General features: G+C 67.2%; 57 protein-coding genes and 1 pseudogene (1 of these 58 cut by a window edge). 33 read left to right on the top strand and 25 right to left on the bottom strand.

Features of this window, described 5'->3' with window-relative positions; all coding sequences use genetic code 11:
- Positions 1-304, bottom strand: partial view of a TetR/AcrR family transcriptional regulator gene (locus tag WAS25_RS07840; protein WP_422310964.1) — the 5' portion only. The gene continues 380 nt to the left of window position 1, outside the view; only the first 304 of its 684 coding nucleotides appear in the window; it begins with the start codon at positions 302-304; the stop codon falls past the left edge of the window.
- Between the two features lie 137 nt (positions 305-441).
- Positions 442-726, bottom strand: coding sequence for a hypothetical protein (locus WAS25_RS07835; protein ID WP_422310963.1), 285 nt, complete (start codon positions 724-726; stop codon positions 442-444).
- Positions 727-822: 96 nt separating this feature from the next.
- Here WAS25_RS07835 and coaBC point away from each other — a divergent pair, with 96 nt between their 5' ends.
- The gene (gene coaBC, locus WAS25_RS07830) at positions 823-2,025 is read left to right on the top strand and encodes a bifunctional phosphopantothenoylcysteine decarboxylase/phosphopantothenate--cysteine ligase CoaBC (RefSeq protein ID WP_422310962.1); all 1,203 of its coding nucleotides are present in this window, start codon (positions 823-825) and stop codon (positions 2,023-2,025) included.
- A 1-nt stretch (position 2,026) separates the two neighbouring features.
- Here coaBC and WAS25_RS07825 read toward each other — a convergent pair whose 3' ends face one another.
- The gene (locus WAS25_RS07825) at positions 2,027-2,470 is read right to left on the bottom strand and encodes a hypothetical protein (RefSeq protein WP_422310961.1); all 444 of its coding nucleotides are present in this window, start codon (positions 2,468-2,470) and stop codon (positions 2,027-2,029) included.
- Positions 2,471-2,504: 34 nt separating this feature from the next.
- Between WAS25_RS07825 and WAS25_RS07820 the strand changes: the two genes are divergently transcribed.
- From WAS25_RS07820 to lspA, 7 genes are all read left to right on the top strand, one after another.
- Entirely contained in the window at positions 2,505-3,998 is a 1,494-nt protein-coding gene (locus tag WAS25_RS07820; RefSeq protein ID WP_422310960.1) for an acetyl-CoA carboxylase biotin carboxylase subunit, read from the top strand.
- Between the two features lie 14 nt (positions 3,999-4,012).
- Entirely contained in the window at positions 4,013-4,540 is a 528-nt protein-coding gene (locus tag WAS25_RS07815) for a biotin/lipoyl-containing protein (RefSeq protein ID WP_422310959.1), read from the top strand.
- Positions 4,541-4,776: 236 nt separating this feature from the next.
- Positions 4,777-5,925 (top strand): OmpA family protein, encoded by a 1,149-nt coding sequence (locus WAS25_RS07810; RefSeq protein WP_422310958.1) that lies wholly within the window; start codon positions 4,777-4,779, stop codon positions 5,923-5,925.
- A 315-nt stretch (positions 5,926-6,240) separates the two neighbouring features.
- The gene (locus tag WAS25_RS07805) at positions 6,241-7,392 is read left to right on the top strand and encodes an OmpA family protein (protein WP_422310957.1); all 1,152 of its coding nucleotides are present in this window, start codon (positions 6,241-6,243) and stop codon (positions 7,390-7,392) included.
- 57 nt (positions 7,393-7,449) lie between these two features.
- A complete protein-coding gene (mscL, locus tag WAS25_RS07800) occupies positions 7,450-7,839 on the top strand; it encodes a large conductance mechanosensitive channel protein MscL (protein WP_422310956.1) in 390 nt (129 codons plus the stop codon).
- A 129-nt stretch (positions 7,840-7,968) separates the two neighbouring features.
- On the top strand, positions 7,969-10,773 hold the full coding sequence (gene ileS, locus WAS25_RS07795; RefSeq protein WP_422310955.1) for an isoleucine--tRNA ligase: 2,805 nt from the start codon (positions 7,969-7,971) through the stop codon (positions 10,771-10,773).
- On the top strand, positions 10,773-11,264 hold the full coding sequence (gene lspA / locus WAS25_RS07790; protein WP_422310954.1) for a signal peptidase II: 492 nt from the start codon (positions 10,773-10,775) through the stop codon (positions 11,262-11,264). The genes ileS and lspA overlap by 1 nt, the downstream gene beginning before the upstream one ends.
- Before the next feature lie 85 nt (positions 11,265-11,349).
- Here lspA and WAS25_RS07785 read toward each other — a convergent pair whose 3' ends face one another.
- On the bottom strand, positions 11,350-12,324 hold the full coding sequence (locus tag WAS25_RS07785; RefSeq protein ID WP_422310953.1) for a DUF1028 domain-containing protein: 975 nt from the start codon (positions 12,322-12,324) through the stop codon (positions 11,350-11,352).
- Positions 12,325-12,407: 83 nt separating this feature from the next.
- On the opposite strand from WAS25_RS07785, the gene WAS25_RS07780 reads away from it, so the two are divergent.
- Positions 12,408-13,289, top strand: a complete 882-nt coding sequence (locus tag WAS25_RS07780; RefSeq protein WP_422310952.1) for a DUF1684 domain-containing protein — start codon at positions 12,408-12,410, stop codon at positions 13,287-13,289.
- A 158-nt stretch (positions 13,290-13,447) separates the two neighbouring features.
- On the opposite strand, the gene WAS25_RS07775 is transcribed toward WAS25_RS07780, so the two are convergent.
- From WAS25_RS07775 to WAS25_RS07750, 6 genes are all read right to left on the bottom strand, one after another.
- Positions 13,448-14,590, bottom strand: coding sequence for a hybrid sensor histidine kinase/response regulator (locus WAS25_RS07775; protein ID WP_422310951.1), 1,143 nt, complete (start codon positions 14,588-14,590; stop codon positions 13,448-13,450).
- 158 nt (positions 14,591-14,748) lie between these two features.
- Entirely contained in the window at positions 14,749-15,147 is a 399-nt protein-coding gene (locus WAS25_RS07770; protein ID WP_422310950.1) for a YchJ family protein, read from the bottom strand.
- Between the two features lie 2 nt (positions 15,148-15,149).
- Positions 15,150-16,814 (bottom strand): urocanate hydratase, encoded by a 1,665-nt coding sequence (hutU, locus tag WAS25_RS07765; RefSeq protein WP_422310949.1) that lies wholly within the window; start codon positions 16,812-16,814, stop codon positions 15,150-15,152.
- A gap of 60 nt (positions 16,815-16,874) precedes the next feature.
- Positions 16,875-17,525: an NAD(P)H-dependent oxidoreductase gene (locus tag WAS25_RS07760; RefSeq protein ID WP_422310948.1), complete on the bottom strand. Its 651-nt coding sequence runs from the start codon at positions 17,523-17,525 to the stop codon at positions 16,875-16,877.
- A gap of 29 nt (positions 17,526-17,554) precedes the next feature.
- Positions 17,555-17,875 (bottom strand): thioredoxin, encoded by a 321-nt coding sequence (gene trxA / locus WAS25_RS07755; RefSeq protein ID WP_422310947.1) that lies wholly within the window; start codon positions 17,873-17,875, stop codon positions 17,555-17,557.
- Between the two features lie 86 nt (positions 17,876-17,961).
- A complete protein-coding gene (locus WAS25_RS07750; RefSeq protein WP_422310946.1) occupies positions 17,962-18,513 on the bottom strand; it encodes a flavodoxin family protein in 552 nt (183 codons plus the stop codon).
- 104 nt (positions 18,514-18,617) lie between these two features.
- Here WAS25_RS07750 and WAS25_RS07745 point away from each other — a divergent pair, with 104 nt between their 5' ends.
- The gene (locus WAS25_RS07745) at positions 18,618-19,016 is read left to right on the top strand and encodes a winged helix-turn-helix transcriptional regulator (protein ID WP_422310945.1); all 399 of its coding nucleotides are present in this window, start codon (positions 18,618-18,620) and stop codon (positions 19,014-19,016) included.
- On the opposite strand, the gene WAS25_RS07740 is transcribed toward WAS25_RS07745, so the two are convergent.
- The 4 genes from WAS25_RS07740 to WAS25_RS07725 are packed head-to-tail and all read right to left on the bottom strand — an operon-like array spanning position 19,006 to position 23,133.
- Positions 19,006-19,563, bottom strand: a complete 558-nt coding sequence (locus WAS25_RS07740) for a nucleotidyltransferase family protein (RefSeq protein WP_422310944.1) — start codon at positions 19,561-19,563, stop codon at positions 19,006-19,008. The genes WAS25_RS07745 and WAS25_RS07740 overlap by 11 nt on opposite strands.
- Entirely contained in the window at positions 19,560-20,528 is a 969-nt protein-coding gene (locus WAS25_RS07735) for an XdhC family protein (RefSeq protein ID WP_422310943.1), read from the bottom strand. The genes WAS25_RS07740 and WAS25_RS07735 overlap by 4 nt, the downstream gene beginning before the upstream one ends.
- Positions 20,525-22,675 carry a molybdopterin cofactor-binding domain-containing protein gene (locus WAS25_RS07730; RefSeq protein ID WP_422310942.1) on the bottom strand — a complete coding sequence of 717 codons (2,151 nt, stop codon included), beginning with the start codon at positions 22,673-22,675 and terminating at the stop codon, positions 20,525-20,527. Before WAS25_RS07730 ends, WAS25_RS07735 begins: the two co-directional genes overlap by 4 nt.
- Positions 22,672-23,133: a (2Fe-2S)-binding protein gene (locus tag WAS25_RS07725; protein ID WP_422310941.1), complete on the bottom strand. Its 462-nt coding sequence runs from the start codon at positions 23,131-23,133 to the stop codon at positions 22,672-22,674. Before WAS25_RS07725 ends, WAS25_RS07730 begins: the two co-directional genes overlap by 4 nt.
- A 101-nt stretch (positions 23,134-23,234) precedes the next feature.
- Here WAS25_RS07725 and WAS25_RS07720 point away from each other — a divergent pair, with 101 nt between their 5' ends.
- The 9 genes from WAS25_RS07720 (at position 23,235) to WAS25_RS07680 (ending at position 30,697) form a co-directional block, all read left to right on the top strand.
- Entirely contained in the window at positions 23,235-24,095 is an 861-nt protein-coding gene (locus WAS25_RS07720; protein WP_422310940.1) for a DUF4440 domain-containing protein, read from the top strand.
- A 48-nt stretch (positions 24,096-24,143) separates the two neighbouring features.
- On the top strand, positions 24,144-24,674 hold the full coding sequence (locus WAS25_RS07715) for a FliO/MopB family protein (protein ID WP_422310939.1): 531 nt from the start codon (positions 24,144-24,146) through the stop codon (positions 24,672-24,674).
- A complete protein-coding gene (gene fliP, locus WAS25_RS07710; protein WP_422310938.1) occupies positions 24,671-25,426 on the top strand; it encodes a flagellar type III secretion system pore protein FliP in 756 nt (251 codons plus the stop codon). Before WAS25_RS07715 ends, fliP begins: the two co-directional genes overlap by 4 nt.
- Positions 25,423-25,701, top strand: a complete 279-nt coding sequence (gene fliQ, locus WAS25_RS07705) for a flagellar biosynthesis protein FliQ (protein WP_422310937.1) — start codon at positions 25,423-25,425, stop codon at positions 25,699-25,701. The genes fliP and fliQ overlap by 4 nt, the downstream gene beginning before the upstream one ends.
- Positions 25,702-25,708: 7 nt before the next feature.
- Positions 25,709-26,494, top strand: coding sequence for a flagellar biosynthetic protein FliR (locus WAS25_RS07700; protein ID WP_422310936.1), 786 nt, complete (start codon positions 25,709-25,711; stop codon positions 26,492-26,494).
- 1 nt (position 26,495) lies between these two features.
- Complete coding sequence (gene flhB, locus WAS25_RS07695) at positions 26,496-27,551, top strand: flagellar biosynthesis protein FlhB (RefSeq protein ID WP_422310935.1); 1,056 nt, start codon at positions 26,496-26,498, stop codon at positions 27,549-27,551.
- Positions 27,552-27,618: 67 nt separating this feature from the next.
- Entirely contained in the window at positions 27,619-28,266 is a 648-nt protein-coding gene (locus WAS25_RS07690; protein WP_422310934.1) for a response regulator, read from the top strand.
- A complete protein-coding gene (locus tag WAS25_RS07685) occupies positions 28,263-30,068 on the top strand; it encodes a tetratricopeptide repeat protein (RefSeq protein WP_422310933.1) in 1,806 nt (601 codons plus the stop codon). Before WAS25_RS07690 ends, WAS25_RS07685 begins: the two co-directional genes overlap by 4 nt.
- A gap of 50 nt (positions 30,069-30,118) precedes the next feature.
- The gene (locus tag WAS25_RS07680) at positions 30,119-30,697 is read left to right on the top strand and encodes a peptidylprolyl isomerase (protein WP_422310932.1); all 579 of its coding nucleotides are present in this window, start codon (positions 30,119-30,121) and stop codon (positions 30,695-30,697) included.
- Here the strand turns inward: WAS25_RS07680 and WAS25_RS07675 are convergent.
- A complete protein-coding gene (locus tag WAS25_RS07675) occupies positions 30,672-31,322 on the bottom strand; it encodes a lipopolysaccharide kinase InaA family protein (RefSeq protein WP_422310931.1) in 651 nt (216 codons plus the stop codon). The two genes, WAS25_RS07680 and WAS25_RS07675, sit on opposite strands and share 26 nt — an antisense overlap.
- Positions 31,323-31,679: 357 nt before the next feature.
- Between WAS25_RS07675 and WAS25_RS07670 the strand changes: the two genes are divergently transcribed.
- Complete coding sequence (locus WAS25_RS07670; protein ID WP_422310930.1) at positions 31,680-32,795, top strand: DUF2344 domain-containing protein; 1,116 nt, start codon at positions 31,680-31,682, stop codon at positions 32,793-32,795.
- Here WAS25_RS07670 and ftsW read toward each other — a convergent pair.
- The 7 genes from ftsW to bshC all read right to left on the bottom strand — a co-directional run bounded on the left by ftsW (position 32,787) and on the right by bshC (position 41,013).
- Positions 32,787-33,902, bottom strand: a complete 1,116-nt coding sequence (ftsW, locus tag WAS25_RS07665) for a putative lipid II flippase FtsW (protein ID WP_422310929.1) — start codon at positions 33,900-33,902, stop codon at positions 32,787-32,789. The genes WAS25_RS07670 and ftsW overlap by 9 nt on opposite strands.
- Before the next feature lies 1 nt (position 33,903).
- Positions 33,904-35,223, bottom strand: a complete 1,320-nt coding sequence (gene glmM, locus WAS25_RS07660; protein WP_422310928.1) for a phosphoglucosamine mutase — start codon at positions 35,221-35,223, stop codon at positions 33,904-33,906.
- Positions 35,224-35,232: 9 nt separating this feature from the next.
- Complete coding sequence (gene folP / locus WAS25_RS07655; RefSeq protein WP_422310927.1) at positions 35,233-36,030, bottom strand: dihydropteroate synthase; 798 nt, start codon at positions 36,028-36,030, stop codon at positions 35,233-35,235.
- A gap of 123 nt (positions 36,031-36,153) precedes the next feature.
- Complete coding sequence (gene ftsH / locus WAS25_RS07650) at positions 36,154-38,085, bottom strand: ATP-dependent zinc metalloprotease FtsH (RefSeq protein ID WP_422310926.1); 1,932 nt, start codon at positions 38,083-38,085, stop codon at positions 36,154-36,156.
- A gap of 44 nt (positions 38,086-38,129) precedes the next feature.
- On the bottom strand, positions 38,130-39,113 hold the full coding sequence (gene tilS, locus WAS25_RS07645) for a tRNA lysidine(34) synthetase TilS (protein WP_422310925.1): 984 nt from the start codon (positions 39,111-39,113) through the stop codon (positions 38,130-38,132).
- Positions 39,110-39,844 carry a bacillithiol biosynthesis deacetylase BshB1 gene (gene bshB1, locus WAS25_RS07640; RefSeq protein ID WP_422310924.1) on the bottom strand — a complete coding sequence of 245 codons (735 nt, stop codon included), beginning with the start codon at positions 39,842-39,844 and terminating at the stop codon, positions 39,110-39,112. Before bshB1 ends, tilS begins: the two co-directional genes overlap by 4 nt.
- Positions 39,841-41,013 carry a bacillithiol biosynthesis protein BshC gene (gene bshC, locus WAS25_RS07635; protein ID WP_422310923.1) on the bottom strand — a complete coding sequence of 391 codons (1,173 nt, stop codon included), beginning with the start codon at positions 41,011-41,013 and terminating at the stop codon, positions 39,841-39,843. The genes bshB1 and bshC overlap by 4 nt, the downstream gene beginning before the upstream one ends.
- An 83-nt stretch (positions 41,014-41,096) precedes the next feature.
- On the opposite strand from bshC, the gene WAS25_RS07630 reads away from it, so the two are divergent.
- Together WAS25_RS07630 and WAS25_RS07625 are read left to right on the top strand one after the other, a co-directional pair.
- Positions 41,097-41,570, top strand: coding sequence for a hypothetical protein (locus tag WAS25_RS07630; RefSeq protein ID WP_422310922.1), 474 nt, complete (start codon positions 41,097-41,099; stop codon positions 41,568-41,570).
- Between the two features lie 18 nt (positions 41,571-41,588).
- Positions 41,589-42,896: an MgtC/SapB family protein gene (locus WAS25_RS07625; protein ID WP_422310921.1), complete on the top strand. Its 1,308-nt coding sequence runs from the start codon at positions 41,589-41,591 to the stop codon at positions 42,894-42,896.
- A 2-nt stretch (positions 42,897-42,898) separates the two neighbouring features.
- Here WAS25_RS07625 and WAS25_RS07620 read toward each other — a convergent pair whose 3' ends face one another.
- Positions 42,899-43,084, bottom strand: a complete 186-nt coding sequence (locus WAS25_RS07620; RefSeq protein ID WP_422310920.1) for a hypothetical protein — start codon at positions 43,082-43,084, stop codon at positions 42,899-42,901.
- A gap of 141 nt (positions 43,085-43,225) precedes the next feature.
- Here WAS25_RS07620 and WAS25_RS07615 point away from each other — a divergent pair, with 141 nt between their 5' ends.
- Genes WAS25_RS07615 through WAS25_RS07580 form a run of 8 tightly spaced genes read left to right on the top strand, consistent with a single transcriptional unit; the run spans position 43,226 to position 50,191 of the window.
- Positions 43,226-44,557 carry an aldehyde dehydrogenase family protein gene (locus tag WAS25_RS07615; protein ID WP_422310919.1) on the top strand — a complete coding sequence of 444 codons (1,332 nt, stop codon included), beginning with the start codon at positions 43,226-43,228 and terminating at the stop codon, positions 44,555-44,557.
- A gap of 20 nt (positions 44,558-44,577) precedes the next feature.
- The gene (locus tag WAS25_RS07610; protein WP_422310918.1) at positions 44,578-44,916 is read left to right on the top strand and encodes a hypothetical protein; all 339 of its coding nucleotides are present in this window, start codon (positions 44,578-44,580) and stop codon (positions 44,914-44,916) included.
- A 19-nt stretch (positions 44,917-44,935) separates the two neighbouring features.
- On the top strand, positions 44,936-45,940 hold the full coding sequence (pta, locus tag WAS25_RS07605; protein ID WP_422310917.1) for a phosphate acetyltransferase: 1,005 nt from the start codon (positions 44,936-44,938) through the stop codon (positions 45,938-45,940).
- A complete protein-coding gene (locus tag WAS25_RS07600) occupies positions 45,937-46,518 on the top strand; it encodes a phosphoribosylglycinamide formyltransferase (protein ID WP_422310916.1) in 582 nt (193 codons plus the stop codon). Before pta ends, WAS25_RS07600 begins: the two co-directional genes overlap by 4 nt.
- A 10-nt stretch (positions 46,519-46,528) precedes the next feature.
- Complete coding sequence (locus WAS25_RS07595) at positions 46,529-47,923, top strand: NAD(P)H-hydrate dehydratase (RefSeq protein WP_422310915.1); 1,395 nt, start codon at positions 46,529-46,531, stop codon at positions 47,921-47,923.
- Positions 47,916-48,350, top strand: a complete 435-nt coding sequence (gene tsaE / locus WAS25_RS07590; RefSeq protein ID WP_422310914.1) for a tRNA (adenosine(37)-N6)-threonylcarbamoyltransferase complex ATPase subunit type 1 TsaE — start codon at positions 47,916-47,918, stop codon at positions 48,348-48,350. The genes WAS25_RS07595 and tsaE overlap by 8 nt, the downstream gene beginning before the upstream one ends.
- Positions 48,351-48,357: 7 nt before the next feature.
- On the top strand, positions 48,358-49,629 hold the full coding sequence (locus WAS25_RS07585) for a DNA recombination protein RmuC (protein ID WP_422310913.1): 1,272 nt from the start codon (positions 48,358-48,360) through the stop codon (positions 49,627-49,629).
- Positions 49,630-49,684: 55 nt separating this feature from the next.
- A complete protein-coding gene (locus WAS25_RS07580) occupies positions 49,685-50,191 on the top strand; it encodes an HNH endonuclease (protein ID WP_422310912.1) in 507 nt (168 codons plus the stop codon).
- Here the strand turns inward: WAS25_RS07580 and WAS25_RS07575 are convergent, their stop codons facing one another.
- Entirely contained in the window at positions 50,192-51,472 is a 1,281-nt protein-coding gene (locus WAS25_RS07575) for a chorismate-binding protein (protein ID WP_422310911.1), read from the bottom strand.
- Between the two features lie 157 nt (positions 51,473-51,629).
- On the opposite strand from WAS25_RS07575, the gene WAS25_RS07570 reads away from it, so the two are divergent.
- From WAS25_RS07570 to WAS25_RS07560, 3 genes are all read left to right on the top strand, one after another.
- A complete protein-coding gene (locus tag WAS25_RS07570; protein ID WP_422310910.1) occupies positions 51,630-53,102 on the top strand; it encodes a leucyl aminopeptidase in 1,473 nt (490 codons plus the stop codon).
- A gap of 147 nt (positions 53,103-53,249) precedes the next feature.
- Positions 53,250-53,546, top strand: a complete 297-nt coding sequence (locus WAS25_RS07565; RefSeq protein ID WP_341849994.1) for an HU family DNA-binding protein — start codon at positions 53,250-53,252, stop codon at positions 53,544-53,546.
- 26 nt (positions 53,547-53,572) lie between these two features.
- Complete coding sequence (locus WAS25_RS07560) at positions 53,573-54,310, top strand: CsgG/HfaB family protein (RefSeq protein WP_422310909.1); 738 nt, start codon at positions 53,573-53,575, stop codon at positions 54,308-54,310.
- Positions 54,311-54,319: 9 nt separating this feature from the next.
- On the opposite strand, the pseudogene WAS25_RS07555 reads toward WAS25_RS07560, so the two are convergent.
- Positions 54,320-54,631: pseudogene (locus WAS25_RS07555) on the bottom strand (hypothetical protein); the annotation flags it as partial.

Genomic DNA, 54,631 nt, shown 5'->3' with positions numbered 1-54,631 from the left:
TCAGGAGTACGGCCCAGAGCCGCTCAGAGGTCGGCCGCATATCCCTGGTGTTCGAGAGTTCCTCCACTTCGCGGAGCACGCCGGGGAAGCGGCGCCCGAGCAGTGCGCCGAAGAGCGCCTCCTTGCTGTCGAAGTGGTAGTAGATCAGGGCCGGATCGCAGCCCGCATGGCGGGCGATGGCCCTGAGGCTGGCCGCCCGCAGTCCGTCCTGGGCAAAGACGGCCTGGGCCGCGTCCAGGATCTGGTCGGGATCGATCCGGGTGGGCTTGGGTCCACGGGAGCGTGGGGAAGGTCGGAGGGGCATGGAGTCCAATTCAACAAGTGTTGAATCATCGGTTCTGGAGGGCCCGCCGGCAAGGGATAATTTCACTGCACGTGGAATTACCCCCCAGACAAGGAAAAGCCCCCGGTTGCCGGGGGCTCATCCTGGAAAGGTCCGACCTATTCGCCGGAGATCGGAACCACGGTGGTGTCCTCGATGGTAAGGATCTCGGCCTCCTCAAAGGCGATGCGGTTCTCTTCGACTTCGGCCACAGCCACCTGGCCCCAGAAGGAGGCGAGCTTCGGCGCATCCTGAGCCTGGCCGTGCTTGTTCACGGGCACGACGACCTCGACCTTGGGAAAGGCGCCGCGCTGGAGCTGCTCGCAGCGCTTGCCGGCGATGACGACGAAACGATACTTGTTGGCGATCTCATCCGGTACACGAACAATGGTGCGCTGGGTCATGGGCCACTCCGAACCTGGAAGCATAACATCGGAGCGCTGTTCCGGCAACGGTGGGCCCTGAATCATAGGGTAGGATGGGCTCCCGGAGTCGACCTCATGCAGATCATCCTCGGCATCACTGGCGGCGTGGCCGCCTACAAGTCCGCTGAGCTGGCCCGGTTGCTGGCCAACCAGGGCCACCGGGTGCGCTGCATCCTGACCGAAGCCGGCGCCCGGTTCATCACGCCCCTGACGCTCACGAGCCTGACGGGCGAGCCCTGCTATGGCGCCAACCCTGATCAGGGCGAATGGCGGGCCAATCCCAGCATCGAGCACATCGAGCTGGCCCGCTGGGCGGACCTGGTGGCCGTGGTGCCAGCCACCGCGAACATCCTGGGCAAGGCCGCCAACGGCCTGGCCAGCGACCTGCTCAGCACGGTCCTGCTGGCCACCAGGGCCCCAGTGCTGTGGGCGCCGGCCATGAACACCGGCATGTGGGAACATCCCGCCGTGCAGGCCAACCTACAGCGGCTCCGGGGGTTCGGCCACGCTGTGGTGGAGCCCGGCGAGGGCGTCCTGGCCTGTGGCGAGGAGGGTTCGGGGAAGCTGGCGGAAGTCGCCGCCATCGCCGAGGCCATCCAGGTTCACGGCACCCCCAAGCTGGGCAGCCTATTGGGTCGCAAGGTACTCATCACCGCCGGACCCACCCGGGAGGACCTGGACCCGGTCCGCACCCTGACCAACCGGAGCACGGGAAGCATGGGCATCGAGCTGGCGAGGGCGTTTCGGGATGTGGGGGCCAAGGTGCACCTGGTGCTCGGCGGGGATCTGCCGGAACCCTGGGGGGTGGAAACCGTCCGTGTCCGCAGTGCCCAGCAGATGCTGGAAGCCTGCGAGGCCCGCTGGATGGACTCGGATGGGCTCGTAGCCGTCGCTGCCGTCGCCGACCAGCGCCCCGAATCCGCCGCCACCCAGAAGGTGAAGAAGACCGATGGCATCGAGACCCTGGCGTTGGTGCGAACTCCAGACATTCTGGCCGCCCTTGGTGCCGACCGGAGGCCGGGCCAGTGGGTCATCGGCTTTGCAGCGGAGAGCGAGAATCACCTTGAGCACGCAGGCGAAAAGCTGAAGAAGAAGGGCCTGAACGCCATCCTGGTCAACGATGTTCAGACCGGGCGCGGTTTCGGGGCCCAGGCCAACACCCTCACGCCCCTCACGGCGCAGGGACCGCAGCCGTCCCTGGGTCCCCTGCCGAAAGACCTGCTGGCCCGGGCCGTCGTGCAGTGGTGGGCCGGCCACCTGCAGTCCGAGCGGAGCTGAATCAGAGGGCCGGGTCCATCCAGGGCAGCACCTCACTGGGGCGGCCGGGCACATTGCCCACGCGGACAGCCACGACCACGATCCAGCCCTGGGGCCGCTGCAGCGACTTCAGGTCCATGAGGAGGGCCGAGCCGGGGCCGGGCAGGTCCGGCCGCCGCCGCTCAAGCACCACCTCTCCGCGGCTGAAGACCTCTTCAGGCGTGGGCTTGGCGAGGCCGAGGGGCAGGTAGAGCACCCGCACGACCTCCACGCCCACGAGAGGACCGCCCTTCACATCGGCCGAGGGGAGCACCAGCCTGACCTGGCGGAGTCCCTCCAGGCGCGCCTCCATGGCCTGGGCCGCGGCGCGGGGCCTCGGGATGGGGTCGCCCTTCCGGCCGCATCCGAATATCAGGACGCCGAGGGTGATGGCGAGGAGCGGGTTTGCTAGTCTGAAGGCAATCATCGCCATCCATCATGCCTGAATCCGAGGTCCACCCATGCCCGTGACCAAGATCCTGATTGCCAATAGAGGTGAAATCGCGATTCGCGTGATCCGTACCTGCCGCGAGATGGGCATTCCCACTGTGGCGGTGTACTCGGAGGCCGACCGCGGCGCCCTGCACGTGCGCATGGCCGACGAGGCCTATTTCATAGGCCCTGCCGCGGCGCGGGAGAGCTACCTGGTGGTGGAGAAGATCCTGGACGTCTGCAGACTCAGCGGTGCTGACGCGGTCCATCCCGGCTATGGCTTCCTTTCCGAGAACGCCGGCGCGGCCCGGGCCTTCGCGGCCGCGGGCATCACCTTTATCGGGCCCCGGCCCGAGTCCATCGAGAGCATGGGTTCCAAGACCGCGGCCCGGGTGGTGGCCCTGGAGGCAGGCTGTCCCGTGGTGCCGGGCATCCAGGAGACCATGGCCGACGAGGCCCTGCTGGCCGCCTCCCAGAAGATCGGTTTCCCCGTCATGCTCAAGGCCGCCATGGGTGGTGGCGGCAAGGGCATGCGGCTCGTGCACAAGTCCGAGGAATTCACCGCCTCCCTGGCCCGGGCTCGCGGCGAAGCGCTCTCATCCTTCGGCGACGACAGCGTCTACGTGGAGAAGGCCATCGTCCAGCCGCGCCACATCGAGATCCAGATTTTCGGAGACACCCACGGCAATCACGTCTACCTGCACGAACGGGAATGCTCGGTGCAGCGGCGCCACCAGAAGGTGATCGAGGAGGCGCCGAGTCCGCACGTGACTCCCGAGATGCGCAAGGCCATGGGCGAGGCGGCCCTGAAGGTGGCCAAGGCCGTGGACTACGTCGGCGCGGGCACCGTCGAGTTCCTGGCGGACTCTGATCGCAACTTCTATTTCCTGGAGTTGAACACCCGCCTGCAGGTGGAGCACCCCGTCACCGAGTGGATCACGGGCCTGGACCTGGTGAAGTGGCAGATCCTGGTAGCCCGCGGCGAGAAGCTGCCCATGACCCAGGAGGAGATTCCCCTCAATGGCTGGGCCATGGAGTGCCGCGTCTATGCAGAGGATCCGGACAAGAACTTCATGCCGAGTCCCGGGCGGATCACCTACCTACGTACGCCCAGCGGGCGCAACGTGCGGGACGACAGCGGCGTCTACGAAGGGGCCGAGGTTCCGATGTTCTACGATCCCATGATCAGCAAGCTGAGCACCTGGGGGCCCACGCGGCTGGAGGCCATCGAGCGCATGCGCGCGGCGCTGGGCGAGTACCGCATCGGCGGCATCCGCCACAACATCGCATTCCACGAAGCATTGATGGAACACGAACCCTTCCGCGAAGGCGCTCTGCACACCGGCATGCTCGACAAACCCTTCTGGAAGCGGAAGGAGCAGGGGCCCGATCTCAAATTCGCGGTGGCCGCGGCCCTGCTGCACGAGCTCGAAACGGAACAACGTCGAGCTGCGCAACCCGCCGCCGGTGGTGAAGGCAGGCCGGAGGCATGGAAGCACTGGGGCCGGTTCAACCGGCTGTAGCTGAGGAGACACAGATGAAACGTTCACTCATCCTCGGCAAAGAATCCAAAGAGGTGGAACTGCTCCACCAGGACGGCATGACGACGCTGGTCTGGGAAGGGCAGGGCCACCCCATCGACATCCTCGAACTGGAGCCCGGCTGCTATTCGATCCTCATGGAGGGCCGTTCCGTGGAGGTCCGCCTGGACCAGGCCAAGTCCCCGGATCCCGAAGCCCATGCCTACCGCGCCATGCTGTACGACGGAGCCTATGAATTCTCTCTGGTGGACCCCCGCCGCGCCCTCCTGTCCGGCACCGGTGGGGCAGGGGCAGGCGGAGGACTGCTGGTCTCACCCATGCCCGGCAAGATCGTGAAACTGCTCGTGAAAGTCGGGGATCAGGTCCAGGAAGGCCAGACCCTCCTCGTCATGGAAGCGATGAAAATGCAGAACGAACTGAAGACCAGCACCACCGGGACCGTGGCAACCGTGCATGTTCAGGAGGGCGCCACCGTGGAAACCGGAGCGACCCTTATGACCGTAGTGGCGACCGAACCTCTGTAGTTGAGGCCTTGCGTATAGCCGCAGGCGATACCAAGAGAATGCAGAACGAACTGAAGACCAGCACCACTGGGACCGTGACAACCGTGGATGTCCAGGCGGGTGTCCACCCGGGAGCATTCCAATCAATCTTTAAAGGCCATGGCGTTAAGATAATTCTTCGGTTCTCGCTCAGACTGCCGATGAGATCGGGTGCTCATACACGCGGGACTGCCGTTCCGCCCAAGACGGAGGCAACCATGAGAAGGCTACTCTTTCTGGTTCTGGCTGGATCCACGCTGGTGGTCCAGGCCCAGCAAGGACAGTCCTGGGTCGCAGGACACCTCGGCGGGACCAGGTTCGGGAGGGGGTCGGACCTGAAGGACCAGCTGCATCTGGGCGCTGGAGTCGGGCGCTGGTACACCGACTTGATCGGCCTCGACCTACGGTTATTGCGCACAGACATCCAACCTAAAAATGTCCCAGGGGCCACCAAGAGCCCGGAACTTCATCTCCTGGCCTCAGGCCTCCTCAATCTTCGACGTGGTGCCAACAACTGGTACCCCTACCTGTCCGGTGGCGTGGGAGCCACCAACATCGGTTCCCCCTTCTCCGGAAAGAGCGACAGCACCACCAAGTTCAATTATCACGCTGGTGCCGGGATCATGGGAAAGCTGACTGACAATCTGCTGCTGGATCTGAGTGGCAAGATGGTTCGCATTGGCCCCCACATGGATGCCCGGACCGAGCTCCTGGCGACCCTGGGGCTGGGGTACACCTGGGGTGGCAGAAAGGCCGCCCCGGCGCCCCTTCCTGCACCTGAACCGGCAGCCGCGCCGAAGGTGGAGCCCAAGCCAGAGCCAGTGGCACCGCCACCGCCGCCGCCTCCTCCACCACCGGCTCCAGAACCGCCCAAGGTTGAGGCCAAGCCCGTTCCGCCCCCTCCTCCGCCCCCCCCTCCCGCGAAGATCGTATTGGACGAGGCCGTGCTGCACTTCGCCAATGGCAAGGCCGAACTGGGTCCCGAAGCCAAGGCTGCAGTCCAGAAGGTGGCGAGTGGTCTCAAGGCCTACCAGGGCGACTACTCCCTGGTGGTGAGTGGACACACCTCCTCGGTGGGCGGCAAGGCCATGAACAAGTCACTGTCGAAGCTGCGGGCCGATGCGGTGGCCAATGTCCTGATCGAATCCGGCGTGGTCGCATCGCGGGTGTCCACCGTGGGCATGGGCCCCGACAAGCCCATCGCCGACAACAAGACCAAGGATGGCCAGGCCAAGAACCGGCGCGTTGAGATCGACGTCAAGGTCAATGACGGCAAGACGGAGGTCCGAAAAACCGACACGGGCGTGGTGGAGGCGACCTTGCCTGCGCCCACTCCCCGGAAACCCATCAAAAAGGCCGGAAAGTAGGGAAAGCGGTTGCTTGGAAAGGGGGCCAGGAATTTCCTGGCCCCCTTGTTGTTTTGCCACCTGGAGCACCATTCCCTCGGGCGGCCCTTGTAAGGTTTCAGCGACATTGATTTGCCCTCCCAGAGAATCAGGTTGTGTAACGGGCATGAACCGGCAAATGGTTGTTATGACGATTGGAAAAATGCCAAGGGGATCCTGGCAGGCCATGAGATATCGCAGGGATTTCTGAAGGGTAAGCCGCGTGTTTTCATTTGAATCATTCTGCCGGAAACGCTAGGGTGTGATGGAGGTCACACTTGGCCCCTGGAGGATTGGATGAAGAGAGCCCTGTTGTTCTTGCTTGCCGGAACCACCCTGTCACTTTCTGCCCAGCAGGGGACTGCCTGGGTCGCCGGCCACATCGGTCAGACCCTGTTCGAGAAGGACAAGAACTTCCCGATCTCCTTCGAACTGAAGGACCAGTTCCACCTCGGCATTGGTGCCGGCCACTGGTACACCGATCGCTGGGGCATCGACCTGCGGGCCCTGCGCCACGACCTAAAGGCGGATAAGATTCCGGGCGCCCCCTCCGGAGAAGAGACCCACCTGCTGCTCTCGGGCCTGTACAACTTCCGCCCCGGCGCCGCGAACTGGTATCCCTACCTCGCCGCTGGCCTGGGTGGAACCAAAGTGGACAAGAACTATTCCCCCAGTGGCCAGGAGACCACCCGGCTGAACTACCACGCCGGCCTGGGTCTCATGGGCAAGCCCGCTGAGAACTTCCTACTGGATCTGAGTGCCAAGGCGGTAAGCGTGGAGCTGCCCAAGTCCCGCATGGAATACCTGGTCACACTAGGCCTGGGATACACCTGGGGCGGCGGCCGGAAGGCCGTGCCCGCACCAGCCCCTGCGCCGGTCGTGCCCATGCCTGAGCCGAAGCCCGAGCCCGTGGCTCCTCCTCCCCCGCCGCCGCCCCCTCCGGCTCCCGAGCCGCCGAAGGAGATCGCCAAGCCGGTGCCTCCGCCCCCGCCGCCCCCTCCGCCAGCCAAGATCGTGTTGGACGAGGCCGTGCTCCACTTCGCCAACAACAAGGCCGAGCTCGGCGCTGACGCCACGGCCGCCATCCAGAAGGTTGCTGAAGGTCTGAAGGCCTATCCTGGCGCCTATACGCTCGAGGTCAGTGGTCATACCTCATCGCTGGGCGGCAAGGCCCTCAACAAGGCCTTGGCCAAGCGCCGCGCCGATGCCGTGGCCAAGGTCCTGGTGGACTCGGGCATCCCAGCCTCGAAGATCACCACGACCGGGGTTGGCCCCGACAAGCCCATCGCCGACAACGCCACCAAGGAAGGTCAGGCGAAGAACCGCCGCGTCGAGATTGACGTGAAGGTGAGCGATGGCAAGACCGAGGTGCGCAAGACCGAGACTGGCGTCGTGGATGCCGCCCCCGCGCCAGCGGCCAAGAAACCCGCCAAGAAGGCAACAAAGTAGATCCGAGTCATGAACGGCGGGGCCCCAGGCCCCGCCGCCCATTTGGGGAGGAATGCCATGTCCATGAAAGACGAATTCAAGGCTTTCATCATGAAGGGCAACGTCATCGACCTGGCTGTGGCCGTGGTGGTGGGCGGTGCGTTTGGCAAGATCATCGCGGCGTTCGTGGACGGCATCGTGATGCCGCTAGTCACCTACGTGCTGCCCGCGAACATCAAGTGGGAGGAGTGGGTGCTGGGCAAGTTCCGGGTGGGTGCCGTGCTGGGCGCAACCGTCAACTTCCTCATCATCGCCCTGGTGATCTTCATCGTCCTGATCAAGTTCCTGGGCCGTTTCATCAAGAAGGAAGAGACCCCTGCCGCTCCTGCCACGAAGGAATGCCCAGCCTGTCTGGAGCCGGTGCCCTTGAAGGCCACCCGCTGCAAGCACTGCACCAGCCAACTCTGAGTTGCTTTTTCCCCCTGGAAGGGCCCGGTGATCCGGGCCCTTTCCCTTGTGAGTGCAAGGGTTTCCGTGGTGAACTGGAAGATCAACCCCGGGGCGCTTGGGTGCGCCCCCCGACGCACGAGGGCGCCGATGAGCGAGCAAGCTCCGGTTAAGAAGTATTCCGTTTTCCTTCCCAAGACCGACTTCCCCATGAAGGCGGACCTGCCGCAGCGCGAGCCCAAGCGGCTGGAGCGCTGGAAGGCCGAAAGCCTGTACCGCCGCATCGAGGCCCGGCGCAAGGCCGACAACGCGGCCGGGAAGGGCAAGGGCCGTGAGGTGCTGCATGACGGCCCCCCCTACGCCAACGGCGCCATCCACATGGGCCACGCGCTGAACAAGATCCTCAAGGACGTGGTGGTGAAGTCCCGCTGGATGGAGGGCTACGAGTCGCCCTACGTGCCGGGCTGGGACTGCCACGGCCTGCCCATCGAGCACGCCGTCGAGAAGGACCTGGGTCCCAAGCGCCGCGAGCTGAGCCGCGCCGACTTCCTGCAGCGGTGCCGGGCCTACGCCCAGAAGTGGATCGACACCCAGCGGACAGCGTTCCAGCGCCTGGGCGTGCTGGGCGCCTGGGAGCAGCCCTACGTGACCATGGATCCCGCCTATGAGGCCGAGACCGTGCGCCACCTGGCCAAGCTGTTCGAGAGCGGCAGCGTCACCCGCAAGCTGAAGGTGGTTCACTGGAGCTACGGCGCCCGCACGGCCCTCGCTGAAGCCGAGGTCGAGTACGCCGACAAGACCAGCCCGGCCATCACGGTGGCCTTTCCGGTCACGGATGTCGAGGCTCGGCGCCTGGAACTGCCCACGCCGATGTTCGTGCCCATCTGGACCACCACGCCCTGGACCCTGCCCAGCAACCTGGCGGTGGCCATGCACCCGGACCTGGAATATGCGGTCGTTCGCGCGGGCGACCGTCATTTCATCGTGGCCGTGACGCTGCGCGAGGATTTCGGAAAGAAACTGGGCGTCGAGCTGCACACAGTGGAGATCCGCAAGGGCAAGGAGTTCCAGACCCTCGTGGCGCGGCATCCGTGGGTCGATCGGGTGAGCCCCATTCTGCTGGCGGACTATGTCGTGGCCGACACGGGCACGGGCCTGGTCCACACCGCGCCCGATCACGGCGTGGATGACTTCAACCTGGCCCACCACCTGGGCCTGCTCCAGCTGGTTGGGCCTGACGGCAAGTTCCTGTCCGCGGTGGACGACCAGGAACTGGAAGGGAAAAACATCTTCGAGTGCAACCCGCTGGTGGTGGACAAGCTCCGCCGCATCGGCGCGCTGCTCCACGAGGAGACGCTGACCCACAGCTATCCCCACTGCTGGCGCACCAAGACGCCCATCCTCTTCCGCGCCACGGAGCAATGGTTCATCACCATGGATTCGGAGCTGGCCGGGAAGGGCTGCACGCTGCGCGAGCTGGGCCTCGAAGGCGTCGAACAGACCCAGTGGATTCCCGCCCAGGGTCAGAACCGCATCCATGCCATGATCGCGGGCCGCCCAGACTGGTGCATCAGCCGCCAGCGGGCCTGGGGCACGCCCATCACCGTGCTGCGCTGCGAAGCCTGCGGCGAGCCGCTGGTGGCAGCCTCCATCTTCGAAAAGGCCGCCAGTGCCATCGAGAAGGGCGGAATCGAGGCGTGGTCCGAACTGCCTGTGGAAAGCCTTGTTCCTACCGGCGCGAAATGCCGCTGCGGCTCCACCGTCTTCCTGAAGGAGACGGACATCCTCGACGTGTGGATTGACTCCGGCGTCAGTGCTTCAGTCGTCTGCGAATCCCACCCGGAACTGAGCCGCTCGGACTACAGCCAATTCATCTACCTGGAAGGCTCGGATCAGCATCGGGGCTGGTTCCACAGCTCCCTGCTCTTCAACCTCGCCGCCACGGGCACCAAGCCCTACAAGCAGGTCGTCACCCACGGCTTCGTGCTGGATGGCAAGGGCCAGAAGATGTCCAAGAGCCTGGGCAACGTCATCACGCCCGAGGAGATCCTCAAGACCCTGGGCGCCGACATTCTGCGCTGGTGGGCCGCCAGCTGCGACTACAGCGAGGACATCCGCATCTCCAAGGAGATCCTCGACCGCAGTGCCGACGCCTACCGCAAGATCCGCAACACCCTGCGTTTCCTGCTGGGGGCCCTGGCTGACTTCGATCCCGCGAAGGATGCCGTGGCCGACGCAGAGCTCGCCCCGCTGGATCGCTGGGTGCTTGATGCCTTCGCCCGCACCACCGTCGAGGCCCGGGACGCCTATACCCGCTTCGAGTTCCACCGCGCCACCCAGGCCATCCACGGCTTCTGCCAGCTGGAGCTGTCCGGCCGCTACTTCGAGATCATCAAGGATCGGCTCTACTGTGACGCGCTGGATTCGGCCCGCCGCCGAAGCTGCCGCTCCACCTGCTGGGAACTGGTCAAGGGCCTCTGTACCCTGCTGGCCCCGGTCATGAGCTTCACCGCCGACGAAGCCTGGGAGCAGATACCGGGCGTTGAGGGCAGTGTCCATGAGCAGCGGTTCCCCATGTTTGGCGGCTCCGCCGGTGAGCCTGGAAAAGACAAAGCATGGGAAAAGCTGTGGGAAGTGCGCGGAGCCGTCCAGGCGGCGATGGAGCCCCATCGCGCGGCCAAGACCATCGGCACCAGCCTGGATGCGGCCGTGCAGATCACGCTGCTTAACCAGGCCGAATGGAACCTGCTCGATACGCTCGGCGAATCCCTGGATGACCTGCTGGTGGTCTCCTCCATCGCTCGAAGCGAAGCCTTGAGCGCCGACAGCGACCCCATCGTCGCGGTCACCACCCACGACGGGCAGAAGTGCCCCCGCTGCTGGAACCACAAGGGCGGCCACGGCACGGGCGAGGATGCCGCCCTCTGTGTCCGCTGCGCCAAGGTGGTGGCCTAGTGCGCCGGCTTGCCTGGTTGCTTCTGCCGGTCTCGGCACTCGCCGCCGATCTCGGCTCCAAGGCCTGGGTCCTGCGGACCATCGGGGAGGGGGAATCCCTGCCCGTCATCAAGGGCTTCTTCTACCTGACCCTGGGCTTCAACCGAGGGGCCATCTTCGGCAGCCTGACCTGGCTTCCCGCTACTACGCGATACCTGCTCTTCGCATTGGCCGGGCTGGCGGCCTTGATCTACTTCGGCCGGCTCTTCCTGGCGAAGGAGACCCCAGCCTGGGAGCGTCTGGCGCTCGGGCTCATCCTGGGCGGAGCCCTGGGGAACGGCATCGACCGTATCCTTCGCGGCGCGGTGGTGGACTTCCTCGACTTCGTGTTCGGTACCTGGCACTACTGGACCTTCAACCTCGCCGACAGCTTCATCCTCGTGGGGGCCATCCTCTACGGCCTGCGGATGCTCCTGGCGCCGAAGACTGAGCCGCAAATCACGGAGAACTGATCAACCACGAAGACGGGAAGACCACGAGAACGGGCAAAGATTCCATTCTTCCTGGTCCTGGTGGTCTTCGTAGTGAATGTTCCCCTTACTGCGCCTCGATGGCCTTGAGCAGGGCGGGATCCTTGGGCAGCTGGTCCACGTCGGCAAGCCTGGGTACGAGGCGCTTCCAGAAGGGCTCGGCGGCGAAGACCTGCTTGAAGAGGGGCAGGGCCTCGCTCAGCTTGCCGCTGGAGGCTAGGGCCACGGACTGCCAGAAGGGCATCTCCCAGATGCCGGGGGCCAGCTTGGCGGCGGCCTCGTAGGCGGCCTTGGCCTCGGCCCACTTACCGGCGGTGACGAAGCCGTCGCCTTCATCCATGAGCCGGTAGGCCCGGCGCAGCTGGATGAGGCGGCCCAATTCCTTCAGGGGATCCGGGTGGTCCTCCACCCGTAGGTCGAAGAGCCGGTCGTTCCAAGGCTGCCCGGAGGGCTTGCCCTTCACGATGAGGATGGCCGCACTCTGCTGGCCGCGAATGTCGCCGCCTTCATGCTGGGCCGCGCGGAGGGCCGCCAGCAGGCGGTCCGCGAGGTCGCCTTTGGCGCTGCGGAAGGCCCTGGACATGGCGGGCCAGACCGTGGCCTTGTCCATGAGGTTGGCCTCCACCGTGAAACCCTCGCCCACTTCGTGACCGGCCGCCTGGATGCACTTAGCGCCGGTGTGGGCCGCGGCACGGCCCTGGGCGTCCACCATGGCCACCTGCCGGACCTCCCGATCCGCATCCGCCGAGAGCAGGGCCTTCATGGCCTCGGGCGCGGACTTGCCCGCCTTCATGAGCGCGAGGCCCAGGGGACCGTAGCTGGGTTCCGTGAAGCTCTGGGTGGCCACCGCCCCCACGCCCGGCTCGGCCCAGGGCACGGCCGAGCCGACCGAGAACCAGTGGCTCTGCACCGCCACGCCAAGATCCCCCGTCACCGGATCCCGGGCGACGATGGAATAGGTGTGGACGGGGCGGCGGGGGACTTCAGCCGCACCCAGGTGCAGGGCCAGGACCGGGAGCAGCGTGAGGGCGGCGAGGCGCATGGGGACTCCAACCAGTGGATTCAGCCACCATCCTAGACCGGATCCTCATTCCGGGCGGTCCCCGACGAGGTACGATGGTGCCCATGACTCGCGCATTGCTTCCCGCCCTCGCACTCCTCTGTCTGGCGGCTCCGGCCCAGGACACCTACAAGGCAGCCGTGGACGCCTGGCATGCATCGCGGGAGGTGAGGCTGGCCGCGGAGGATGGCTGGCTGTCCCTCATCGGCCGGGACTGGCTGAACCAGGGCGAGAACACGATTGGCTCGGCCCCGGGTTCCACGGTGCTGCTGCCCGAGTGGGCCGCGCCAGCCAGGGCGGGTCTGTTCCTCCTGGAAGGTACGACGGTGCGCTTCAGGCCGCTCCCAGGCTGCGGCCTGCTGCTCAACGGCAAGCCTGCAGCCGAAGCCGTGCTGAAGTCGGACGCCGATGGAACGCCGGATGTGCTCATGGCCGGGCGGGTGAAGTTCTACCTGATCCGCCGGGGCGCCCGCCTAGGCGTCCGCGTCAAGGATCCCGAGAACCTCGCGCGCAAGGCCTTCCGCGGAGTGCCCCGCTACCCCGTTGATCCGGCCTGGCGCGTGGAGGCGGAGTTCACCCCTTACGCCACGCCGCAGAGCCGGGCCATCCCCACGGTGCTGGGCACTACGGAGCCCATGACCGCACCTGGCCTCCTCAGGTTCAAGGTGGGTGGCCGCGAAGTCACACTGGAGCCCATGCTCGAGGAAGGTGAGCATCCGGAACTCTTCATCATCTTCAAGGACGCCACCAGCGCCCACGGAACCTACCCGGCGGGGCGCTTCCTCTATGCCGACATGCCCAAGGGCGGCAAGGTCGTCCTGGATTTCAACCGGGCCATCAATCCACCATGCGCCTTCACCCTGTTCGCCACCTGCCCGCTGCCGCCCAAACAGAACCACCTGGTGTTCGAGGTGCGGGCTGGCGAGAAGGAGCCCGAAGCCCACTGATCGGGAACAGACAGCGCCGCCCCCCGACCGGTCGCCGGGGTAGGTGAATGACCTCGAACCCACCAAGGCCACACGGCCGTGAGGCTTGCCTGGCGAAGGGGCAGTGCCACCGTTTTGAGCGAGGACGGGGTCGGGGTTGTGGCCGGTTGTCCCGGTGTTCAGGAACCCGGGGCACCCCCAGGCAGTTCCAGCATGAACACGCTGCCCCTGGGCAGGTTCTCCTCCACCCAAATCCGACCCTGGTGGGCTTCGGCCACCAGTTGGCAGAAGGTGAGACCCAGACCCGAACTGGAGTGGTTGTCGTGCTGGCCTTCTTCGAGGCGCACGAATTTTCGGAAGATGTGTTCGCGCATGTGCTCCGGGATGCCAGGCCCCTGATCTCGAACTTCCAGGCGGACACCGCCGGCCATGGGCTGAGCTTCGATGCGGGTGCAGCAGCCCGGGGTGGAGTATTTCAAGGCGTTGTCGAGGAGGTTCAGGAGCAGCCGCCGGAGGAACTCCTGGTCTGCGTTGATCTCGAGGTCGGGGGGACATGCCCAGGCCAGGTCGTGCCCACGGGACTGGGCGAGGGACTCCACTTCCTTGAGGAGGCCGGGAATCCACTGGCGAAGCGGGATCCGCGTCTTGTGCAGCTCCAGGCCGACCTGCTCGGCGCGGCCGATGTCGAGGATGTTCTGGATCATCCGCCCCATGTACTGGGAGGTGTCCCGCAGACGGCGGAGCTGGGTCGGGGGGATGGCGCTGCCGTCCTCCCGCTCATCGAGGAGCTGCAGTCCGGCCTGGATGGCCGAGAGGGGGTTTTTCAGGTCGTGGACGATGAACTCGAAGAGCTGCTCCCGCTGCTTCTGGAGGTCGAGCAGGTTGTCCCGCTCCGCCTGGACCTCGGCCTGGAGCCGCTTGAGGCGCATGAGGCTGCGGATCCGGACGACCAGTTCCGCCGAGAGCACGGGCTTCCGGAGGAAGTCGTCACCCTTGACCTGGAAGGCCTGGGAGTGGATGTCCTGCCGTTCATCCCCGGTCAGGAAGATGACCGGCAGCAGGTCGCCGTTCGGCCGATCGCGGATCCGGCGGCAGACTTCCAAGCCATCCATGTCGGGCATCTGGATGTCGAGGAGGACCAGATCCGGCTTGTAGCTGGAAAGGAGCCCTAGCGCTTCGACACCACCTTCGGCTGTTTCCACCTCATAGTAGGCCCGCTCCAGCATGGCCCGGAGGCTGCGACGCGTCAGGGCGTCGTCGTCGACCACCAGGATGCGGGCCCCAAAATCGGCCCGGCGGATGAAGATGGGTCCTGCGTCCATACCTGCCCTCAGACGATTCCTCGGAAGCCCGGATGGATTCCTTAAATTTCCAAATACTGTCCATGAAAAAGACGATTGGGTTAAAAATGACCACTGCGCCGCTGGGGCAGCCGAAGAGCCTTGGAGACTTGGGTGTTGGGTCGCAGGGGGGCGAGGGGCTACCCCTTCACGACGCCATCCACATACACCCACCGCCCGTTTTCCCGGACGAAGGTGCTGGTCTCGATGTGGAGGGTGCGGCGTCCGTTGGACTGGAGGCTGGCATGGAAGGTCACGATGCCTGAGTCGTCGTCCTTGCCCCCCCTCTCCTTTCCGACGATCTTGAGCCCCACCGCCTGGACGGATTTGCAGTAATTGGCGAGTTCCTCGCGGTTCTCTTCGGCGCGCTTGGCTTCGGGCCGGGTGGCGATGAGGTAGTCCGCCTTGCCCAGGGCGTAGGCTGAGAACCGCGAGCGCATCAGCTGCTCGGCGGTCTCCGGCAGCTTGCCCCCGGAGTGGTAGGGCCCACAGCAGCGGTCATAGGGTTGCTTCGAGGTGCAGGGGCAGGGGCGGGACATGGTCAACCCTTCATGGGGATGTGCAGACCGATGGTCTCGGCATGCTCGCGGGCGGTCTCGTAGCCCGCGTCGGCGTGGCGGAAGACGCCCATGGCGGGATCGTTCCAGAGCACGCGGGCGATGCAGCGGTCGGCCCGTTCGGTGCCATCGGCCACGATGACCACACCGCTGTGCTGGCTGTAGCCCATGCCCACGCCGCCGCCGTGGTGGAAGCTCACCCAGGAGGCGCCGCCGCCCACGGCTGTCATGGCGTTCAGCAGCGGCCAGTCGCTGACGGCGTCCGAGCCGTCCTTCATGGCCTCGGTCTCACGATTCGGGCTCGCCACGCTGCCGCTGTCCAGGTGGTCCCGGCCGATGACGATGGGGGCCTTCACCTTACCGGTGCGCACCAGTTCGTTGAATTTCAGGCCCGCCAAGTGACGCTCGCCGGCGCCGATCCAGCAGATGCGGGCCGGCAGCCCCTGGAAGGCGATCTTCTCCTGGGCGGCCTTGATCCAGCGGATCATGCCTTCGTTCTCCGGGAACAGTTCCATCATGGCGGCGTCCGTGACGGCGATGTCCGCGGGATCTCCCGAGAGCGCGGCCCAGCGGAAGGGGCCGATTCCCTTGCAGAAGAGGGGCCGGATGAAGGCGGGCACGAAGCCCGGGAAGGCGAAGGCATTCTCGCAACCGGCCCGTTGGGCCTGGGCGCGGATGTTGTTGCCGTAGTCAAAGGTGACTGAGCCCCGACGCTGGAACTCGACCATGGCCTCGACATGGGTTCGCATGGAGGTGAGGGCCTGCTGCACATAGACTTCGGGCTCATCCTTGCGCATGACGGCGGCCTGTTCCAACGTCATGCCTGCCGGGATGTAGCCGTTGTATTCGTCGTGGGCCGAGGTCTGGTCCGTGACGAGCTGGGGGAGGTGCCCGCGCTTCAGGATCTCCGGCAGGAGCTCCGCGGCATTGCCCAGCAGGCCGATGCTGCGGGCCTCGTGGGCATCCACATACTGCTCCACCAGGGCCAGGGCTGTGTCCAGGTTGTCGGTCCACTCATCCAGGTAGCGCGTGTCGAGGCGCTTCTGGATGCGCGTCTGGTCCACTTCGATGCAGAGGGCCACGCCGCCGTTCATGGTGACGGCCAGGGGCTGGGCGCCACCCATGCCACCCAGGCCTGCAGTGAGGGTCCAGGTGCCGGCCAGGGTGCCGTTGAAATACTGACGTGCGGCCTCGGCGAAGGTCTCGTAGGTGCCCTGCACGATGCCCTGACTGCCGATGTAGATCCAGCTGCCGGCCGTCATCTGGCCATACATCATGAGACCCTTCTGATCGAGCTCGCGGAAGACCTCCCAGGTGGCCCACTTGGGCACCAGGTTGGAGTTGGCGATGAGCACCCGGGGTGCGTCCGGGTGGGTCTTCACCACGCCCACGGGCTTGCCGCTCTGCACCAGCAGGGTCTCGTCATCGCCCAGGTGCTTGAGCTCTTTCACGATGGCGTGGAAGCAGTCCCAGTTGCGGGCCGCCTTGCCCAGGCCGCCGTAGACCACCAGGTCCTCGGGCCGCTCGGCCACCTCGGGATCCAGGTTGTTCATGAGCATGCGCAGGGCCGCCTCTTGCACCCAGCCCTTGCAGTGCAGGTGCGTGCCGCGGGGGGCGGTGATCACAGGGGAATCGGAGGCGGTGGACATGGAGGCTCCAGCGGAACCTCCAAGTTTCCCACGCCACGCACGTTCCGTCAGTGATGGAGATCAGCGGTAGTCGATGACATCCCTGCCTTCGAAGCGCACCTTGGGGGCGCTGGCATATTTGTCATCCTCAGCCCGGTAGCCCACGGGACAGGCGCTGATGGTGGCGTAGCCCGTGCCCTTGAGGCCCAGGATCTCGTCATACTTGGCCGGCTCGATGCCTTCAAAGGGACAGGCGTCGATGCCGAGCAGGGCGGCCGAGGTGAGCAGGTTGCCCATTGCGATGTAGGTCTGGCGGGCGGCCCACTCGTGGATGACGGCGTGGCGGGCGCCGTTGACGAGGTCACTCATCATGTACCCCTTATAGCCGGCGAGGCTTTCCACGGTGGTGCCGCGCACCTCGGCCGTGCGGGCGATGAAGCGGTCCAGGTCGGCCTCGGTGATGTCCTGCTTGGCGGTGAAGACCACCAGGTGGCTGCAGTCCTCCACCTGGGACTGGTTCCAGGAGGCCGGCCGCAACCTGGCCTTGAGGGTCGGGTCCGTGACCACGATGAACTTCCAGGGCTGGAGGCCGTAGCTAGAGGCTGTGAGGATCAGGGCCTGCTCAAGCACGGCCCAGTCCGCGGCGGAGAGCTTCTTCGTGGCGTCGAATTTCTTGGTGGCGTAGCGCCAGTTCAGCTGCTGGAGCAGGCTCTCGCCTGGGATGGAGCTCATGGGTTCCTCGGAATGTGAAGGTGAAGCGTTCAGATGGCCTGCTGGATGCGGGTTCGGAGCTGCTCGATGGGCAGGGAGCCCACGATCCGATCCGTGGGTTCGCCATCCTTGAAGATCACCAGGGTGGGCATGCTCAGGACGTCGTACTGCTCGGAAAGCGGGGTGAAGTCATCCACGTTCAGCTTGGCGAAGGAGACCTTGCCCTTGAATTCGGCCGCCAGGACCTCCGTGATCGGGGCGATCTCGCGGCAGGGGGCGCACCAGGGCGCCCAGAAATCCACGATGGTGGTGCCATTGGCCACGGCTTCAGCGAAGGTCTTGTCGGTCAAATGGGGAATGAGGTCGGACATGCCGGGACTCCTGTTTCAGAGATCCAGATTAACGGAACCGGGCCGTTTCTCCGTCATGACAATCTCCCGGGTCGTGGATGCCAAGGTCAGGAAACCCTGGCCCAGCGCGCACTGGCGCCGGCGATGCGCTGGCCGAGGCGTTCGGCGCTCTTGCGGTCAGCCGCGTTGGGTTCGACCTCCGGGGCCACCTGGCCGGCCTGGGCCATGACGCCGGTGAAGCTGCCCAGTCGGTTGATGCCCTCTTCGTTGTAGGGCATCTCGGCGTTTCCGACCCACACCATGCCGTGCTGCATGGCGAAAATCATCAGGGACTGCAGCGTGTTCAGCTTGTCACCGCTGGGACTGCCACTGATGGTGAAGCCGGCCGCGAGCTTGTCCTTCCACTTCTGCTCGAGCCATGGTTTGGAACTGGCATCCATGAAGGCCTTGAAGGGGGCACTGACATTGCCCATGTAGGTCGGGCTACCGAAGACGACGGCATCGGCAGCCTCAAGGTCCGTCCAGTGGGCCTCGACTTCCTCGACGGGGATGAGGCTCACCTGGGTGCCCGGGACGGATTCGGCGCCGGACTTCAGGGACTCGGCCATCACCTTGGTGTGCCCGAAGCCGCTGTGGAAGACGATGGCGATCTGGGTCATGCTGCCTCCTCATCGAGCTATTGCATTCGGCTAGCCCGTGACCCAAACTTTAGATGCTTACAATCGAAAAGAAAGTAGGCACTATTTTGGAAGGTAGGCACCCAATGGTTCGCAAAGCATGTTCCCTGGCTCCCAATGTGCTCAGCGCCCAGTGCCCCACGCGCCAGGCCCTGGATCTCATCGCCGACAAGTGGACCACCCTGCTGATCTACCTGCTGTCCCGGGGCAAGCAGCGCTACGGCGACCTGCACCGGCAGGTGGGCGGCATCAGCCAGAAGATGCTCACCCAGACCCTGCGCAAGCTGGAGCGCGATGGCCTGGTCACCCGCCACGTCTATCCCGAAGTCCCCCCGCGCACGGAGTACGAACTGACCAAGCTGGGGCACACCCTCATTGAGCCCATGGGCGCCCTCTGCGAGTGGGCAGGGACGCACCTGTCCGAGCTGGAGCAGGCCCGCAAGCGCTACGACCACCTGCAGAAGAAGGCCACCCTCAGCGCGTGAGGCTCGCCAGATCCTCGGGGGTATCCAAGTCCCGGGTCCCGTCCGGGAAGGGAAGGCCCACGGTGTTTTCGCGGAGGAGGATGGGCTTTGCGCCCTGATCGCCCACCAGGGCCAGCAACTCCGGAAAGAGCCGCGCCGGAAAGATCGCCGGGATGCCTAGGCTGCCTCCGTAGGCACAGGCGACGGGGATCGCACCGTCCTGCGCGGCGTGCAGCAGTAGGAGTCGCCTGAGCAGGTATGCATCCACGGCGGGCTGGTCGATGGCGAGTAGGAGGACGGCAGCAGCAGGCCCGGGCAGGGCGGCGATGCCCGCCCGGATGGAGCTGGCCATGCCTTCGGCGGCTTCGGCGTTCCGGATCACGCGCACCGTCGGATCCAGCGCGCCGGTCTTCCAGTCGCCCACCACGGCGATCACGGGTGAGCAGCCTGCCGCAAGGGCCAGCCTCACGGTCCGCTCGAGCAGGGTCTCCCCCTCGAGGACGAGCAGAGCCTTCGGACCGCCCATGCGCCGACCAGACCCGGCAGCCAGGATGAGTGCCGGGATCATGGCGTGACCTGGGTCCGCGTCCCGCCCAGCGGCAGCCCGGAGCGCTCCGCGGCGAAGGCCTGGACCTCGGCGAGGATGGCCAGGGCGATGCCTTCGGGATCCGTCGCGCCAAGGTCAAGGCCCACGGGCGTATGGAGCCGCGCATCGGGATGCAGACCCTCCGCCGCCAACTCGCCAAGGAGCTTGGCTCCCCGGGCACGGCTGCCCATGAGGCCCAGGTAGCCGGCCTGCGAGGGCAATAGCAGGCGCAGGGCTTCCAGGTCCTTGGCGTAGTGGTGCGTCATGAGCACCACGGCGCTGCGGGCGTCCAGGGGCAGGTTGGGCAGCACTTGGGCGGGATGACCGGCGCGCACCGCGTCGGCTTCGGGAAAGCGCAAAGGCTGGGCGAAGGCTGGTCGGTGGTCCAGCACACCGACGAACCAGCCCAGCGCCTTCGCCAGGTGGACGAGGGGGCGGCTGTCGTCGGCGGCGCCGAGAACCCAGAGCGCCTGGGGGGGATGGATGGTCTCCGTGAAGCCGGGGCCCGGATCTCCAGGCCGGGGCAGGAGGACCCGCTGTCCCAATCGATCCGGATTCAGGTCGGTGTGGAGTACAAGGCCGGTCCTGGAGGCCCAGGCCTGCTCGATCCAGGCCATCCACTCGGGGAAGCCATGCAGCGGCTCAACCAGGATGTCGAGCACGCCCTCGCAGCCGCTGCCGCTGCCCCAGACCAGGTCGAGCTCGCCCCGGAGGTCGTACTGCACCAGCTTCGGCCTGCCCTGGGCCAGCGCTTCCAGCGCCCGGGCCTGGACATCGCCTTCGAGGCAGCCGCCGCTGAGGGAGCCCCGCAGAGGCCCATTGACGTCCAGCAGCAGCCTCGCCCCGGTCCGCCGGTAGCTGGCCCCATCGACGCGCACCAGGGTGGCGAGCGCCAGGGGACCTGGGTGTTCCCGGACCAGGCGGAGGATGTCCTGGAGCTCTTTCACGTGAAGGAACCGGCGCTGATCGGCACCTTGCGGATCCGTGTGCCGGTGGCCGCAAAGACGGCGTTCAGCACGGCCGGGATGGCGAGGGGCACGGGTGGCTCGCCCATGCCGGATGGGGCTTCGGCGCTGGTGACGATGACCGTGTCGATGGCGGGCATGTCGGCGTGGCGCAGCACCGGGAAGTCGTGGTAACCCGTCTGCACTGTGCGCCCCTTGTCCCAGGTGATCTGTGTGAACAGGGCCGACAGGCCGAAGGCGATGCCGCCTTCCACCTGGGCCTCCAGCCCAGACGGGTTGATCACCAGGCCGCAGTCCACGGCGCAGGTGATCTTGTGGATGCGCAGGTGGCCCTTTGACACCGATACCTCGGCCACCTCGGCGGCATAGGTGCGGCCCTCGTAAACATGGCAGGCCAGGCCCAGGCCCCATCCCGGGGGCAGCTTGCGGCCCCAGCCCGCCTTTTCAGCGGCGACCTGGAGGACTCTCTTCAGTCGCTGGAGGTCCGCCTCGTCCTCGCCGAACTTGACCTTGCCCTGAGCCCCCAGGAGGTCCAAGCGGAGCTGCAGAGGATCCCTGTTGGAGGCGTGGGCCACCTCATCCAGGAAGCACTCCCTGGCGAACACATTGGGCACGATCTCAACGCCTCGCAGCCAGCCCAGGGGCGTCGGGGCCTCCACTTCGGAATATTCCACGGAGATGGAAGGGATGGCATAGGGAATGTCCAAGGCGCCGCTGGCCTCTGCCGCGACTTGGTCCGGGGTCTTCTTGCCACCCAGCCAAGAACGGAGGACGGAGGGGCCCGCGATGCGGTGCACCCAGGCGGAGAGAGCTCCGGATGAGGTTAGGCCGGCCCGCATGCGGTGGAGGGTGGCCGGGTGGTGCCGGTCATGGCGGACGTCGTCCTCCCGGTCCCAAACCACCTGGATGGGGCCGCCACCGACCGCCTTGGCCACCTGCGTGGCCTCGGAACTGAAGTCCGAGCCCAGGCGGCGACCGAAACCGCCACCCATGAGCGCCACATTCACTTTCACCTGCTCGGTCTTTAGTCCCAGGAGCGCAGCCGCAGAGGCCTGGACGTCATTGGGGGACTGGCTGCCGGTCCACATCTCGGCCCCCTCAGGCCAAAGGTGCACGGTAGTGTTCAGGGGTTCCACCGTGGCATGAGCCTGGTAGGGGAACGCGTATTCGGCTTCCAGCACCCTGGCCGCCGCAGCCAGCGCCTTTTCCGCATCACCCGCCTTGCGGGCAGACTCGGCAGGACCCTTGAGGGCAGTGCGAAGCTGGACCTCCAGCGCGGCGGAGTTGAACTCCCTGCTCGTGCCTTCGTCCCAGGTGGTGCTGGCAGCCAGGGCTTTGCGTCCCTCGAAGGCGGCCCAGGTGCTGCTGGCGACCACCGCCAGGCCCGTGGGTACCTTCACAACGGCCTGCACGCCTTTCACCGCCTTGGCCTTTGCTTCATTCCAGGTCTTGGGCTGGCCGCCGGGAACCTGGCAGCGCAACACGGCCGCGAAGCGCTGGCCAGGACGGCGCACATCCAATCCGAACAAAGCCTTGCCGGTGACGATGGCCGGGCCGTCGAAGCGGGGGGTCCGCTTCCCCAACAGCCGGAAGTCGCCAGCTTTCTTGAGGGGCGGATCCTTGGGGACCGGCAGCTTTGCCGCCGCCTCTGCCAGGGCGCCGTAGCCCAGGCGCTTCCCGCCTGGACCCAGCACGCACCCCTTCTCCGTGCGACATAGATCCACACCCACGTTCCACTGGCTGGCGGCGGCGGCCTTCAGCATTTCCCGGGCCGTGGCCCCGGCTTTCCGAAGGGGCAGCCAGGTGCTGCTCACGCTGGTGCTTCCTCCGGTCTCCATCTCCTTGAAGTCCGGCCCAGGATGGGCATTGACGACCTCGATCTTGGACCAGTCGAGGTCCAGTTCCTCCGCCAGCGCCAGGGGCAGGGCTGTGCGGACGCCCTGGCCCATCTCGGTCTTGGGGACCGTGATCCGCACCGTGCCGTCCGGCCGCACGGCCAGGTAGGCATTGGGCCTGAACTCGGCCTTGGCGGCTTTTCCCGGGGTGGGCCTGGCCTCCAGATGCAGGCCCAGCACGAGGCCGGATCCAGCGGCCCCCGTCACTTTGAGGAAATCACGGCGGCTGGTCACTTCCCACCTCCGGCAGCGCGCAGCAGGGCTTTCCGGATGCGCGGATAGGTGCCGCAGCGGCAGACATGGTCCGCGAAGGCCTCGTCGATGTCGCCGGTGGTGGGATGGGCCTTGTGCTGGAGCAGGGCCGCGGCGGTCATGATCATGCCGGGCTGGCAGTAGCCGCACTGGGCCACGTCCTCGGCGAGCCAGGCCTGCTGCACCGGGTGGGTGCCATCTTTAGAGAGGCCCTCCACGGTAATGACGGTGTGTCCGGCGGTCTCTTTCAGGCTCGTCTGGCAGGACTTCACGGCCTTGCCATCTAGGTGGACGGTGCAGGAGCCGCAGACGCCCTGCCCGCAGCCGAACTTGGTGCCCGTGAGGCTGAGGGTGTCCCTCAGGATCCAGAGCAGTGGCGTGTCGGCATCGGCGTCCACGGTACGGACGCGACCGTTCACGGTGAGCTGGAAGGCGGGCATGGCAGCTCCGTCAAGGATCGTGAGAGGAGGCTTTCACCCTACGCCTAGGGAGACTGCGCCGCAACGGTGCTAGGGTCGTGGTCACTTCCCTGGGGATTGCCATGTCGAAAGTCTGGAGCGTCCTTGCGTGTCTCTTCGTCAGCGCCGGACCGGCCTGCGCCCAGGCGCCTGCCCTGGAGCTGGTGCTCCGGGCCGAGTTGGCCTTCGCCCGGCTGGCCGACGAGAAGGGCATCCGCACCGCCTTCCTGACCTGGCTGACCGAGGATGCCAGCGTCTTCTCCCCGCGGATGACCTCCCGGAAGGAGCAGCACGGGCCCGAGCCCGGCGACCCGGGCCACCTGGTCTGGTACCCCGAGGCCATGGGACTCGCGGCCGCCGGTGACCTAGCCTGGAGTTTCGGTCCCTGGACCTACGCCGTGAAGAAGGGCGGGCCAGCTCTTGTCCATGGCCACTTCCTCTCCGTCTGGCGAAAGCAGGCTGACGGTGGCTGGAAGGCCGTGGCCGATATCGGTGTCCCCCATCCGGCGCCGGAGCGCCCTGTGGAGCCCTTCGCCATCTGGGACGCGGCCCCCGCGGTGAAGACAGCCCCATCGAAGGGGCCGGATGCCACGTCGATCCTGCAACGGAAGGAAGCCGACCTCGCCTCGGCCTGGGCGGCGAAGGGGGGCCTGGCCCTGCTGCCAGAACTGGCGAAGGCGGCCCGGGTGCTGCGCCCGCGACGGATGCCCCTGCGGGAACTTGCCGACATCCAGAAGGCTCTGGAGGCCGACCGGCCCGGACCGCGCTGGGAGCCGGCCCGGCTCCAGGTGGCTGCCAGCGGCGACCTGGCCTGGACCTGCGGCGAGTCCAGCCCTGATGACCGGGGCGCCACGGCCAGCTTTCTCCGGATCTGGGCCCTCGAAGGGGGCGCCTGGAAGGTGCTGTTCGACGTGCGCCTGCCCCACCCCGCTACCCCCAAATAGCCCTGGCATCCCTCTCGCCCCTCTCCCGTACTGTGTCGGGGGTTTGTCGTGGTGCGACGGTGGGTGCTTCTCCTTGGATTGATGGTGGGCCTGGGTCTTGGAGCCCAGGCGCAGGATCGATCCGCTCCTCCGCCCACGGCCTCGGAGAAGGAACTGCAGGCTCCCTTGACGCTGGAGGACGGAAAACCGACGCCTGGCCAGGCAACCGAGGCACCGCCTTCGGGTCTGCGGGCCTTCGGGTCGCTGGTGCTGGTGTTGGGACTGGCGGGCGCGAGCCTCTGGGCCCTCAAGAAATACGGCCGTGGCCGGATCCCCGGCGGAGGTGGCCACAAGCTGCGGGTGGAGGAGACCCTGGCCCTGGGCGACCGGCGCTTCGTCTCCATCCTGGACGTGGAAGGCGAGCGGTTCCTTATCGCGCTGACCCCCCAGGCCATCAGCCTGCTCTCGCGGCTGGATCCCGGGGACCGGGGCGAGCCGGGCACCTTCGATGACGCCCTGAGCCGCCAGGTGGACCTGGGCCGCCCCGTCCCCGTAAAGGAGATGGAGGCGATGCTCAGGCAGGGCGGGGGCGGACAATGAACCGGCTGCTGCGCTGGCTGCCCACGCTCCTCCTGCTGACGGCGGGCCTGAGCCTTTGCGCCCAGCAGGCGGCGCCCCTTCCGTCCGTCACCGTGGACTTCGGCAAGGCGCCCTCCGGCCCGGCCCTCAGCTCCAGCCTCCAGGCCATGCTGCTGCTGACGATCCTGACCCTGGCGCCGACCATCCTCATGACCGCCACCAGCTTCACCCGCATCGTGGTGGTGATGCACTTCCTCCGCCAGGGCCTGGGCACCCAGCAGACGCCCTCGAACCAGGTCCTCATCAGCCTCTCGCTGGTGCTCACCTTCTTCATCATGGCGCCCACGGCCAGGGAGATTAACAGCACGGTCCTCCAGCCCCTGCAGCGCAATGAGCTGACCACCGACCAGGCCCTGGACCGCACCGCAGCGCCCATGAAGGTGTTCATGCTGCGGCATACGCGGAAGAAGGATCTGTCGCTCTTCCTCAAGATCGCCAAGGCCCCGGCGCCGAAGACCAAGGCCGATGTGCCCATGGAATGCCTGCTGCCGGCCTTTCTCATCAGCGAGCTGAAGACCGCCTTCGAGATCGGCTTCATGATCTTCCTGCCCTTCCTGGTGGTGGACATGGTGGTGGCCAGCATCCTGCTCAGCATGGGCATGATGATGTTGCCGCCGGTGGTGATCTCGCTGCCCTTCAAGGTGCTGCTTTTCGTCCTCGTTGATGGCTGGTACCTGATCGTCGGTTCCCTGGTGAGGGGGTACACCGGATGAACGAACTGGTGATCGCCCAACTCGGGAAGGAGGCCTTAAAAACCGCGCTTCTGGTCGCTGGACCCGCCTTGCTGGTGTCGCTCGTGGTGGGCCTGATCATCTCGGTTTTCCAGGTGGTGACGAGCCTCCAGGACCAGACCATCGCCTTCGTGCCCAAGGTCATCGCGGTGATGGTCGTGGTAGCCATCAGCTTTCCTTGGATGATGCAGGTGATGCTCCGGTTCACCACCCGCATGTTCACGGACTTCAACACCGTCGTCCGTCATCTGACCTGAGGCGGTCGTGACTCCCACGCTCATGAACACCTCCGTCTGGGCCATCACGGGTGCCAAGGCGGTGCTCTGGGTGCTGGTGCTCACGCGCATGACGGGGCTGCTGGCGACGCTCCCGCTCCTGGGCTCTGAGCAGTTGCCTTTGCCGCTCAGGGCGGCCTTGGGTGCCCTCCTGACGACGGTCCTGCTGCCCGTCATCCCCGTGCCGGCCAACCTTCCCTCGGGGCTGCCGGAGCTCGCGGGACTGATGGCCTCGGAGCTGGCCATCGGCCTCCTCCTGGGCAGCGTGGTGGCCTGGATCCTCGAGGCGGTGTCCTTCGCCGGGACCCTCATGGACACTCAGATGGGCTTTTCCTTCGTGCAGTTCCTGGACCCCGCCACTTCCCAGAGCACCTCCATCTCCGGCTCCCTGATGATGCAGATCGCGGCCCTCCTGGTGTTCCTCACGGGGCTGCACCACCAGATGATCCTGGCGCTGGTGGACAGCTACCGGATCGCGCCGATGGGGCAGGGTGTGCCGCTCCAGGCCTTTGGCCTGATCACCCTGATCGGACAGATGCTGGCCAAGGGTTTCCAGCTGGCCTTTCCGGTGCTGGCCGTCCTGTTCCTGATCGACCTCATCCTGGGCATCTCCGGGAAGTTCATGCCCCAGCTGCAGCTGCTGCAGCTGAGCTTCCCGCTCAAGATCGCCATGGGCATGACGGTGCTGGGGCTGGTCCTCCGGGAGCTGGGGCCATGGCTGACCCCGCTCCTGGCCTCCGCCCCGAAACTCGCCCTGAAGCTGCTGGGAGGCTGAGGTGGCGCAGGATCCCGGCAAGACCGAAAAGGCAACTCCCAAGCGACGGCAAAAGGCCCGAGAAGAGGGCTCAGTCCCCCGCAGCGCCGACTTCGACGGCGCCATCCTGCTATGGGGGAACTTCTTCCTGTTCCTGGGGCTGGGTGGGGCCACGGTGGCCCTGATGGCCAAGCAGGTGGCCCACTTCCTCGAGCGGGCCCGGCCGGGGGCCCTGGCGGATGCGGGCCAGGTGACCCTCCTCGGGGACGTGTTCATGATCCTGGGTCGGTTGTTGCTGCCCTTCCTGCTCGTCAACCTCCTGGTGGCGCTGATCACCGGTTTCGCCCAGCGAGGATTCACCTTCAGCGCCAAGCCGCTCCTGCCCAAATTCGAGAAGCTGGACCCGGCCAAGGGCTTCCAACGGCTCTTCTCCACGAAAGCCCTGGTGGACCTTCTCAAGAGCCTGGCTAAGTTCGCCCTGATGGCCTGGGTGGCCTATGGCGTGCTGGAGCCGAGGATTCCGGCTTTGCTGGGCACCTTGAAGCTCCCCCTGGGGCAGTCCCTGAGCCTGTTCCAGACCACAGTCTTTGCGCTCTACCGCAATGTGATGCTGGCCATGCTGGTGCTGGCCGTCGCCGACTTCATCTGGCAGCGCACCTCGTGGGAGAAGAGCATCCGGATGACCAAGCAGGAAGTGAAGGACGAGTTCAAGGACGCGGACGGCAGCCCGGAGATCAAGCAGCGGCAGAAGTCCATCATGATGGCGGCGGCGCGCCGTCGCATGCTCTCCGAGGTACCCAAGGCCACTGTTGTGGTGACCAACCCGACCCACGTGGCGGTGGCCCTCCGCTACGACGAGAAGACCCTCGCTCCCGTCTGCGTGGCCAAGGGGCTGGACCATCTTGCCCTCAAGATCCGGGAGAAGGCCAAGGAGGCAGGGGTGCCGATCCTAGAGCGTCCCGAGGTGGCGCGGGCGCTCTACCGGTCAGTGGAGGTGAGCAAGCCCATTCCCCGCGACCTCTATCAGGCTGTGGCCCAGGTGCTGGCCTTCGTCTACCGGTTGCGGGGGGCGGCATGAGACCTGGGCTGGAGTTCCCATTCCCCCCGGCCGAAAGGGTATTGTTAGACCAGCCTGAGGATGCCCCTTGACCCGGCCCATCGTACCGCCCCACCTCCCAGCCCCCAGCCTCTTGCTGGTGGATGACGATCCCATGCCCCGGGAGACCCTCTCGACCCTGCTCTCGGCCGAAGGCTTCCAGGTGGTGACCGCCTCCACGGGCGAAGAGGCTGAAGGAAAGCTCAAGGCGGAACAGCCCCCTTTCGACCTGGTCATCACCGACCTGGTCATGCCCGGCAAGACGGGCATGGATGTCCTGAAGTGCGCCCTGAACCGGAATCCCAGTTGTACCGTGCTGGTGCTCACGGGGTTCGGAAGCGTCCGCGAGGCCACCGAGGCCATGGAACTCGGCGCCTTCGACTTCGTCACCAAGCCGATGCAGATTGACCAGTTCCGGAATACCCTGCGGCGGCTCATGGAGCGGCGCACCCTCACCCATGAGCGCGATGAGCTCCGGGAGAAGGTGAAGGCCCTGACGGAGCGGGCCGAACGGCTCGAGACCACCCTCGGCCGCATGGAGATCCTGGCCAATCAGATGGCCCCGACCGGCGGGCCGGGCCGTTCCGATGCCCTGGCGGACTTGGAGCGCCTCGCCGCCCTGAAGGGGAAGGGGCTCCTCTCCGACGAGGAATTCGATCAGGGAAAGAAGAACCTCCTGGCCCGGTGGTTCGCATGAAAGGCCGGAGGGGCACCGCCGGTTGGCTCGTCCTCCTGGTCGCTCTGCCATTGTCGGCCCAGCATGCCGCGGCGCCTGCCAAGGCCGACCACCGACCGCCCCCGGCGAAGGCGCCCACCGGGCGCATGACCGATGCGGAGGTGGCGGAGTTGGCCAAGGGGGCCCTGACCGCCGAGAATCCGGCCTCCATCCGGGCCGCCCTCAGCCGGCTCAAGGCGCACAGTTTCAAGACCAGCAAGGTCCCCGAACGCGAACTGGTCCTCTATGCCCAAGGCATCCTCGAAGCCCGGCTGGGCAACCTGCCCGGAGCCACGGTGGCGCTGAAGAAACTGGAAAGACAGTGGCCGAAATCCCCCTTCATGGGAGAGGCGCACACCATCCTCGCCGAGGATGCCCTGGCCCATCGGCGGTACAAGGAGGCGGAGGGGCGGCTCCATCAGGCCCTGGCCGCGGACATCCCCTCGGAACTGAAACGGAAGCCCCAGGAACTCCTGATCTGGGCCCTGGTCGAGCAGGAACGTCCCCAGGAGGCGCTGCCCATCGTGCAGTCCCTGCGGCCGCTCGAAGGGCGGGAGAAGCCCAGTGAGCGTGGGCTGGCGGCCATCGTGGAGGTCCTGTGCGCTGTGGGTGAGCGGGAGCAGGCCGAGGGCGCCCGCAAGGACTTCCAGAACCTCTATCCCAAGAGTGAGCTGACCCCGCGGTTGGATCTGGTCTGGGGCCGCCTGCTGGGTCGGGCCGGGCAGGCCCAGGAATCGGCCCAGGTCTTCCGGAAGCTCATCAAGGACCATCCAGCCTCGGCCCAGGCCGACGATGCCCGCTTGGCGCTCGCCAATCTGCTCACCGATGGCAGCCTCCCCGATGCGAAGGACTTGCCCAGTGCGGAGGCCCTGCTGGCCGAGGTGCGGAAGGGGGGCAAAGGACTTCCAAAGCGCACGGCCCAGGTGGTGGAACTGCGCCTACTGATCGGGAAGCTCCTCTGGGACGACGCGCTGAACCTGGTGGACCGCATGGATCCGATGACCCGAGAGACGCTTCCCGAGGTGAAGAAGCTCTGGGCAGAGGCCTGGAACGCCTGGGTGGTCCAGCGCCTCGAGAAAGGATTCCCCGGTGAATTGCTGTCCCGGCTGAAGGCCGGGACCTTCGCCACGCTCGAGCCGGCCTCCCGCAAGGGCGTCGTCGAGCTGCTGGCCGCCCAGGGTCTGCTTGATCTCATTCCCCGCCTTCTGCCAGAGGCACCCGCGGCCGAGCGGGCCGCCCTCCGGAAGGCCGCTCTGGCAAAGGCGCAGCCGGAAGCCCAACCCCAGGCCCTCTTGTCGATGCTGCCTGCGAAGGGGGACACTCCGGACGAAGCGCTGCTGCGGGCCCGGGCGGAAGCTGCACTCTCCCACTGGGCTCCGCTGCGCGCTGCCCTGGGCCGGGCGAGACCTGGACCCGAGCGCATCGCCGGGGTGCTCCGCCTCCTGCAGCGCCCGCTGACCGCTCCGGAAACCGGGGTTCAGCGGCTCCAGGAGGCCGAGGGTTGGCTGAAGCGGAGCACGGAAAAGCCGGAAGCGAAGGAGCCCCTCGCCATCCTGGTGGCGGACCTGCGCTTCCAGCACGGCGACGCCCGCGGGGCTCTGGCCCTGTATCCTGCGAGACCGGTTGCCTCTGAGCAGCGAGGCTGGGTGGCGCTCATGCGGAGCCAGGCGCTGATCAAGCTGGGGCAGCGGGACCAGGCCAAGGGGCTCATCAAGGAGGCCCGGGACGAGCAGGGCTTCAAGGGGCAGCGGGATGCCCTGGCCAGGAGCCTGGGAGCCTACTGAACAGGCTGGAATCCGGTCCGGGTATGCTGGGGTTCCCCCCGGAGATCCTGATGCGCCCCCTGGTCGCCGCCCTTCTGTTCATCGCTGCGCTTGATCTCGGCGCCGCCTCCAAGCCGAAAGTCAAGCTGACCACGAGCCTGGGCGCCATCGTGATGGAACTCGAGCCCGACGTGGCGCCGAAGACCGTGGAGAACTTCCTCAAATACGTGAAGAAGGGCCAATACAAAGGGACCATCTTCCACCGGGTCATCCCAGGTTTCATGATCCAGGGCGGAGGCTATGTGGACTACCTGGGGAAGAAGCGCACCGACGCCTCGATCCCCAATGAGGCCGACCGCTCCGCAGCTGCTGGCCTGAAGAACAAGCGCGGCACCGTGGCCATGGCCCGCACGCCGGATCCGCACAGCGCCGCGGCGGAGTTCTTCATCAATGTGGTGGATAATCCGGCGCTGGATTTCAAGGGCAAAACCAACGACAAGACCTGGGGCTACTGTGTGTTTGGCAAGGTGGTCCAGGGCATGGACGTGGTCGACCGCATCAAGGCCGTCAAGACCAGCAACAAGCGCAGCGACTTCCTGAACCTGCCGGTGAAGCCCGTGCTCATCACGGATGCGGTGCAGCTGCCATGACAGCAAAGGCCTCGGCCGGGGCACCGAGCTTGCGGAGGCTGCGCTCGAGCCTGGCCCGGTAACGCGGCCAGAGGTCTTGTCCGGCAGGCTCGAAACGGGCCCGATCCCAGTCGAGCATCAGGGCACCGCCGTTAGCTGGCAGGATCACGTTGGTGGCGTTCAGGTCAGGTGCCCAGAGGCCCCATTCGCACAGTGATCCGATGAGCCGCCGGATGTCGCCGCCGCGGTCGGTGCTGAGCTCCCAGCGCCGCGGCCAAGCCTCGCCATCGGCCAGCCGGGTGATGAGCACGCCCTCTACGCCGAGACCACTGGCGCGCCACGCGTAGCCGACCGGCTCGACGGTGGGGAATCCCGCCTCCCACAAGCCCCGGTGTATGGCGTGCTCCGCGGCGAACCTGAGGTGCGTCCGGTAGGTCCGCTCGTTGACGTGGCGGAGCAGGCCCCCACGACGGTAGGGCCGCAAGACCAGGTCACCCACGCGGAGGATGCCGCCTCGTCCAAACGCGCCGGAGAGTGGCAGCGGATCGCCGGTGGGGACGATGCCTCCCGGAGTACAGACGCGCCAGCCGCCGCCCATGCCCGGCAGCTCCAGGTTCAGGCGGCATCCGAGCGGACGCAGGGGCACGCCCGGCTCGAAGGGCCAGTCAGGCGGAAGCGGGGGAATGATGTAGGGATCGTGAATCATGGCGCTGGAATACAGCTTGCCGTGCCGACGACCGGAACGCAAAACAAGGAAGCTGGAACGAACCCAGGAGCACTTGTCAACCCGCAGATGTTCCCCAGGCCTGCCACCAAATGTGGGCAGAGACTGAAGTGGCTTGTGCTGAAAGGAATTCGTCGGGTTCACCTGGCGACTTCCCACAATGGATGTGGAAATCGTCCGGGAGGCGGGTTGTCCACCCTGGACCTTCGCCTCGGTTTCTACCGTTCCGGCAGGCCGGGTTCCTGCCCCATCCCACCGACGGACCACTATGCTGAAGGCGTGAGCAACAGAGCGAGCCATCCCGAAATTCCGGCCGAAGCCCTGGCCCGGCGGAGCCGCCTGATGGCCGCGCTGAGGCGCATGGAGATGGCTGGTCCCAACCGGGAACCCGCCTGCTTGCAGGCACTCCGGGACTTGCTCGTGGGCGGTGCCCCCGCCGAACTCGACCTGGTGCTCGAAGCGATCAGCCATGAAGGGCTGGCGGAAGAAGCCGGCGAGCGAATCAGGTCCCTGCGCCCGGAGGTGGAAAACCTGGAGCCGGCCAACATCCTTGCCACGCGACTCGCCCCGCTCGCGACCGCGGCCCGGCTGCGGCGGACCGCACGGTGGCAGCTGGACAACCGCCGAACCCTGATCCGCTTCACCTATGTGAAGGGAGGGGATGCCCTCGACTTCGACGATGGGGATCTGCATGCCTTGTTCCTGCATGCCTTCCGTCTTGAGGGGCTGGGCCTGGCTCTGGATCTCGGCAAGCGGCCCAGGCCGCTCCTGACCATCGGGCTGCCACTCTCCGCGGGCATCGGGAGCCGGGGTGAGTCCATGGACGCGGTCCTGAAGCGTGAACCGGCGGAGGAAGCGGCGGACCTGATGGCCCGGTTGAACCTGCGACTTCCCGAAGGATTGAGGATCGACCAGTGGACGATGCTGCCGGGATACGCGACGGCCCCATCCGATCTGGCCTTGCGATCGCACTGGGTCTGGGCCATGGACCCAGTGCTTCGCGCCCAGGTGGGACCAGGGGTGACGGCCTTCCTGGCGGCAAGCATCTGGCCCTGGGAGCGGGGGCCTGAGAAATCCGAAACACCCTTGGACCTTCGGAGGGTTATCTCCGGAATGGAGTGGACCGACGAAGGACTCTGCTTCGATACCGGCATGGGTCTCCAGAAGGCCGTGAACCCCCTCAAGCTGCTCGGAGCTGTCTTCGGACTGGAGCCGGCCAGCATCACGGGGCTCGTCCGCACGGGCGTGGACTTCGATCCGGATCCCCGGCTTGGCCAGGCCGACCGCTTCGAGCCCAAGCTGAAGAACATGTACGAGGATGCTGTGCTGCTGGGCGGCGGTTCGAACATCGTGCTGGTGGACGAGGATGACGACGAGCCCACGATATTAGGCTGAGACGTCCTTGCTGATGGAGAGCAGCAACCCGAGGCAGATGAGGCTGGTGATGAGGCTGTTCGGGCCGAAGGAAATGAAGGGCAGGGGGATACCCTTGTTCGGAGCCAGCGAGAGCACCACGCTCATGTTCATGAGGGCCTGCACCACCAGCAGGAGCACGAAGCCCATGGCGCAGAGCTTCAGGTAGCCGTCGCCCACCCGCCGGGCGATGCGGTAACCGCGCCAGAGGATGGCGATGAAGAGGGCCAGGATGGCGACCGTCCCGATGAGACCGGCCTCTTCGGCGATGACCGCGTAAATGAAGTCCGTATGGGCTTCCGGCAGGAAGAACAGCTTCTGCTTGCCGCCCCCCAGGCCCACGCCCATGAAGCCGCCGTTGCCCACGGCGACAAGACTCTGGAGGGCCTGGTGGCCCTTGCCGAGAGGATCGGCCTCCGGATTGAGGAAGCTGGTGACGCGGGCCAGACGGTAAGGCGAGAGCACCACGAAGGCCGTGCCCAGCGCGCCCAGGATGGGGATGGCCACGGCGAAGATCCACTTCGGCGCCCCGCCCAGGAAGACCACCATCAGGGCCACGAAGACGATGAGGAAGGTGGTTCCGAAATCCGGTTCGCGCAGGATGAGGGCCAGGGGGACAAGGAGGACGCCGGCGAGCCCGAGCAGCTTTGGCAGCGCGTCCCGGTGATGGGTCCAGGCCTCCCGGTTGCGGATCATCCAGGAGGCGGCGATGAGCACCGACAGGGGCTTGAAGAACTCCGAAGGCTGCAGGCTCATGGGGCCCAGTCGCAGCCACCGGTGGGCGCCGTTGATCTTGGGGCCGAGGAAGAGCACCGCCACGAGGAGCCCGATCAGGACGAAGTAGGCCACCATCAGGGGACGGGGATGGTCCTGCAGGGTGGCGAGATCCACCTGGGAAAGCGCGAGCATGAAGGCGATGCCGATCCCCCCGCCCAGGAGCTGGCGGGTGAGGAAGGCCGTGGCCGCCGTGTGATTCTGGGAAGCCTTGATGGCGGAGGCGGAATAGATCCACACCATGCCCACGGCCACCAGGGCCAGGGCGAAGAGCACCAGCCAGCGATCAACGGGACGGCGAACGTCGGCGGCCATGTCAGGCGATGGTCAGGTCGCGGCGGGCCGCGGCCTCAAGTTCATGGAGGGCCTGATCCACCCAGGCGGCCTCCTGGGCCTCCACCATGAGGCGGAGCTTCGGTTCCGTGCCGGACCAGCGGATCACCTGGCGGGCTCCGTCGCCCCAGCGGGCATCGATGGCGGCCATCGCGGCGAGGAGCGCATCGCAGGTCTCGACGGCCTTGCGATCCTTCGCCACCAGGTTCACGAGCCGCTGGGGCCAGGGCCGGAAGGTCCAGTCCCAGCGGTGTTCCGGGGCGCGGTGGAGCAGGGCGCGCAGGATGGACAACCCAGCGGCGAGTCCATCCCCGCTGGGACCCACACGTTTCTGGATGAGGTGGCCGGAGGCCTCCGCGGCCAAGTCCCAGCCGAGCTTGGCCATCTCGCGCAGCAGGAATTTGTCCCCGACGGCCGTTCGGACGAAGGGGACGCCGGCATGGTGCAGGGCCTGAGCCAGGCCACCGTTTGTCATCAGGGTGCCGACCACGCCCGGCGGGGCATCACCGCAAGCCAGACGGTCCTGGGCGAGGAGCCAGACCATCTGGTCGCCATCCACCACACGGCCCGCGCCATCCACCATCAGGCAGCGGTCGCCGTCGCCGTCGAAGGCGATGCCCAGATCGGCGCCTCGCGCCGCCACGGTGGCCGCCAGGGCATCCAGGTGCGTGGAGCCGACACCCACGTTAATGTTCGACCCATCCGCCGGGACGCCGAGCCAGTGGAGGTCGCCGCCGCGGAAGAGTTCCAGCGCCGCCTCTGCCGTGGCGCCATGGGCGCAGTCGATGACCAGGCGGAAGTCGGGGGGAAGGGTGATGCCTTCGAGGTGGTCCAGGTAGGGCCGCAGCTCCAGGCGGGTCGGTGGCGCTGAGATCGTGGTGGGTTCTGCCAGTTCGTCGAAGGCCGCCTCGATGGCCCGCTCCTGGTCCTCCTCCAGCTTCTCGCCGAGCTCGTTGAAGCCCTTGAGGCCGTTGTCCTCCGGGGGATTGTGGCTGGCGGAGATCATGAGTCCCCAGGTCTTCTCGCCCTCGGCACTCAGCCGCGCCACGTTCCAGGCGATCGCGGGCGTCGGGGCCATGCCCAGCACCAGCACCTTGAGCCCCAGGCCCACGCCCAGGATGAAGGCCTCGGACATCGGGCCCGAGCTGGAGCGGGGGTCCCACCCGATCACCAGCCGCCGGACACCGGCCGTGCGCGCCACCTGGGCCCAGGCCGCCCCCCAGCGGGTCACTTCTTCCAGCGTGAGCGGAGAGCGCAGGGCGACCCCTCGAATGCCATCAGTGCCGAAGTAGCGGAGACTCATCAGGCAAGGTTACCCGATGGCGTGGGTTCTGAAGACCCTGTAGTCCAGCTGCCGCGCCTCGGCGTGGGCCTCGGAGGTGAGTCGGTCGCGCTGGCCTGGCGGCAGGCTCGGCGTTCCGGCGCGGGCGGCGAGGAAGCGCTTGCGCGAGATGCCAAGGCAGAAGCGCTCCAGGGGCCAGGCCAGGGCTTCCGGAAGGCGGGGCAGAGTCTGCCACAGGGCCAGGTCCTCCAGAAAGGTGGTGCCGAACCCGAAACCCGGATCGAGCAGGACGCGGTCTCGCGCTATGCCCGCGTCCAGGAGGCGGTCCCGGACAACGCACAGCTCCCGAATGGCTGCCTCGGCATCCCGGGGCGCGGGGTCGTCGTAGGGCGGCATGTGGAAGTCGGCGCCTTTCCGGCGGCTGCGCATGGCGATGAGGCCGCAGGTCCTGCTGCGGGCCAGCTCCAGCATGCTGGGATCTGAGAAGCCGGTGACGTCGTTGAGCACGGCAACGCCCGCAGACAGTCCGCGGGACGCCACGTCCGCGTGGCGTGTATCCAGGCTGAGGGGGATGGCGGGGAGCTGCTCGCCGAGGACCGCCAGCACGGGCTCCAGGCGTGCCCACTCCATGGCGGCGGAAACGGGTGCCGCACCGGGCCGGGTGCTTTCCGCGCCCAGGTCCAGCATCCCCGCTCCGGCTGCCACTAGGGCGTGGGCCTGGGCCAGGGCCGCTTCCGGCGCCAGGAAGCGACCGCCATCGCTGAAGGAGTCGGGGGTTAGATTGAGGATCCCGATGAACAGGGGCTTGGAAGTGAGCTCAGCCCACATGCGGCATCCATGGTCCAGCGAAGGAGGCCTCGCGTATCGCCGCAGGCGATACCGAGAGATTGAGGATGCCGATGAAAAGGGGACCGCCCTTCAGGAGCGGTCCCCAGTCAAACGGAAACATGGTCACGCGGGCTTGAGGGCCGGGTTGAGTCCGGGGTCCGTCGAGGGACCCTCCTCGACCGTGGCGGGCGCCGTGGGTGTGCTGCCGGCCTTGGGTGGGGGCAGGGTGCCACCCTTCATCAGGATCTCGATGTCGTTGCCGTCAAGCGTCTCGCGCACCAACAGAGCCTCGGCGATGGCCACCAGCTGTTCCCGGTGGCTCTCGATGGCGGCCTTGGCCTTGCGGTAGTTCCGCATGACGAACTCGTGGACTTCGGAATCGATCATGCGGGCCGTATCCTCCGAGATCTCGCGGTGCTGGGTGAAATCCCGGCCCAGGAAGATCTCGTGCTGGCCGCCGCCGAAGTTCAGCGGGCCCAGCTTGTCGCTCATGCCGTACTCCATGACCATGGACTTGGCCATGTCCGTCGCCTGCTGGATGTCGTTGGAAGCGCCGGTGCTGAGCTGGTTGAAGAAGATCTCCTCGGCGATGCGGCCGCCCATGGCGATGGCGATGCGGCTTTCCATGTACTCGCGGGTGGTGTTGTAGCGGTCCTTGAGGGGCAGCTGCCAGGTGACGCCCAGGGCGCGGCCCCGGGGAATGATGGTCACCTTGTGCAGCGGGTCGCTCTGGGGCACCACGGCCGCGACGACCGTGTGGCCGGCCTCATGGTAGGCGGTGATGCGCTTGTCCTCGTCGGTCATGACGAGGCTGCGGCGCTCGGTGCCCATGTAGACCTTGTCCTTCGCCTGCTCGAAGTCATGCATCTCCACCCACTTCTTGTTGCCGCGGGCGGCGGTGAGGGCGGCCTCGTTGCAGAGGTTGGCCAGGTCGGCGCCGGCGAAGCCGGGCGTGCCGCGGGCCAGGACTTCCAGATCCACATCGGGGCTGAGCGGGATCTTGTCATTGGTGTGGACTTTCAGGATCTCGAAGCGGCCCTTCACGTCGGGGCGGTCCACCACCACGCGGCGGTCGAAGCGGCCGGGGCGGAGAAGGGCAGGATCCAAAACATCGGGGCGGTTGGTGGCGGCGACGAGGATGACGCCCTCGTTGCCCTCGAAGCCGTCCATCTCGACCAGCAGCTGGTTCAGGGTCTGCTCGCGCTCGTCGTGGCCGCCGCCCAGGCCGGCGCCGCGATGGCGGCCGACGGCATCTATCTCATCGATGAACACGATGCAGGGGGCGCTCTTCTTGGCCTGCTCGAAGAGGTCGCGCACGCGGCTGGCGCCCACGCCCACGAACATCTCCACGAAGTCGGAACCGGAAATGGAGAAGAACTGCACCTTGGCCTCGCCCGCGATGGCCCGGGCCAACAAGGTCTTACCGGTGCCCGGAGGGCCCATCAGCAGCACGCCCTTGGGGATCTTGCCGCCCAGCTTGAGGAACTTGGCCGGATCCTTCAGGAACTCGACGATCTCCTTCAGCTCCTCTTTCGCCTCGTCGCAGCCTGCGACATCGGCGAAGGTGGTTCGCTTGGCGCTGCCCGAGAGGCCCTTGGCCCGGGCCTTCCCGAAGCTCATGGCCTTGTTGCCGCCCATCTGGGCCTGGCGCATGAAGACGAACCAGAGCACCACGAAGACCAGCAGCGGCGCCCAGAACATCAGCACATAGGCGAAGTTGTTCTCGCTGGGTTTGGCAGCCTTGAACTCCTCGATCTGGCCCTCGGTCTTCCAGCTGAGGATGACCTTGCCCAGGTCCTGCATGGGCGGGGCCACGGTGCGGAACTTCTCGATGATCTCGCCGGTCTTGGCGTTCTTCTCAGGCTGCTTATAGGTGCCCTCGACATCAAAACCGGAAAGGGTCACAGACTTGTACTTGCCCGCCACGCCTTCGGTGTAGAAGGTCGAGAAGGGGACTTCGATCTGCTTGCTGTTCTGGGGGATCTGGCGGAAGGCCAGAACCAAGAGGGCGATGATGCCCAACCAGACCAGCACGCTTTTCATCATGGAATTCAAAGGGTCACTCCTTGGGGCCGAAGCCCAGGTGGCCCTCCAGTTTACTAGGTCCGGGAAGGCAGCGGTCCTTGTCTTAGATGCAGATACCCTGCCAGTGGTTCAGGGTTTAGGTGGAAATTCCCCCAGGATGAGGGCTGGCGGCCCTGGGCGAGGCGCTCTCCAAGCCAGGGTGTGAGGTCCCGCAGCAGGTCGGCTTCTCTCGCCCAACCCAGGCGGCGGAAGGCGGATTCCAGGGTCCACCTCAGGTGGACCTCATCCCAGGCCTCCCGTTTGAAGGCGATGCCGCCATCCTCGATGAACCAGCGGGAGCCCTCCCAGCTGAGGATGAGGCTCCGCGCCAGCCGCTCGGCCTCCTCCGCCTGCCGATGCGTCTCAAAGAGGTGGCGGTCCAGATCGGGGGCCTCCTGTCTCAGTTCGACGAGGAGTTTCCGCCAGCGGTTGCGGGCCGTGAAGGGCTCACCGTTGCTCGCGTCCTCCCGCCAGGGGACCTTCCGCGAGGCCAGGTAGGCCCGCAGGTCCTCACGGCGGAGTTCCGCCAGCGGGGACCAGCGCAGCTCCTGACGTGGCGCCAGGGGATGCAGGCAACCGAGCCCGCCACCCCGCGCGAGCCGGATGAAGACAGTCTCGGTGTGATCGTCCAGCGTGTGCCCCGTGGCCACCGCCGCGGCACCGGCCTGCTCGGCCTCCTGGCGCAGCCAGTCCCAGCGCAGCTCCCGGGCGGCCATCTCCAGGCCGATGCCCTGATCCCGCGCGTGGGTCCTGACGCCGAGGCTCGCTTCGACCAGATCAAGGTCCAGGGCCCGGCAGAGCTGGCGGACGAAATCCGCGTCCTCCGCGGATTCCTGCCGCAGTCCGTGATCGGCATGGGCCACCGACAAGTCGAGGCCCAGGCTCTTGCGGAGCGTCCAGAGCAGGAGCAGCAGGGCCACGGAATCACCCCCGCCCGAGCAGGCCACGAGCATGCGGCCACTCACCCCATCGCCCCGGCGCTGGATCTGCGCGAGGAGGTCGGACTCGAAGCGGTTCACGCAGGCTCTTCCAGGCGGGCGAGAAGGTCGGTCAGGGCCTTGGAAACGGGCCGCTCGCACCAAAGGGCCTCGGCCCAGTCGCACATGCGCAGGGAGCCCCAGTGCATGGCGCGACCCAGGACCCCGCGCCTGAAGGCGGGATGCGCGATGCGCGTGACGGGCTGTAACGGATCCTGATCGAACTGGCTGCCGAAGGCGTCGAAGGCGGCCATGCGGCGCTCCCATACCGTGCTCACATCCACCAGCAGGTCGGGCTGGCCGGGGTTTTCGCCGCCCACCCAGGCCACGGCCTCGGGCCGGTAGGGGGAGCCGGGACAGGGGTAGTTCTTCAGGCCCGCGTAGTAGGCTGCTTCCCGGGCGAGCCGGTGGGCGCGGCGATGATCGGGATGGCGGTCCTCCGGTGCGGGCAGGATCAGGATCCGGGGCCGCAGCCTGCGGAGCTCGGTCATGAGCCGCACCCGGTTGGTCTCCTCCTCGGTGAAGCGGCCATCGGGGAGGTCCAGCACGAGCCTAGTTGCGCCGAGGGTCCGGGCCGCCTCCTTCGCTTCCATTCGGCGGGTGTCCGAGGTGCCGCGCGTGCCGAGATCCCCGCTGGTGAGATCAAGGATGGCGGCCTTCAGGCCCCGCTCCGAGGCTAGGGCCAGGATTCCACCCACGTGGACCTCCACGTCATCCGGGTGGGCTCCGATGGCCAGCAGGTCGCACCCATCGTGGGCAGAAGTGGGGCTCATGGTTCCTCCACCAGGATGACGGGCTGGGCCCCATCCATGCGCTGCAGGATGGCATCGAGCAGGGCCCTGGAACTCAGCCATGGGACGCCCGGAATCACCCGCTCCTGGGGCCGCCCGAAGGGGAAGAGAGACTGCCGGAGGAACTCGGGATCACCGCCCAGCATCCGGGCGGCCGCCTCCCGATGGAGGCGCCGGTCCAGCTTGCCGAGCCGCTCGCGGCTGCGGGCCTGCTCTCGGCGGAAGCGTTCCTGGATGGGCAGGGGCCAGGCCGGGTCCGGCCGAGTCTCCTGGGTCACACCGGTCGGGAATACGCCAGACCAGGAGCCGAGGTTCTCCCAGGCGCCCAGGCGGAGCGCATCAAGCTGGTCAGGGGCCACCCGGTATCCGGGAGGCACCACGAAGACGCTGGGACGCGGCAGGATCTTCGGCGCGGCCAGGCCCACCCGGTCCCACAAGGGCTCGCAGAGCCGCCAGTAGGCCCGCTCGGAGGGCCCCAGCACCACCGCCGCGACCGGGAGCAGCAGGGACTGCATCAGGGGGCGGATGGCGGCGCCGGGGCTCAGCCAGAGCCCCTTGGCGAGGGTCTCGCCGGACTCCAGCCGCAGTCGCCGGCCGGTGCCGGGATCCAGAGAGAACCAGGCGGCCTGGACTTGCGGATCCAGGGGCAAGGGGGCGCCCTGGGCTCTCAGGCGGTCGGCCTGCAGGATCAGCTGGGCCTGGAGATCCAGGCTGCGCCAGCGTTTCAACTCGGACTGGATGGGGTCACGGACCGCGGGATCGGTGGGGGAGAAGGGCCGGAGCCCCCGTTCCCACAGAGGCTTGCCCAGGGCCAGGGCATGTCCCCGCAGCGTGGGAATTGTCGGCTCAGGCAGCGGCCCCCAGAGCTTCGTGGCTTCGGCCTGGTGTTGCGGCGTCCACGGCAGCCAGCCGGTGGCGGTGCCAGGGCGGGTGTCGAAGCGGAATCGGTGGCGCACCAGCCGGGGGCCATCCCAGCCCACCACGGAGGCCACCTCGGCCCGGTCGTGGTCTTCGTCGGCCAGCCAGTAGACGGCCTCTGCCCCGGTGCGGCGGGCCTCGGCCAGAGCCGCCAGGGCCTTGGCGATGGACAGGGCAGGGCTCCAGCCTGCGCCGATCTGCTGGCCGGTGGCGATGACGGGCCTGGGGCTCATGGACGACCCTCGGGGGACCAGACCATTCGGGGCAGCACCCGTTGACGCTCGGTACACATGGGCCCCAGCCTACCCGATATGCGATGCTCGACGGGATGCTGAGCGTCGAACCCTGGATCCCCCCCGCCTCCCCCGATCTCGCCCTGCTTGCCATGGAGGCCGCGGATGAGGCTGGCCTGGCCTCGCTGCGCGCCTGGCCCAGCGCGAACAAGGGCGGCGTCCGTTTCGGAGAGCTGCCGCCATTCCTGTGCTGGTGCGGCAAGGTGGACGGGGCCTGGCACCTCGTCCTGCTCCAGGCCAGGGAAGTGGGAGCCCTCGTTCCCGGGGCCAGAACGGCGTCCCTGCCGCCGGGCTGGCTGGAGGCGCTCGACCTGGAGGCCCTGGCCCGGCCGCTGGCCAGGCACCCGGATTTTGCGAGGGGAGCTTCGGTTCATGTGGTTCACCTTCCCGGAACGGAGGTATTCAGGGTTCGCACCTTCGGAACACCGGCCCCAGACCTGGTGGCCGAGGTGCTGAAACGAACCAGCCACATCCAAATCTGGCACTTGGCCGATTAGCCGTGCAAAGGGGTCCCCATGCCCAGCCTGGACCTGTCCACCTTGAAAGAAGCCGCCATGGCCGTGGCCGTGGGCCTGATGATGGGGCTCGAGCGTGAACGGAGCGGCTTCGAACAAAGCCGGGAGGAGTCCGAGCCCACTCCGTCCCGGCGCGCCTCCGATCGCCTGGAAGCGCCTCACGGCGCCCTGGGAGCGCGCACCTTCGCGCTCCTCACCCTGCTGGGGTGGGTCTCGGTGAAGGTCGGCGGAGGGGGCCTGGCCATGCCCATCGCCGTCATGGCCCTCGCCGCGCTGATGATCGGTCTCTTCTACTACGAAACCAGCTCCTCGGATCGCGGGCTCACCACAGAGATCGCCGCGCTTTCCGCGCCCTTGCTGGGTATGCTCCTCACCCGGGATGCCCTCCTGGCCGTGGCGGTCTCTGTGATCGTCACCCTGCTGCTCCTGTCCAAGCCCTGGATCCGCGCTTGGGTCCCCAAACTGCAGCGGGAAGACCTGACCGCCTCCATCCAGCTGCTCATCGTCTTCGCCATCCTGCTCCCGCTGCTGCCCGAGCGGACCCTCGATCCCTGGGGCGTCCTCTCGCCCCGCCGGGTGGGCTGGATGGTGGCCCTGGTTGCAGCCGTGGATTTTCTCGGCTACGCCCTGAACCGCCTGTTGGGCGCGCGGCGGGGGGCACTGATGACAGGCCTGGTGGGGGGGCTAGTCAGCTCCACTGCGGTGACGGTCGCCATGTCCCGGCAGGCCCGGGAGGACCCATCCCTCAGGGATCCCGGCCAGGTGGCCGTGCTGCTCGCCTGCGCCTTGATGGGCATCCGGGTGACCCTCCTGGCGGGAGTGGTGGGCGGGCCGACCCTGGCCGTGCCACTGCTGCTGCCCCTGGCTGCGATGGTGCTGGTGCTGCTTGGCGCCAGTGTGTGGATTCACCGCGCCGGGGCCATGCAGGCGGCAGGGGAGGAGGTGGCGATCCAGAATCCCTTCCACCTGAAGCGGGCCACGGCCTGGGGCCTGGGGCTGGCGGCCGTCCTGCTGGCCTCTGCCGCCGCCAGGGCCTGGTTAGGCGACCGGGGTCTGCTCCTGGCCGCAGGGCTCTCGGGGCTGGCCGATGTGGATGCCATCACGTTGGCGGTCAGCAGCCAAGTCAAAGCTCTAGGCTTATCAGCACACACAGCGGTGCTGGCCATCATCCTGGCCATCGGGAGCAACACCCTGGCCAAGGCTGGATTCGCCTGGATCTCCGGCGGACGGGCCTTCGGGCAACGCCTGGCCGCGCTGCTGGGGGTTGCCCTCGCGGTGGCCCTGATCGTGGCCTGGATCCAGCCTTAGGACTATTTCCCGCGGTTGCTCATGCGGGTGTGGGTCACACCACTCTTGCCTTGCGGCTTGGTGGACGCCCGGACCGTGGGCTTGGGGCCGGCGGTCGCCTTGGGCTTCCCGGCCGAGGCCGTGGAGGCGGGCTTGTCCGCGGCCTGAACGGACTTCAGGAGGTCGGCGGGGACGAGCGGCTTGGTCATGGGGTACTCCTGCTGACAGTCTAGCCGCTTCCCACCGCGAATCCCCGTTCCACATGATTTTACGGGGTTCCTGGGAGGCCGCGTGGAACGGCGGATATGCTGAAAGGAGCCGGAGAGGCCGGCGGATCTTGATGGTGGGCCATGGTCGCAGAGGGATGGACGGAACTGGCAGAGAACGCGCTGCAGGCCTTCGGCGCGTGGAACGGTGCCTCGAGGCTCGTCCGAAGGCGGCTACTGGAAGCGTGGCTGGAGGACCTGGCGCAGGTCCGTGAACCGCTGGCCCTGGCGATGACCCGGGAGACCGGAAAACCCATCACCCTGGCTCGCGGTGAGGTGGGGCGGGCGGAGGCGACTCTGAGGGCCTCCATTGATGCCGTGGCCTCCTTCGGTGAGGAGAGCGTCCCCTACGACCTGATGGCCGGGGCGGACGACTGCCGGGCCACCTTCCGCCGTTTCCCCCTTGGTCCCGTGCTGGCCATCACGCCCTTCAACTTCCCCGTGAACCTGGCGATGCACAAGCTGGCGCCAGCGCTCGGCGTGGGCTGCAGCGTGATCTGGAAGCCCTGCCCCCAGGCGCCGACCACCTCGCGGCTGCTCTGGGAGAGCTTCGAGGCGGCGCGGGTGCGTGTGTCCGCTCCCGGGAACTTGCTGCAGTTGGCAGGTTCGGATCCAGTCCGGGCCGAGGCCCTGGCGCGGGATCCCCGCATCGCGGCCGTGAGCTTCACGGGTTCCGAGCGGGTGGGCCGCCACCTTGAGCAGGTCCTCGCCGGGAAGCGCCTCCTGCTGGAGCTGGGCGGCAACGGGGCCGTGGTCGTGGACGAGGGCGTGGCTGCCGAGGCCGTGGCGGGGCAGCTCGCGCCAGCTGCCGTGGCTGGGGCCGGGCAGAGCTGCTCCAAGGCCCAGCGGATCTACGTGCATCAGCGCCTCTGGGAAGCCTTTGTGCCCGCCTTCGTCAGTGCCGTGAAGGCCCTGCCTCTGGGTGACCCCATGGATCCCGCCACGGTGGTGGGACCGATGATCGACGAGGTCTCGGCCAGCCGGATGGATGCCAGCCTGGATCGCGCGGTCTCCGCCGGGGCCACACTCCTGCTGCGCGGTGTTCGCCAGGGCGCCCTGCTGCCCCCGGCCATCCTCACGGGCGTGCCCGAGGAGGATCCGCTGCAGGGCGAGGAGGTTTTCGCTCCGGTCACGGTGCTGACCCCTGTCGCCACCTTCGAGGAGGGTCTCGGAAAAGCCGCGGCCACGCGCTTCGGTCTGCGGGCCAGCGCCTACAGCCGGGACCAACGGCACCTCCGGTTGGCGGAATCGAGGCTCCGGGCCGGTGGTGTGCTCCTGAACCTGCCCCCGACCTTCCGACTGGACGCCTCGCCTTTCGGTGGCGTCCAGGCCAGCGGCAACGGTTTCGAGGGACCCCGCTGGGCCATGGAGGGTTTCACGGAAGGCCGCCTCATCGTCGAAGGCCCTGCGCTGTGAGCCCCCGGTGGAGTTCCGACATGCCCCAGACCATGCCCTTCCAACCCGGCGATCTCGTGGTGGTGGTGCTTCAGGCACCCCGGGAGCGGATCTGGGGTGCGCTCCTAGGGCTTGATGCGTCGGGCATCGCCATCCGGGGCCTGGACCTGACACCCTGGGAGGAGGTGCTCTCCCTGGTTCGGACCGGGGAGTCGGACCAGGTGGCCCTCGGCACCCGCTTCCTGCCCATGCACCGTGTGGAGGCGATGTATCTCGACGAGGCCAGCTCGGGTGCGCCGAGCCTGGCCGAGATCTTCCGGAACCGCACGGGCCAGGAGGCTCTCGGTTTCCTTCTTCCAGTCCAGTACCCGAGGGCCTAGGCCCTTCACGGAGGAATCCATGTCCCATGCCAACCACACCCTCTGGATGGAGCGCTTCCGCGCCCGCGCCAGGGAACTGCAGCGCCACATCGTGCTGCCGGAGGGTCGGGAGGATCGCACCCTGCAGGCCGCCCAGCTCCTGCTGGACCAGAGTCTCTGCCGTCTCACCATCCTGGGCGATCCCGCCGCCATGATGGCGCGGGGCGAGGCCCTGGGTCTCTCCCTGAAGGGCGCCACCATGGTGGAGCCCGCCACGAGTCCGCTGCTCCAGGAACTCGCCGGCGCCTACTATGAGCGCCGCAAGGCCAAGGGCATCACCGAGGCCCAGGCCCTGGAGGCCGTCCACAACCCGCTCTGGTTCGGGGCCATGCTCGTGCAGTGCGGCCACTGCGATGGCATGGTGGCCGGCGCCCTGAACACCACCGCCGAAACCGTGCGCGCCTGCCTCCAGGCCATCGGCGCGGCCAAGGGCATCAAGACTGTCTCCAGCTTCTTCCTGATGATCCACCCCGACTCCGCCTTCGGCGAGCAGGGCGCGGTGATCTTCTCCGACTGCGCCGTGGTGCCCGATCCCACACCGGAGCAGCTGGCGGACATCGCCATCGCCGCCGCCGAGAATGCCCGCAGTGTCATGGGCGTGGAGCCCCGCGTGGCCCTGCTCAGCTTCTCCACCCGCGGCTCCGCTGAGCACCCCTGCGTGGACAAGGTCCGTGCGGCCCTGGCCATCGTCAAGGAGCGCCGACCCGACCTCGCCGTGGACGGCGAACTGCAGGCCGACGCCTCCCTGCTGCCCTCCGTGGGCCAGAAGAAGGCGCCCGGCTCCAACGTGGCCGGCCGGGCCAACGTGCTGGTCTTCCCCGACCTCGATGCCGGAAACATCTCCTACAAGATCGCGGAGCGCATGGGCGGCTGCGCGGCCATCGGGCCCTTCCTCCAGGGCCTCGCGAAGCCGGCCAATGACCTCAGCCGGGGCTGCAGCGCCCAGGACATCGCCGACACCGTGGTGCTGACGGCCCTCCAGTGAAGCGGCTCGCCCTCTTCATCTCCGGCACTGGCGGCAATGCCCTGAACCTGCTCCGGGCCTGCCGCGAGGGTCGGGCGGCCGGGCTTCCGGTGCTGGGGCTGGCCTCCTCGGCCAAGGCTGATGGCCTCGCCCGGCTGGAGGCCGAAGGTTTGCCCACTGCGGTGGTGGTCCGCAAGGACTTTGAGTCCGATGAGGCCTTCTCCGAGGCCTGCTATCGGGCCGCAGAAGCGGCTGGCGCCGAGGTCATCTGCCTCTGCGGATGGCTGAAGAAGCTGACGGTGCCGACCCGCTGGGCCGGCCGCATTCTCAACATCCACCCGGGCCTCCTGCCCCGGTACGGGGGGCCGGGCATGTACGGCATGCACGTTCACCGGGCGGTCCTGGCCGCGGGGGAGGCCGAATCCGGCGCCACGGTGCACCTGGTGGACGACGAATACGACCACGGGCAGATCCTCGACCAGCTGCGGGTTCCCGTCCTGCCCGGGGACACGCCCGAGGACCTCCAGAAGCGGGTCTATGCTGCCGAGATGGAACTGTTTCCGAGAGCCCTGGCGGCATACCTCCGGGAACGGGCCTAGACTGATCGGTATGATTCCTCTCCTCACTGCCGACGAGATGCGGGCTGTTGAGCGTCAGGCCATCGAGGTCTGGGGCATCCCATCGCTGCTCCTCCAGGAGCATGCGGCCCTGGGCGCCCTGGCGCTTCTGCCTTCCGGCGAACCTCTGACTGTGCTGGCCGGCCCCGGCAACAACGGCGGCGACGCCCTAGCCCTGGCCCGCCTCGCCAGGCTACAGGGAAGGTCGGTCCGCGTCTTTTCTCCGCTCGTTGAGCCGCAGTGGCAGGGCGACGGAGCGGTCCAGGCCCGGTTATGGAAGGGCCTTGGAGGCGAGATCCAGACCCTCGCCGAACCCGCAGAGGGCATGCGCACTTGGCGCGGCTGGGTGGTCGATGGGCTCTTCGGCCTGGGCACGACCCGGCCGCTCGAGGGCCAGGTCGTGGCCTGGGTCCGGGCCCTCAACGGCAGCGGACTGCCGGTCCTGGCGCTGGACCTGCCTTCGGGGCTGGATCCCAGCGCGGCCGAACTCCCCGGCGAGGCGATCCGCGCCACGCGAACTGCCTGCTTCGGGGCCCTCAAGGTCTGCCATGGGCTGCTCCCGGCCCGGGATCATTGTGGGGACATCGCGCTCATCCCCATCCCCCTGGATCAGACGCCCGGGGCCGCCCTGCACCTGCTTGAGCGACCGGTGCTCCCCACCCGGGAATGGAACGCCCACAAGGGCAGCTTCGGCCATGTGGTGATCCGGGCGGGCAGCCTCGGCATGAGCGGCGCCGCGGTGTTGGCGGCCCTGGGCGCCCTGCGGGTGGGCGTCGGCTTGGTGACCGTGCTCACCGAGCCGGAGGTCCGGGCCGAGATCGCGGCCCAGGTGCCTGAGGCCATGGTGCGGGCCTGGCAGGGGTCGGTGCCTCAGGAGGCGGACGTCCTCCTGGTGGGTCCAGGTGGCATCAGCCAGGTGCCCGACTGGGATGGACCGCTGGTGGTGGACGCCTCAGCCCTCAAGGAGGGCGAAGGTCGGCGCTGGATGGATCGCCCAGGCACGGCCATCACCCCCCATCCGGGCGAGTTCGCCCGTCTCTTCCGCCTATCCCGTCCCCTCCTGATGGACGAGCGCCTGGCCCAGGCCCGTCAGGTGGCGTCCGGGCGCCCCGGTGTCCTGCTGCTCAAGGGGGCCCAGAGCGTCATCGCCGGCGGGGCGCGCGAGGATCTCTGGATCAACCCCACGGGCCATCCGGGCATGGCCACCGGTGGCAGCGGGGATCTGCTGGCGGGCATGGTGGCGGGCTTCCGGGCCCAGGGTCTGCCCATGCGCGAAGCAGTGGCCACCGCGGCCTGGTTCCATGGCGCGGCCGGGGATCGACTGCCTGGGGCCGGTCTGCTCCCCACGGACCTCGCGGGGCTCCTGCCGGAGCTCCTGCGTGCCTGAGCTGTTCCTGGCCGACGAGGAGGCCACGGAGGCCCTGGGTGAAGCCCTGGCCCGGCTGACGCCGCCTGGTGGAACCTGGCTACTGAAAGGGGAACTGGGCGCTGGCAAGACCACCTGGACCCGCGGCTTCCTGCGCGGTCTCGGCGGTGACCCCGACGAAGTGTCCTCCCCCACCTATGCGGTTCTGCATCGGTACGAGTGCCCGGCGGGGCGCTTGCTCCACCTGGATCTCTTCCGAACCGGGCCGGAGGGCGCCTGGTCCCTGGGGCTGGAAGAGGACCTCGGGAGCTCAGACTGGCTGGTGGTCGAGTGGGCCGGCGCCCATGGGCCCTGGCCGACGGGCTGGGTGGCCCGGCTGGAGCTCACGCCGCGGGAAGCAGGGCGGTGTGCCGAATGGACACTGCCTGACCAGCCGGCCGCGCCATGATGGAGCCATGAGCCTCGTCCTCGCCCTCACCGCCCTCACCTGTCTGCTGGCCGCCGTGGCGGTCTGGGCCAGCCTGCGTCGGCCCCCGGCGGATCCCGCCCCCTTCGATGCCTTGCGGCGCCATGCGGATGAGCTGTCCTCCCGGAACCGCAGTGAATCCCACCAGGCCCTTGTGGCCCAGATCCAGCCACTGGCAGCCGAACTGGGCGGGATCCGGACCGCCCAGGCCGAGAAGCTGGCCGAGGGCTTCCGACTGCTCGTCACGACCACCCAGGAGGCCCTGAAGTCCTCGCGGGAGGAGCAGGCCACCCAGCTGAACCAGGTGCAGCAGCAGGTGGAGAAGCGTCTGGCGGCCATCCAGACCTCGACCGAGGAACGCCTTGAGCAGATGCGGCGCACGGTGGACGAGAAGCTGCACGAGGCCCTGGAGAAGCGCCTGGGGGAGAGCTTCAACCTGGTGGCCCAGCGCCTCGAGCAGGTGCAGAAGGGGCTTGGCGAGATGCAGACCCTGGCCCAGGACGTGGGTGGGCTGAAGCGCGCGCTCACCAACGTTAAGACCCGCGGCGTGCTCGGCGAGGCCCAGCTCGGGGCGCTGCTGGAGCAGTTCCTCTCGTCCGGGCAGTATGCCGCCAACGTGAAGATTCGGCCCCGTTCGCCAGAAATCGTGGAGTTCGCGGTGAAGCTGCCGGGCCCCGAGGAGGGTGGCACGGTCTGGCTGCCCATCGACGCCAAGTTCCCCCTGGAGGACTACCAGCGGCTCATGGAGGCCTACGAACTGGGGGATCTCCCCGCCGTGGAGGCCGCCGGCAGGGCCCTGGAGGTCCGGCTGCTCGCCCAGGCCCGGGACATCCGCGACAAGTACATCTATCCCCCCAACAGCACGGATTTCGCCCTGCTCTTCCTGCCCTTCGAAGGCCTCTACGCCGAGGCCCTGCGGCGGCCGGGTCTGCTGGAGCGGATCCAGCGCGAGTGCAAGGTCACCTTCGTGGGGCCCACCACGCTGACGGCCTTCCTCAACAGCCTGCAGGTGGGATTCAAGACCCTGGCGATCAGCAAGCAGAGCGGCGAGGTCTGGAAGGTGCTCGGACAGGTGAAGACCGAATTCGGGAAATTCGGGGAATCCCTGGCCTCGGTCCAGAAAAAGCTCGACGAGGCCAGCACCAAGCTGGGAGAGGTCTCCAAAGGCAAGGAGCGCATGGAGAAGCGCCTGGCGGGCGTGGAGGCCCTCCCGGACATGGAGATCCAGGACACGCTTCCGGGGCCGTATCGGGGGGAATAATTCACTTCACAATCCCGGGTAATGCCTTAGGATTCGGGCAAACACCGGGGGGGTGATGCCGAAGGGACGGGAACGCCACGGGATCGGCGAAGTCATTGCCGTCGACCGGAACTATGTCCCCATGCAGGAAGTCAGCCGCCGCCGGGCCCTCTGCGCGGTGGTGTCCGGCCGGGCCCATGTGCTGAACCCCGCCACCTTCGAGCGCCACGGCAACCTCGAGGGGCGGCTTGAGCTGATCATCTTCCCCCATGCCCAGGCCTGCAGCGACTCCAAGCTGCTGATCGGGCGCCTGGAGCGCCGGGTCCTCCGGCGGGACCACTATCTGTGTCAGTACGAGGGCTGTGCGAGGAAGGCCACGACGGTGGATCATGTGGTGCCCCTCTGCCAGGGTGGCTCGACGACCTGGCAGAACCTGGTGGGCGCCTGCCTGTCCTGCAACCAGGTGAAGGGCGGGCGCACCCCGGAACAGGCAGGCATGGTGCTGAAGCGTCAGCCGAAGGGCCCCAGGGCCCACCTCTTCGAGCAGTTCGAGGAACTCCTGAAGCGGGCGAGCGCCGCCTGATCAGCCGGTCATCGCCCGGGTTTTCAGGTGCAGCTCGGCCCACTCGCGGGCCGGATCGCTGCGCCGGGTGATGCCACCGCCGGTCCAGTAGGTCAGGTTCTCCCCCTGGATTTGGGCGGTTCGGATCGGCAGGGCCAGGTCCAGGTCCCCCCCAGGGGAAATCCATCCGACCGCTCCGCAATAGAACCCCCTGGGACCCGCCTCGGCTTGCGCCAAATGGCCGCAGACGGCATGTTTGGGGGCGCCGGTGACGCTTCCTCCGGGCAGCATGGCCCGCAGGAGGTCCGCCAAGCCCAGGTCCGGGCGAGCCATGGCCTCCAGGGTGCTGACCAGGTGCTGGACGGTGGGGTAGGGCTCTACCGCCATGAGGCGGGTCACCTGGACTGATCCCGGAACCGCCACCCGTCCCAGGTCATTACGCACGAGGTCGAGGATCATGGTGTGCTCGGCCCGCTCCTTGGGATCGGCGAGCAGGGCCTCGGTCACCGCGCGGTCCTGGACCGGGTCACCCGTGAGCGGGGCACTCCCCTTGATGGGCTGGGAGCAGAGGCGGGCGCCTCGCCGTGACAGCAGGCGCTCCATGCTGAGGCTGAGGAGCTGGAGCCCGCCGAGATCGAGCAGGGCGCCGAAGGGCGGCCGGGCCCGCTGGAAGGCCGAAAGCGCCAGAGCCGCTGCATCCCCCGAGAACTTCCCGCTGAAGGGGACGCAGAGGTTGGCGACATAGAAGCCGCCGTCGAGGATGCGGGCTTGGATCTCCTCAACCGCGGACCTGTGCTGCGCTTCCGTCCAGTGGGATGCCAGGTTCACCGAGGACCGTCCTTCGGCAGGGGCCATGGTCGGTCGGCTCCAGCCCTGCGGGGGGGCTGTGGGCGCATCACCCCAGGACCAGAGCTCGGCCCTGCCGTCTTTAACCTGGAGTGCAACGGCTACACCCGTCCAGTGCTGGCCGAGGGCGCCGACCTCCAGGGGTTGCCGGGGGTGGCCCGCCTCGTCACAGGCCAGCTCGAAGGAGGCGGCGCCGACCCAGGGAAAGGGCTGGCGAGCCACGGTGGAGGCGAGGGCCTCCCAGGGGGAACCTGCCAGGGGCAAGCCATCGAGCTGGGTCACCCAGGCCTGCCCATCCCACCTGGAGACCAAGGTCTCGCCAGGCATGACCAGGAGGCTCTCCCCTGAGTCGCCGGTGTGCAGCCAGGCGGCGCCCTGCCGGAGCAGCCCCAGGGCGCAGTCCGGCCAGGGGCCGGGGAGTTGGAGGGGCTGGCGGTGCCGGGGGGCGAGGTCCATCGGGACATGATCCCATCGGAAACTGCAACTCGTTCAGGTGACTAGTGTTTGAAAAGCAGCTGTTAACAAATTGCTCGGCCATGACAAATAAAGAACAGAAAATGAACTTTCCTTTTTTATCGAACCGATCTAGCCTCGACTACCAGGAGGAACTCCCATGCCTTCAGTGGATATCAGCTCACAGACCGGTAAGGATTTTGCCGGTGATGCCTTGATCGTGCCTGTGTTTTCAGGGCGAGAGCGCCACCGTCTGCCGCTCGCCATCAGCAAGGTCGCCCGGCAGGTGATGGATGAGGAGGATTTCAAGGCGGACTATCTTGAAGTTGTCCCGCTCCACCATCCCAATGGTGTGAAGGAGAGCCGCTGGATGGTACTGGTGGGCCTCGGGGATGAAGAGAAGGTGACGCTCAACAAGATCCGCAAGGCCGTGGGCACCGCTGGGCGCTTCTGCCTCAAGAAGAAGTGGAAGAAGATCGGGATCCTCTCTCCGTCCACGTCCACCATCGATCATGACGCCGTGCAGGTGGCCGTGACGGAGGGTGCACTCCTCTCCAACTACGATTTCGTAACCTTCAAGGGCGGGAAGCCGGAAGCCAAACAGTTCACCTCCATCGAGGTGTTCACCAACGGCGATGACACCCGCAAAGCGCGGCGGAAGCTGCCCGCGGTCGAGGCCGGCGTGGCCGCCTGTCACCGCGTCCGCGATCTAGCCAACACGCCGGCCGGAGACCTCTACCCCGAGGTTTTCGCCGATACGGTCATGAAGCTCGCGAAGCAGCACAAGCTCCATTGTGAGGTGCTGGATGTCCCGGCCCTTGAAAAGGGTGGATTTCGGTCCATTCTGGCCGTCGGACAAGGCAGCGTCCGGCCGCCCAGGGTGGTCAAGCTGGAGTACAAGCCCAAGGAGAAACCGAAGAAGCATGTGGTCCTCGTTGGGAAGGGCGTCTGCTTCGATTCCGGTGGACTCTCCCTCAAGGACGCCTCCGGCATGGAGACCATGAAGGACGACATGACGGGTGCGGCGATCGTGCTGGCCACCCTGGTGGCCTGTGCCCAACTGGAGGTGCCGGTCCAGGTCACGGGCCTGATGGGGCTGGCGGAGAACATGCCCTCGGGCTCCAGCTACAAGCCAGGCGACGTGCTCCGCAGCCGCAGCGGCAAGACCATCGAGGTGCTCAACACGGATGCCGAGGGCCGGCTGGTGCTGGCCGACCTCCTGCACCACGCCAGTGAGCTGGGCGCGGACCATGTGGTGGACCTCGCCACGCTCACGGGCGCCGCCCTCATCGCCATGGGCGACGGGGTCTCCGCGGTGATGGGCACGGACCAGAAGCTGGTGGACCGCCTCATGGATGCGGGCGGCTCCGTCGGGGAGTATCTCTGGCAGCTGCCTCTGGTGGAGGAGTACACCGACCTGCTGAAGAGCCCCCTGGCCGATCTGAAGAACATCACCGGCATCCGCTGGGGCGGCACCATCACGGCCGGGCTCTTCCTGCGCGAGTTCGTCGGGCAGGCTTCCTGGGCCCATGTCGACCTCTCCGGCGGCTGGTCCGGCAAGGAACGGGATTACCGGACGCATGGGGGAAGTGGGGAAGGCCCCCGGTTCCTCCTCGAGTGGCTCATGGACTGAGCGACCCGGCGGTCCTCTTCAAAAGGGGGCTCCGGCCCCCTTTTTTTCAAATGGATGGAGATGTCCCCCTTGACCGCAGGGCACGGATGGGGATTTATTGAGGACTGCCCTCACGTCACCTAAGCCCCCTCACCCCTCGGAGTTCCCATGGAAGCGATGGAGACCCTCACCAAGGCCGACCTCTCCCGACACCTGATGGAGCGGCTTGAACTGGGGAAGAAGGATGCTGATCTCCTGGTGAACACCTTCCTGGAGAGCATCATCGAATCCCTGAAGACCGGTGAAGGCGTTGAGCTCCGCGGTTTCGGCAGCTTCCGCCTGCGCGACCGCCGGGCCCGCCAGGGACGGAATCCGCGCAGTGGCGAGAGCATCCAGGTGCCGCCCAAGCGCGTGGTGTACTTCAAGCTGGGCAAGGAACTGCGCAGCAAGCTCATCGACGACTGAATCACCCGTTCTCGACCGGAGTCCCCATGCGCCTTCGCAAGCTGATCCTCTCCCTCCTGGCCGTCTTCGCCATTGCCGCGCCCGTCTTCGCCCAGAAGAAGCTGTCCAAAGAAGAAAGGGCCAAGCTGCCCCGCATGGCCATCCTGGACTTCAAGGCCGCGCCGGATTGCTGGCACGGATGGCGTCACGGCGGCTGGGGCAACCAGATGGGCACCATCTCCAACCAGCTACGGGACCTCTTCACCACCGAGATCATGGACAAGGCCAACGGCAAGATCCGCCTCATCGAGCGGGAGCGCCTCCAGGACATCCGGGCCGAACTGAACTTCCAGCAGAGCGGTGAGGTGGATACCGCCACCGTCCAGAAGATCGGCAAGCTGCTCGGGGTGAAATACGTGATGACCGGCAAGGTCACCCGCTTCGCCTACAAGGAATCCGGCTTCAGTTCCGGCTGGGGCGTGGGCGCCTTGGTGGGCAAGGTGACGGGGAACAGCACCGCCGGCCACGTGGCGGGAAGCGTGAACGTGAAGAAGGCCTCCTTCACGGGGCGCCTGGACATCCGCCTCATCGAAGTGGAGACCGGCGAAATCCTCTTCGCCAAGGGTGATGACGGCAAGGTGGACGACACCAGCGTGAAGGTTGCCGGGACCGGCGCCGAGGTCTCCTACGATGAGGAACTGGTGAACAAGGTCTTCGAGCCCATCGTCCAGCGCCTCGCGCCCAAGCTCATCCGCGCCACTGGTCAGGCCCACGAAGAGGAGTAGGTCCGCCTCTCAGCGGACGGGAAGGGGCCTTTCGGGGCCCCTTCCCTTGTCCACGGGGAACCATTCGTCGACGGCCGACTGGATCGAGCTTGTGTAGGCCGACCCCATGGCCTCGGCGCAGTGGAGGTGCCAAGTGGACACCTCGATCACCCGGCTGTGCTGGAACCGGGCGGCCAGGGCCCGCTGGATCTCCGGCGGCGCGAGCCGGTCCTGGGTCGCCAGGAAGCAGAGGCTGGGAGTCGCCAGCCGCAGGCCGTTCGTGCGGAGGAGCAGGTCGGTGTCCGCGGGCGCGTAGCCGCCCATGCGACCCGCGGCCAAGGC

Source organism: Geothrix sp., from assembly GCF_049292215.1.
Classification (GTDB): Bacteria; Acidobacteriota; Holophagae; order Holophagales; family Holophagaceae; genus Geothrix.
This window is presented reverse-complemented; position numbering and strand designations above follow the sequence as displayed.

What these genes read in the sequence shown, in the direction of transcription:
- WAS25_RS07835 (WP_422310963.1), bottom strand. Translation starts at nt 726, where the DNA reads ATGACCCAGCGCACCATTGTTCGTGTACCGGATGAGATCGCCAACAAG.
- coaBC (WP_422310962.1), top strand. Translation starts at nt 823, where the DNA reads ATGCAGATCATCCTCGGCATCACTGGCGGCGTGGCCGCCTACAAGTCC.
- WAS25_RS07825 (WP_422310961.1), bottom strand. Translation starts at nt 2,470, where the DNA reads ATGATTGCCTTCAGACTAGCAAACCCGCTCCTCGCCATCACCCTCGGC.
- WAS25_RS07820 (WP_422310960.1), top strand. Translation starts at nt 2,505, where the DNA reads ATGCCCGTGACCAAGATCCTGATTGCCAATAGAGGTGAAATCGCGATT.
- WAS25_RS07815 (WP_422310959.1), top strand. Translation starts at nt 4,013, where the DNA reads ATGAAACGTTCACTCATCCTCGGCAAAGAATCCAAAGAGGTGGAACTG.
- WAS25_RS07810 (WP_422310958.1), top strand. Translation starts at nt 4,777, where the DNA reads ATGAGAAGGCTACTCTTTCTGGTTCTGGCTGGATCCACGCTGGTGGTC.
- WAS25_RS07805 (WP_422310957.1), top strand. Translation starts at nt 6,241, where the DNA reads ATGAAGAGAGCCCTGTTGTTCTTGCTTGCCGGAACCACCCTGTCACTT.
- mscL (WP_422310956.1), top strand. Translation starts at nt 7,450, where the DNA reads ATGTCCATGAAAGACGAATTCAAGGCTTTCATCATGAAGGGCAACGTC.
- ileS (WP_422310955.1), top strand. Translation starts at nt 7,969, where the DNA reads ATGAGCGAGCAAGCTCCGGTTAAGAAGTATTCCGTTTTCCTTCCCAAG.
- WAS25_RS07785 (WP_422310953.1), bottom strand. Translation starts at nt 12,324, where the DNA reads ATGCGCCTCGCCGCCCTCACGCTGCTCCCGGTCCTGGCCCTGCACCTG.
- WAS25_RS07780 (WP_422310952.1), top strand. Translation starts at nt 12,408, where the DNA reads ATGACTCGCGCATTGCTTCCCGCCCTCGCACTCCTCTGTCTGGCGGCT.
- WAS25_RS07775 (WP_422310951.1), bottom strand. Translation starts at nt 14,590, where the DNA reads ATGGACGCAGGACCCATCTTCATCCGCCGGGCCGATTTTGGGGCCCGC.
- WAS25_RS07770 (WP_422310950.1), bottom strand. Translation starts at nt 15,147, where the DNA reads ATGTCCCGCCCCTGCCCCTGCACCTCGAAGCAACCCTATGACCGCTGC.
- hutU (WP_422310949.1), bottom strand. Translation starts at nt 16,814, where the DNA reads ATGTCCACCGCCTCCGATTCCCCTGTGATCACCGCCCCCCGCGGCACG.
- WAS25_RS07760 (WP_422310948.1), bottom strand. Translation starts at nt 17,525, where the DNA reads ATGAGCTCCATCCCAGGCGAGAGCCTGCTCCAGCAGCTGAACTGGCGC.
- trxA (WP_422310947.1), bottom strand. Translation starts at nt 17,875, where the DNA reads ATGTCCGACCTCATTCCCCATTTGACCGACAAGACCTTCGCTGAAGCC.
- WAS25_RS07750 (WP_422310946.1), bottom strand. Translation starts at nt 18,513, where the DNA reads ATGACCCAGATCGCCATCGTCTTCCACAGCGGCTTCGGGCACACCAAG.
- WAS25_RS07745 (WP_422310945.1), top strand. Translation starts at nt 18,618, where the DNA reads ATGGTTCGCAAAGCATGTTCCCTGGCTCCCAATGTGCTCAGCGCCCAG.
- WAS25_RS07740 (WP_422310944.1), bottom strand. Translation starts at nt 19,563, where the DNA reads ATGATCCCGGCACTCATCCTGGCTGCCGGGTCTGGTCGGCGCATGGGC.
- WAS25_RS07725 (WP_422310941.1), bottom strand. Translation starts at nt 23,133, where the DNA reads ATGCCCGCCTTCCAGCTCACCGTGAACGGTCGCGTCCGTACCGTGGAC.
- WAS25_RS07720 (WP_422310940.1), top strand. Translation starts at nt 23,235, where the DNA reads ATGTCGAAAGTCTGGAGCGTCCTTGCGTGTCTCTTCGTCAGCGCCGGA.
- fliP (WP_422310938.1), top strand. Translation starts at nt 24,671, where the DNA reads ATGAACCGGCTGCTGCGCTGGCTGCCCACGCTCCTCCTGCTGACGGCG.
- fliQ (WP_422310937.1), top strand. Translation starts at nt 25,423, where the DNA reads ATGAACGAACTGGTGATCGCCCAACTCGGGAAGGAGGCCTTAAAAACC.
- WAS25_RS07685 (WP_422310933.1), top strand. Translation starts at nt 28,263, where the DNA reads ATGAAAGGCCGGAGGGGCACCGCCGGTTGGCTCGTCCTCCTGGTCGCT.
- WAS25_RS07680 (WP_422310932.1), top strand. Translation starts at nt 30,119, where the DNA reads ATGCGCCCCCTGGTCGCCGCCCTTCTGTTCATCGCTGCGCTTGATCTC.
- ftsW (WP_422310929.1), bottom strand. Translation starts at nt 33,902, where the DNA reads ATGGCCGCCGACGTTCGCCGTCCCGTTGATCGCTGGCTGGTGCTCTTC.
- glmM (WP_422310928.1), bottom strand. Translation starts at nt 35,223, where the DNA reads ATGAGTCTCCGCTACTTCGGCACTGATGGCATTCGAGGGGTCGCCCTG.
- folP (WP_422310927.1), bottom strand. Translation starts at nt 36,030, where the DNA reads ATGTGGGCTGAGCTCACTTCCAAGCCCCTGTTCATCGGGATCCTCAAT.
- bshB1 (WP_422310924.1), bottom strand. Translation starts at nt 39,844, where the DNA reads ATGAGCCCCACTTCTGCCCACGATGGGTGCGACCTGCTGGCCATCGGA.
- bshC (WP_422310923.1), bottom strand. Translation starts at nt 41,013, where the DNA reads ATGAGCCCCAGGCCCGTCATCGCCACCGGCCAGCAGATCGGCGCAGGC.
- WAS25_RS07630 (WP_422310922.1), top strand. Translation starts at nt 41,097, where the DNA reads ATGCTCGACGGGATGCTGAGCGTCGAACCCTGGATCCCCCCCGCCTCC.
- WAS25_RS07625 (WP_422310921.1), top strand. Translation starts at nt 41,589, where the DNA reads ATGCCCAGCCTGGACCTGTCCACCTTGAAAGAAGCCGCCATGGCCGTG.
- WAS25_RS07620 (WP_422310920.1), bottom strand. Translation starts at nt 43,084, where the DNA reads ATGACCAAGCCGCTCGTCCCCGCCGACCTCCTGAAGTCCGTTCAGGCC.
- WAS25_RS07615 (WP_422310919.1), top strand. Translation starts at nt 43,226, where the DNA reads ATGGTCGCAGAGGGATGGACGGAACTGGCAGAGAACGCGCTGCAGGCC.
- WAS25_RS07610 (WP_422310918.1), top strand. Translation starts at nt 44,578, where the DNA reads ATGCCCCAGACCATGCCCTTCCAACCCGGCGATCTCGTGGTGGTGGTG.
- pta (WP_422310917.1), top strand. Translation starts at nt 44,936, where the DNA reads ATGTCCCATGCCAACCACACCCTCTGGATGGAGCGCTTCCGCGCCCGC.
- WAS25_RS07595 (WP_422310915.1), top strand. Translation starts at nt 46,529, where the DNA reads ATGATTCCTCTCCTCACTGCCGACGAGATGCGGGCTGTTGAGCGTCAG.
- WAS25_RS07585 (WP_422310913.1), top strand. Translation starts at nt 48,358, where the DNA reads ATGAGCCTCGTCCTCGCCCTCACCGCCCTCACCTGTCTGCTGGCCGCC.
- WAS25_RS07580 (WP_422310912.1), top strand. Translation starts at nt 49,685, where the DNA reads ATGCCGAAGGGACGGGAACGCCACGGGATCGGCGAAGTCATTGCCGTC.
- WAS25_RS07575 (WP_422310911.1), bottom strand. Translation starts at nt 51,472, where the DNA reads ATGGACCTCGCCCCCCGGCACCGCCAGCCCCTCCAACTCCCCGGCCCC.
- WAS25_RS07570 (WP_422310910.1), top strand. Translation starts at nt 51,630, where the DNA reads ATGCCTTCAGTGGATATCAGCTCACAGACCGGTAAGGATTTTGCCGGT.
- WAS25_RS07565 (WP_341849994.1), top strand. Translation starts at nt 53,250, where the DNA reads ATGGAAGCGATGGAGACCCTCACCAAGGCCGACCTCTCCCGACACCTG.
- WAS25_RS07560 (WP_422310909.1), top strand. Translation starts at nt 53,573, where the DNA reads ATGCGCCTTCGCAAGCTGATCCTCTCCCTCCTGGCCGTCTTCGCCATT.